The organism is Mycoplasmopsis gallinacea (assembly GCF_900660495.1).
Classification (GTDB): Bacteria; Bacillota_I; Bacilli_A; order Mycoplasmatales; family Metamycoplasmataceae; genus Mycoplasmopsis; species Mycoplasmopsis gallinacea.
On record NZ_LR214950.1, the window covers coordinates 980,416 to 1,038,086 of the forward strand.

General features: G+C 28.7%; 34 protein-coding genes (2 of these 34 only partly in view). 28 read left to right on the plus strand and 6 right to left on the minus strand.

Annotated features, from left to right (window positions below):
- On the plus strand, positions 1-7,272 hold the 3' portion of the coding sequence (locus EXC51_RS03850) for a GA module-containing protein (RefSeq protein ID WP_129620600.1). Its footprint begins 822 nt before the window's first position; the window shows 7,272 of its 8,094 coding nt (coding positions 823-8,094); the start codon falls outside the window, past its left edge; its stop codon occupies positions 7,270-7,272.
- A gap of 161 nt (positions 7,273-7,433) precedes the next feature.
- Here EXC51_RS03850 and EXC51_RS03855 read toward each other — a convergent pair whose 3' ends face one another.
- Positions 7,434-9,062, minus strand: coding sequence for an IS1634 family transposase (locus EXC51_RS03855; RefSeq protein ID WP_129619975.1), 1,629 nt, complete (start codon positions 9,060-9,062; stop codon positions 7,434-7,436).
- Between the two features lie 258 nt (positions 9,063-9,320).
- Complete coding sequence (locus EXC51_RS03860; protein ID WP_129620601.1) at positions 9,321-10,481, minus strand: Cof-type HAD-IIB family hydrolase; 1,161 nt, start codon at positions 10,479-10,481, stop codon at positions 9,321-9,323.
- Positions 10,482-10,825: 344 nt separating this feature from the next.
- Here EXC51_RS03860 and EXC51_RS03865 point away from each other — a divergent pair, with 344 nt between their 5' ends.
- The 3 genes from EXC51_RS03865 (at position 10,826) to EXC51_RS03875 (ending at position 26,849) form a co-directional block, all read left to right on the plus strand.
- Entirely contained in the window at positions 10,826-23,407 is a 12,582-nt protein-coding gene (locus tag EXC51_RS03865) for a lipoprotein 17-related variable surface protein (RefSeq protein ID WP_129620602.1), read from the plus strand.
- 23 nt (positions 23,408-23,430) lie between these two features.
- Positions 23,431-25,062, plus strand: coding sequence for a hypothetical protein (locus EXC51_RS03870; RefSeq protein ID WP_129620239.1), 1,632 nt, complete (start codon positions 23,431-23,433; stop codon positions 25,060-25,062).
- Positions 25,063-25,313: 251 nt separating this feature from the next.
- A complete protein-coding gene (locus EXC51_RS03875; RefSeq protein WP_129620603.1) occupies positions 25,314-26,849 on the plus strand; it encodes a GA module-containing protein in 1,536 nt (511 codons plus the stop codon).
- Positions 26,850-27,083: 234 nt separating this feature from the next.
- On the opposite strand, the gene EXC51_RS03880 is transcribed toward EXC51_RS03875, so the two are convergent.
- Complete coding sequence (locus tag EXC51_RS03880; RefSeq protein ID WP_129620604.1) at positions 27,084-29,174, minus strand: hypothetical protein; 2,091 nt, start codon at positions 29,172-29,174, stop codon at positions 27,084-27,086.
- A gap of 123 nt (positions 29,175-29,297) precedes the next feature.
- On the opposite strand from EXC51_RS03880, the gene EXC51_RS03885 reads away from it, so the two are divergent.
- Complete coding sequence (locus tag EXC51_RS03885; RefSeq protein WP_129620605.1) at positions 29,298-31,790, plus strand: valine--tRNA ligase; 2,493 nt, start codon at positions 29,298-29,300, stop codon at positions 31,788-31,790.
- The gene (locus EXC51_RS03890) at positions 31,778-32,608 is read left to right on the plus strand and encodes a bifunctional 5,10-methylenetetrahydrofolate dehydrogenase/5,10-methenyltetrahydrofolate cyclohydrolase (protein ID WP_129620606.1); all 831 of its coding nucleotides are present in this window, start codon (positions 31,778-31,780) and stop codon (positions 32,606-32,608) included. The genes EXC51_RS03885 and EXC51_RS03890 overlap by 13 nt, the downstream gene beginning before the upstream one ends.
- Before the next feature lie 83 nt (positions 32,609-32,691).
- Here EXC51_RS03890 and rpsT read toward each other — a convergent pair whose 3' ends face one another.
- On the minus strand, positions 32,692-32,955 hold the full coding sequence (gene rpsT / locus EXC51_RS03895) for a 30S ribosomal protein S20 (protein ID WP_129620607.1): 264 nt from the start codon (positions 32,953-32,955) through the stop codon (positions 32,692-32,694).
- Between the two features lie 76 nt (positions 32,956-33,031).
- Positions 33,032-34,981 carry a hypothetical protein gene (locus EXC51_RS03900; protein ID WP_129620608.1) on the minus strand — a complete coding sequence of 650 codons (1,950 nt, stop codon included), beginning with the start codon at positions 34,979-34,981 and terminating at the stop codon, positions 33,032-33,034.
- Between the two features lie 195 nt (positions 34,982-35,176).
- On the opposite strand from EXC51_RS03900, the gene EXC51_RS03905 reads away from it, so the two are divergent.
- From EXC51_RS03905 to EXC51_RS03990, 18 genes are all read left to right on the plus strand, one after another.
- Positions 35,177-35,926 (plus strand): hypothetical protein, encoded by a 750-nt coding sequence (locus EXC51_RS03905; protein WP_129620609.1) that lies wholly within the window; start codon positions 35,177-35,179, stop codon positions 35,924-35,926.
- Between the two features lie 82 nt (positions 35,927-36,008).
- Complete coding sequence (locus EXC51_RS03910; RefSeq protein WP_129620610.1) at positions 36,009-36,338, plus strand: hypothetical protein; 330 nt, start codon at positions 36,009-36,011, stop codon at positions 36,336-36,338.
- Between the two features lie 164 nt (positions 36,339-36,502).
- Positions 36,503-38,263 (plus strand): hypothetical protein, encoded by a 1,761-nt coding sequence (locus EXC51_RS03915; RefSeq protein WP_129620611.1) that lies wholly within the window; start codon positions 36,503-36,505, stop codon positions 38,261-38,263.
- Between the two features lie 251 nt (positions 38,264-38,514).
- Positions 38,515-38,940 (plus strand): division/cell wall cluster transcriptional repressor MraZ, encoded by a 426-nt coding sequence (locus EXC51_RS03920; protein WP_129620612.1) that lies wholly within the window; start codon positions 38,515-38,517, stop codon positions 38,938-38,940.
- A gap of 14 nt (positions 38,941-38,954) precedes the next feature.
- The gene (gene rsmH, locus EXC51_RS03925) at positions 38,955-39,857 is read left to right on the plus strand and encodes a 16S rRNA (cytosine(1402)-N(4))-methyltransferase RsmH (protein ID WP_129620613.1); all 903 of its coding nucleotides are present in this window, start codon (positions 38,955-38,957) and stop codon (positions 39,855-39,857) included.
- 137 nt (positions 39,858-39,994) lie between these two features.
- A complete protein-coding gene (locus EXC51_RS03930) occupies positions 39,995-41,470 on the plus strand; it encodes a cell division protein FtsZ (RefSeq protein ID WP_129620614.1) in 1,476 nt (491 codons plus the stop codon).
- A 246-nt stretch (positions 41,471-41,716) separates the two neighbouring features.
- A complete protein-coding gene (locus EXC51_RS03935) occupies positions 41,717-42,187 on the plus strand; it encodes a transcription antitermination protein NusB (RefSeq protein ID WP_129620615.1) in 471 nt (156 codons plus the stop codon).
- Entirely contained in the window at positions 42,168-42,656 is a 489-nt protein-coding gene (locus EXC51_RS03940; RefSeq protein WP_129620616.1) for a hypothetical protein, read from the plus strand. The genes EXC51_RS03935 and EXC51_RS03940 overlap by 20 nt, the downstream gene beginning before the upstream one ends.
- 2 nt (positions 42,657-42,658) lie before the next feature.
- Entirely contained in the window at positions 42,659-43,819 is a 1,161-nt protein-coding gene (locus tag EXC51_RS03945; protein WP_129620617.1) for an aminotransferase class V-fold PLP-dependent enzyme, read from the plus strand.
- Positions 43,809-44,210 carry an iron-sulfur cluster assembly scaffold protein gene (locus EXC51_RS03950; protein ID WP_223211661.1) on the plus strand — a complete coding sequence of 134 codons (402 nt, stop codon included), beginning with the start codon at positions 43,809-43,811 and terminating at the stop codon, positions 44,208-44,210. Before EXC51_RS03945 ends, EXC51_RS03950 begins: the two co-directional genes overlap by 11 nt.
- Entirely contained in the window at positions 44,197-45,465 is a 1,269-nt protein-coding gene (locus EXC51_RS03955) for a Y-family DNA polymerase (protein ID WP_129620619.1), read from the plus strand. The genes EXC51_RS03950 and EXC51_RS03955 overlap by 14 nt, the downstream gene beginning before the upstream one ends.
- 5 nt (positions 45,466-45,470) lie before the next feature.
- The gene (locus tag EXC51_RS03960) at positions 45,471-46,571 is read left to right on the plus strand and encodes a nicotinate-nucleotide adenylyltransferase (RefSeq protein ID WP_129620620.1); all 1,101 of its coding nucleotides are present in this window, start codon (positions 45,471-45,473) and stop codon (positions 46,569-46,571) included.
- An 8-nt stretch (positions 46,572-46,579) separates the two neighbouring features.
- On the plus strand, positions 46,580-47,305 hold the full coding sequence (locus EXC51_RS03965) for a pseudouridine synthase (RefSeq protein ID WP_129620677.1): 726 nt from the start codon (positions 46,580-46,582) through the stop codon (positions 47,303-47,305).
- Positions 47,280-48,317: a hypothetical protein gene (locus tag EXC51_RS03970; RefSeq protein WP_129620621.1), complete on the plus strand. Its 1,038-nt coding sequence runs from the start codon at positions 47,280-47,282 to the stop codon at positions 48,315-48,317. Before EXC51_RS03965 ends, EXC51_RS03970 begins: the two co-directional genes overlap by 26 nt.
- Positions 48,318-48,325: 8 nt before the next feature.
- The gene (locus EXC51_RS03975) at positions 48,326-49,405 is read left to right on the plus strand and encodes a M42 family metallopeptidase (protein ID WP_129620622.1); all 1,080 of its coding nucleotides are present in this window, start codon (positions 48,326-48,328) and stop codon (positions 49,403-49,405) included.
- Positions 49,406-49,470: 65 nt separating this feature from the next.
- Positions 49,471-49,710, plus strand: a complete 240-nt coding sequence (locus EXC51_RS03980) for a YneF family protein (RefSeq protein WP_129620623.1) — start codon at positions 49,471-49,473, stop codon at positions 49,708-49,710.
- A 202-nt stretch (positions 49,711-49,912) separates the two neighbouring features.
- Positions 49,913-51,400 (plus strand): potassium transporter TrkG, encoded by a 1,488-nt coding sequence (locus EXC51_RS03985; RefSeq protein WP_223211662.1) that lies wholly within the window; start codon positions 49,913-49,915, stop codon positions 51,398-51,400.
- 8 nt (positions 51,401-51,408) lie between these two features.
- Positions 51,409-52,080 (plus strand): potassium channel family protein, encoded by a 672-nt coding sequence (locus EXC51_RS03990; protein WP_129620624.1) that lies wholly within the window; start codon positions 51,409-51,411, stop codon positions 52,078-52,080.
- Positions 52,081-52,168: 88 nt separating this feature from the next.
- On the opposite strand, the gene EXC51_RS03995 is transcribed toward EXC51_RS03990, so the two are convergent.
- Complete coding sequence (locus EXC51_RS03995) at positions 52,169-53,239, minus strand: DUF3137 domain-containing protein (RefSeq protein WP_129620625.1); 1,071 nt, start codon at positions 53,237-53,239, stop codon at positions 52,169-52,171.
- 162 nt (positions 53,240-53,401) lie between these two features.
- Here EXC51_RS03995 and EXC51_RS04000 point away from each other — a divergent pair, with 162 nt between their 5' ends.
- The 4 genes from EXC51_RS04000 to EXC51_RS04015 all read left to right on the plus strand — a co-directional run.
- Positions 53,402-55,333, plus strand: a complete 1,932-nt coding sequence (locus EXC51_RS04000) for a ribonuclease J (RefSeq protein WP_129620626.1) — start codon at positions 53,402-53,404, stop codon at positions 55,331-55,333.
- A 205-nt stretch (positions 55,334-55,538) separates the two neighbouring features.
- The gene (locus EXC51_RS04005; RefSeq protein WP_129620627.1) at positions 55,539-57,173 is read left to right on the plus strand and encodes an IS1634 family transposase; all 1,635 of its coding nucleotides are present in this window, start codon (positions 55,539-55,541) and stop codon (positions 57,171-57,173) included.
- Positions 57,174-57,247: 74 nt separating this feature from the next.
- Positions 57,248-57,481 carry a hypothetical protein gene (locus EXC51_RS04010; RefSeq protein ID WP_129620628.1) on the plus strand — a complete coding sequence of 78 codons (234 nt, stop codon included), beginning with the start codon at positions 57,248-57,250 and terminating at the stop codon, positions 57,479-57,481.
- Positions 57,482-57,551: 70 nt separating this feature from the next.
- On the plus strand, positions 57,552-57,671 hold the 5' end (the start) of the coding sequence (locus EXC51_RS04015; protein WP_129620629.1) for an L-threonylcarbamoyladenylate synthase. Its footprint extends 348 nt past the window's final position; only the first 120 of its 468 coding nucleotides appear in the window; the start codon lies at positions 57,552-57,554; the stop codon falls past the right edge of the window.

Here is a 57,671-nt window from a genome sequence, read left to right on the forward strand (position 1 = left end):
ACAGGAAGTATGTTTACTACTTATGTTACAAACTCTCTTCCTCAAGGTAAAAGATTAAAAATTGAAGCTGAATTTGAAACATTCAAAAGACAGAATCCAGATTTAAACTTTAATAATGATAATAAAGATTGAAATCAAACAAGTTACTGAAAATACTCAAGATTTCAAACACACATTATGGCTGCTTATAGAATGACCAGTTCTCCAGCAGGTACAACGAATGTTTTTGGGCAATTTGTAAGAGCTCAAAGACCAAAATACATGAGAATTGAAACTGGTGTTAAATTCAATACAGATGTTTTAGAAGAAAGACAGTACACAGGTTCTAATAAATTGCCGAACTATACAATGCCTGATACAGTTCTTAAAATTTATCAAACAGTAAATGATGAGAAAAAATTAATTGCAACAAAAGATTTTACAAATATCTCTGGAAGAGAATCAGAAGGAGATGCAGCATCTAATAAAAATGGTACACTTATAGACGCTCTTTATTTTGATTATGATTTTGATTCATTCAACAGAAAAGTTTCAGCAGGTGAAATTTCATATGAATTTACACTTAAAAATGAATCTGATGCTAGATTTTTCAAAGTCAACCCAGGATCAATTAAATTTAATGGTATTCCATGAAGAGACAAATCAATGGAATACCATGATTATAGATTAAGAAGTAATACACTTACTTCAACAAGCGGAGATTTCGATCTTGATAAATTTGGTATTTCTCTTAGTGATGATGAACTTAAAAGAAATCAAATTAGAGATAATCTTGCTAATAAAACAAATCTTTCTGATGCTCAAAAAGCAGCTTATGAACAGTGAATTGCTGCTCAAGAAAACTTGACAGATACACAGGTAGAAGAGGCAAATCAAAATGTGGATTCACTTGATGCAGCTCAAGAAAATGCATTTATCAATATTGGTAACTTAAGAAATTTAACTAATGAAGAAAAACAAGCGCTTAAAGATCAAATTTTAAGCAAAACAGACTTCCTTCCAACAGGAACAATTTCTGATGGTGCGACAGTTCCAACAGCTAAATCAGGTACATTTGTTAACCCTAGATTAGATGAAATTGTTGATCTTGCTACTGCTAAAAATGAAATTAAAAATCCTAATTCAAATATTGCTTCAGAAGAGCTTACATCTGTAAATGAAGGTGAAGAAGGATATGAAGAATATAAAGCTAAAAAAGATTTAAATGATCTTAAAGAGCAGGCAAGAACATCTCTTGATAACAAATTAAATGAACTTCAAAGTCAAATCGATACTTTAGATAACGCAAATAATGCAACAAGCACAAATAATAATTTAGAAAAACAAATTCAAAATGAAGAAGCTAAATTAGCTGCTTTAAATAATCTTTTTGATGCATATAGATACAATGACTTAACTTTAGAACAAAAACAAGATTTTGTAAATAGAATCAATGCTTTAGATCCTTCTCAAGATCAAGACGCTTTCAATGAAGCTCTTGAATCTATTAAAACAGATATTAATAGACAAGAAGCTCTTCATGATCTTGGTAAATTAAAAGATCTTAATGATGCTCAAAAACAAGCTGCTCTTACTGCAATCAATAACCCTGATGCTACAAGTGAGGAAATTGCTACTGCACTTGAAAATGCAACAAATCAAAACGAAAAAATGACCGCGTTAAAAGAACTTGTTAAAACTCAGTTAAATGCTCTTTCTTCAGGTGATGATGCTTCTACATATGAAGGTGCTATTGCTCAAAATAAAGATGAAAAAGCATATGAATTTGCTACTGTAGCTACAAAAACAGCTTATGATACAGATTTAACAAATGCAACTAGTGCAGCAACAAACAACGGTGAAAACCTTTCTCCAGAACAAATTGAAGCTTTAATTAATTCTCTTACAAATTCATATGAAACTTTAACAAATGAATCAACTCAAAAACAAGAGGATATTGCTAATAGAATTGCAGCATTAAATAATTTAAGTGAAGCTCAAAGAGACGCTCTCACAAACTCAATTAATGAAAACACCAATTTAGAAGCTGCTCTTGCTCAACTTGAAAAAGCGGAAGCATTAAATAGTGCTATTCCTGATTTAAAACAAGCTATTTCTGATGCTGAAGATAAAAAGCAAGAATCAATTTATTCAAATGATAGTTCTGAAAAACAAACTGCGTTAGATAATGCTATTGAAGCAGCTAAAGCAAAACTCGCTGAAATTCAAGCTGATACAAATATGTCATCAGATAATTTAGAATCATTATCAAATGATATTACTCCAAATGATGACAATAGAGCTGATAACACAATTGAAGCTCTTACCAAAGCCGTTGAAGCTCTTGATGGGAATAGACAAGTGTTAAGAGATAAAGTAGATGCTCTTAGTGATAATTTCTCTGAAGAAGATAAAGAAGCATTAAAAGAGCAAATCAGTGCTCTTAGTGAAAACCCAACAGAAGAAGAAATCAATAATTTCTATGAAGGGCTAAAACAAGCAGCAACTCAAAAAGCAAAAGATGCTATTGATGCTCTTGAAAACCTTTCAGATGCTGAAAAAACAGCTTACAAAGCTCAAATTGATAAAGCTGCAGAAAACCTTGATTTAGCAAATTCAGAAACTAATCCAATTGACAAAGTTCTTAGTGATGTTGTAGCTAATGCAAAAGGACAAGACCAAGAACGTCAAGATGCTCTTGATGCTATTGATGCTCTTGCAAACCTTTCAGAAGCTCAAAAAGCAGCATTTAAAAACAATGTTAAAAATGCAATAACACCTGAAGAAATTAAAGCAGAATTAAATAAAGCAAAAGATTATAATGCCCTTGATGCTGCTACTGGACTTGCAGCAAAAAGAGCTGAAAGCGCGAAAGAAAGCGATGACTATAAATTTGCTGATCCTGAAAAACAAAAAGCTTATAATGACGCTTTAGAAGCGCTTCAAAATGCTATTGGTGATGATGCAACAAATACAGATCCAGAAGATCTTAAATCATTAAACAAAGCCCTTAATGAAGCTAAAGCAGCTCTTAACGGTGATGAAAACTTAGAAGCAATTAAAAATAATATTGACGCTCTTGAAAATCTTTCAGATGCTCAAAAACAAGCAATGAAAGATAAAGTTGATGCTTCTTCTTCGCTTGAAGACGCACAAAATATTGAAGAGCAAGCAGCTAATTTAGATGAAGCTATTTCTTCACTTAAAGACACTATTGATGCAGCAAAATCACGTACAGGTGATGAAAATGCTAACCCCGCTATTCCAGCAGATTCAATTTACACTCTTGATGATCCTGCAAGAAAAGAGGCGGTAGATAATGCTCTTGCAGAAGCTGAGACTAAACTAGCACAGCTTCAAAATCTTGATTTAGGTGATGAAAACACTAATATTGATTCAGCAGTCGAAGCGGCTGATTCTGACTCTACAGCACTTAATGATGCTACAGAAGCTCTTGATGGAAATAGACATGCATTAAAACAAGACATTGCTGATAAATTTGGAACTCTTTCATCTGAAGCACTTGCAATTGCTAAAAATGATGTAAATGACCTTGACAGAGAATTTACTGAAGAAGATAAACAAAACTTACTTAATAACATTTTTGCTGATGCTCAAGTTGAAGCTAAAAATGCTATCGATAATATCGAAGGACTTTCACCTGCTGAGGTAAAAGCATTTAAAGATGCTATTGATGCAGCTACAATCAATAACGCTGAAGGTGAAAACTTTGATAAAGATCTTGCAGATATTTTAGAACAAGCAAAAAATGCTAAAGCTCTTAAAGATGCAGCTATTGCTAAAATTGATGCTCTTGAAAATCTTAATGATGCTCAAAAACAAGCACTTAAAAATAGTGTTCTTGATTTACCGGCAACAGATGCTGAAGCTATTTCTGAAAAAGCAGTTGCTTTAGATGAAGCAATGAAAGCATATAAAGACGAAACTTTTGCTGATAATCCAATTTCAAAAACAGATAATGATTATGTTCTTGCTGATGAAAATAATAAAGCAGCATTTGATAATGCTCTTGAAAATAGAGATGAACTTTTTGGACAAAATGGTGCAAATCTAGATCTTGAAGCTGTTAAAACAGCTCATGAAGCTCTTAAAGCTGCTAGAGAAGCTCTTAATGGTGATGAAAAACTTCAAGCAGCTAAAGATGCAGCTATTGCTAAAATCAATGGAGATAATCCTGAATATGCTTCATTAACAGATGCTCAAAAACAAGCAGCTATTGATGCAATTAATGCTGCAAATAATCTTGATGAAGTTTCAGCAGCAGATGCAGCTAACTCAGCAGCTAATGCAGCCACAAAGAGACTTAAAGACTATATCAATAATGCTGATACAGTTAAAGCGCAAGAGCTTTACACAGGATCAGAAGAAAATCTTAGAAACGCTTATGATCAATCAATTGAAGATGCTAAAGCAGCTCTTGCCAAGTTAGAAAATCCTGATACCGAAAATCTTCTTGATGTAATTGTTCCTAAAACAGCTAGTGATGATGTGCATAGCGCAGTTGCAGCTCTTAACGGAGATACAAACATTGCTCAAGAAAAACAAGCAGCTATTGATGCAATTAACGCTCTTGAAAATCTTAATGATGCTCAAAAAGCAGCTTTAATTGAACAAGTTGATAGCGCAATTCATCCTGAAGATGTGCGTGGTATTAAAGATAAAGCTGAAATACTTGATACAAAAATGGGTGAACTTAAAGCAGCTCTTAAAGCTAATGCTAATGTAAAACAAAGCATTGATTATCTTAATTCAGATAACACAAATGAAAACCCACTTAAAAATAACTATGATCAAGCACTCAATAATGCAGATCTTATGGCTGATGCTGAAAATGGTGGTGCTCAGCTTGATGAAGCTGAAGTTCAAAAACTTATTGAAGCATTAAACAATGCTAAAGATGCTCTTAATGGTCAAGAAAAATTTGATGAAGCTAAAAGCGAAGCTATTGCAGCTATTGATGCTCTTGAAAATCTTAATGATGCACAAAAAGCAGCAGCTAAAGCAGCTCTTGAAAATAAAAACTTAATTGCAGATCTTGAAGATATTGCTTCTGATGCAAAAACTCTTGACACAGCAATGGATCAACTTAAAGATTCGCTTGATGCATACAATGCAGAACTTGAAAATAATCCAAATTACACAGAAGCTAGTGAAGAACCAAAACAAGCTTATGATGATGCTAATAATGCAGCTAGAAATGCTACAGATAAAGCAAGTGGAACTGCTTTAGATCTTGCTTCTGTTGTTGCGCTTCAAAAACAACTTTCAGATGCTAAAAACAACCTTGATGGACATCAAAACTTCCTTGACAAAAAAGCAGCATTAATTGAAGAAATTCAAAATGATCCAAATCTTAATCAAAACCAAAAAGATGAACTTGTTAAAGCAGCTAAAGCAGCTGAAACAAGTGATAATCTTAATAATGTTCAAGATAATAAAGATCAGTTAAGTGAAGCTATGGCTGAACTTAGAAAAGTTCGGGAAAAAGCTAAAGATTTACTTGATAAACCTGTTTATGCTAACTCAAGCGAAGAAGCTCAAAATGCTCTTAATGATGCAATTACAAATAATGAACCTGCTCTTGATGCAGATGAACCAGTAGCATATGATCTTGCTAAAATTCAAGAACTTATTCAAGCAACAAATAATGCTATTGATAATCTTGATGGAAATGATCGTTTAGATGCTAAAAAACAAGAAGCTAAAGATGCTATCGATGCTCTTGAAAATCTTAATGATGCTCAAAAAGCAGCACTTAAAGAAGACATTGATAACGCTGAACTTATTTCAGATATTGATGATATTTTAGATAATGCTTCAGAATTTAATGACACAATGGGTGATTTAATTAATTACAATGACAATCGTCTTGGAGATGCATATAAAGACAAAACATCAAGAAACTACCTTGATGCAGACAAAGAACTTAAAGATGCATATGATGCAGCACTTGAAGCATTTAACAATGCATTAAATAATGAAAATGCAAATATTACTGATTCAGAAGCATTAAGTAAATTACTTGATGATCTTAAAGCAGCTAAAGCGGCTCTTAATGGTGAAGCTAAACGTAAAATAGCAGCTGAAGAACTTGCTAAACTTCTTGCTGAAAGTGATTCAGTTAAAGCGCAAGATCTTTATGCTAAAAACTCAGATGAAAAACAAAACGCATATGATTTAGCTATTGCCGAAGGAACATTTGATTATAGAGATAGAGATAACCTTTCTCTTGAAGAAATTCAAGCAGCTGCACAGCAAATTAAAGATGCTAAAGAAGCTCTTAAAGATAATTCAGATGCTCTTAAAGGTCTTATTGACAATCTTGAAAATCTTAATGATGCACAAAAAGCAGCATTTAAAGCAGAAATTGATAAATACGATAATTATCAAGATAGAATTGCTGCTTACGATAAAGCACTTGCTTTAGATAAAGCTAAAGCCGATTTAAATAGCTACATTGATTCATTAAATAATCTTAGTGATGCAGATAAAGCGCTTTTCAAAGAAAAATTAGCAAATGAAGATTTTTCAGCTCCAGGAGCAATTGAAAACTTCAAAGATCAAATTACAAATGCAAATAATCTTTTAGAAAAACTCACAAATCCTGATTTAAACAAAGATCTTTCAAATGAAGATTTAGATAATATTAAAAATGCTTTATCAAATCTTGGACTTAATGATGATTCATATGCTAAATTAGCAGACGCATTAAAAGTAAGAAATGATATCAATGATGCTCTTGAAGCATTTAGAAATAGTGATTATGGTTCAGAAAATTATGCTGCAAATAAAGATAAACTTAATGATCTTATTGCTAAAACGGTAGAATTTTCATCAGATAATGCTACTGTGCAAAATGCTATTAGTAATTTAGAAGAAGATCTTGATAAACATCAAATGGCAGCAGAAGCTGAAATGGGAATTGTAGATAGTATTTTAAATGGAGATAAAGAAGAATTTGAAAGATGCATGGTTATGCTTGATAAATCAAATTCACCATTATATGATAAATTATCAGAAGCTCTTGCTACAAGTGGATTCTTCGAAAATTCAAACAATAATTTTAAAGGTCTTACAAAAGAGCAAATTACAATTCTTAAAAACCTTAGCCTTGGAAATGTTTCGCATTTAATTCGAAGCGCATATGACCAAGCACTTAAAGGTGCTACAAATAATGGAATTTTCAGATGATGATTACTTCTGTCTCTTGCCCTTCTTACACTTGGTTTTTGAGCATTTATGCTTGGAAGAAAGAAAAATAAAGACCTTTAATAACTTCTATTAAGGCAAAACAAAAGCACTAGCAATAGCGCTAGCGCTTTTTTTACTTGCTTTCTAAAACCTGAGTTTCCAAGTTGAGACACTATAAAAAACGAATACAGCTATAAATAAGGTGTATTCGTTTTTTTACATTTAAAATTACACACATAGAATTAACTCATACATGCGATGAAATCTTTATAAATTTTTATATTTTCTTTGTGGTTTTCATCCAAATCATTAATTATTTCTTGTACCACTTTTCCATTTACTTCTTTTTTTGTTATAGTCATCATTCTTAATGAATCCACAAATAAATCTAACGTCACTTTTTGTATTTCTCCATTGATTTCATAATATTTCTTTAATTTATAAAGACAGTATTTTAAAACAACAAGAGCAATGAAACATAATAAAAGATGTGCAAGTATATGCTGTTCATTATGAACAAAAACAGGTCTAACTTGTAAAGAAGATTTTAATGTTCTGAAATTTTCTTCTACTTTTCATTGTTTTCTGTAAATTTCATTAGCTTTTTCTGGTGTTAAATCTAGAATATTGGTTTCAATAATGTAAAAACCATCTTCAGATTCTTTTTTCTTAATTTTCTCTCAATTTAATTTACCCACTGTTTTGCCATCAATGTCCATATATTTCTTTTTATATTCTGGAACTAAAGAACTAAGTGGCAGTTCTCCATTTACAGTTTTCTTATTCAATTTATCAATAAAATTATTTCTTTTTAATTTATCTAAAGTCTTTTTCCCAGGACTGAAAAACACACATCATTTTCTGTATTTACCATTAAATCTATTTTTATTTCAAACAGATTCAACAATTTGTTCTTTTCAAAACATTTCATCTCTAAAAACATAATGTTTGTCTTCAAGAATGAATTTTTTCATCCCAATACTTAATGTATCTAATCTTTTTTGGAATATATATTTAATTCCTTTTTGTTCTAGGAAACGTAAGTTTGCGTTGTTATTTATTCCACGATCTGCAACTATTGTAATATCCTTTATTTTATAGATTGATTGAAGTTCTAAAACGAAGGATAACATTGTTTTACCATCAGCCGTGTTACCTGGGAAAACTTTATAGTGTATTGGTATTCCGTTTTCGTCTACAGCCATTGCTATGACTACTTGATCTTCATTGTGTTTTCCGTCTTTTGAAAAACCGTTTTTTCTCATCCCTTCTCTTGTAAAGCTTTCAAAATAAACTGTTGTGTTATCGAAGTGAATAACTTTATTATTGCGATTTGTAAATTCATTTATTTTTTGAAATAAATTGACTAAAACAGAGTTCTTATTTTCAAAAATAACATCAAGATAGTTATATATTGATGATTTTTTAACATTAATATCATTTATAAAATCGCTTTTATTTTTATATTGTGACATATAGCTTCTTGGAAGGATAATTCTAGTTGCTATGAAAAATTCCAAAACCTCTTCTAACGATTTATGTTTACTTTTTGGCAATACTGAAAATAAATCTAATTCTTTAATAACTTTATAAATTAAATCAACTCCAATATTTTGGATACTTGTTTTTACAGAAGTGGGTTTTAATAATTTAAAAAATTCTTCTTTTGCAATAGCTTTATCTAAAGATGTATCTACTTTTTTTGCTATTTCTTTCATATCTTCAATTGAAGATAATCCATACTTTTCTTTGATATCTTCTCAGTATCCTAGACCAACCTGATTTCCATAACCTTTTTTAAAACCTTTAGAAATAGCTAAAACTAAATAATATTTTCCATTTTGTTTTTTCTTGCATAAACTGTAACTCATGCTCTTATTATATCATTTTATGTGTGTAATGTAAGTAAAAAAACATTTTTTTCTTTAGGTCATATATCTTTGATATATGTATAAAAAATAAGCCTAAAAAATAGGCTCAACTTGGAAACTCAGGATGATTACTTCTGTCTCTTGCCCTTCTTACACTTGGTTTTTGAGCATTTATGCTTGGAAGAAAGAAAAATAAAGACCTTTAATAACTTCTATTAAGGCAAAACAAAAGCACTAGCAATAGCGCTAGCGCTTTTTTTACTTGCTTTCTAAAAAGAGGAGCAATTTCTCAATTCAAGGAGAATTATTATTATATCCAGGATAAACTGCACTTTTCTTGGTTATTTCAAATCCATTATCCATGCTGACGCTGTATTTAACTACATCAAACATTGAAATATCATTTTCACCATCACCAAAGGCAATTGTTCTATTTAAATCTAAATTATATTTAGATGCAAGGTACATTAATCCCTTACCTTTAGTTGCAGTATTTTCCATTACATCATACATTGTTTTTCTAGAATAAAGGCCATGAATGCCGCTTAAAGAAGCTGAAAGTTCTTCAATTTGCTTAATTAAACTTGACTCTGCACTATCAGTTAAAATTAAGAACTTGCACACATGATACTTATTTATGTCAAAAGAAGCATCAATTTCAGTATACACACCAGGAGCTAAAAAGCTATAATTATCTCTTTCAGGGAAAAAGTTAGTAGCTCCAGTTGGGTGCCCAAACATCCCATTGGTTGTATAAATTAAAAACTCATAATTTAGCTCCATTAACTTATCAAACATTTGCTGAGCATCTTTGCTTGGCATTGAATCATAATGAATAAGCTCGTGATTTTGGTTATCATAAATCATAGCTCCATTTGATGTAATCATTGGAAAATCAGGTTTAATGTCACCAATTGTGGTTTGGAGCGTGTAATAAGGTCTTCCGGTGGCTATAATTACCTTTTTACCCATTTGTTGAAGTTTCTCAATAGCTGCAATATTTTCTTTAAAAATATCATTTTTCTCATTAAGCAAAGTTCCATCCATATCAAAGACAAAATTGTCAATTTCATCTAAATTAAACTTAACCAATTTGATTTTGTAAGCAACAGCTTTATGTTCTTTTTGCTGCTCTTTTGAGTAATACTTTTCAATTTCTAAGTAGTTATTCGGATGATTATTTTCAAATCCTAGCTTTAAATTATCAATAGCAGCAAAAAGCTTTTTAAATGAATCAAATTTTTGAATTTGTTCAATTTGAGCAACTTCAAAATCGCCACTATCTTGATTTTTGATCCGTATTAAATTACCTACTTTTAAATCTTGTCTTGATGGATAATCAAGACGAATTTCATATACTTTTTGACCATTTATTATTTTTTGAAACCACTTATTTTCGACTAAAAATTCTCTTTGCACTTTATTCTCCTTTAACGAATTATTTATATTTTAAATATTTTTTACTTTTATCAAATTAATTTATGCTCCTTTTGTTTGAAATTGCCCAAGTTTTGAGGGTAATTAGGGAATTTTAAACATTTTTATTTTGTACAAAAAACTAAATTAAGACTTTCCAAAATGCTCTTTTAAAAAAAAAAAAAAACTTTTAGATCTATATTTTAGGTATAAAAGGAAAGCGTTAATGTTTTCAATATCTAGATTATTTCATATAATTAATCAAGTATTTTTTAATAAAAGAAAGGGAATTTTTTTATAAATTAAATACTTTATAACAATAATTTAAAAGAAAGGAGTAATAAATTATGCACAAAAATAAGAAAACAAGAAAAATCCCGTTTGTCTTAGCAAGCGGTGTTTCACTTACTAGTTTATTTGCAACTTTATCAGTTGCGACAAATGATTCGGCAACTGCAAATGAAGTTGTAGATACTCAGTTTGAAGAAATCACCATCTTTTCTGAAGACACTCTTTGAACTAATTATGCAAATATCGAAGGTGTAAATTCGGGGAGAAATTTAAATGATTACAACTTTTTAACTCCAACGAATTTTGGTAAAAAAGAACTTTATAATTATTTAAATTTAGAGGGTAATCGAAGAGATTTTGATATAGAAAGTACACATAGCACAAAAGCAAACGATGGTTTAAATAGAACATCTCCATCAGAAATGTCTACTCGTGATTGAAGTAGATTTTTTAGTGTAAATGAAAAACAAGCAGCAATTGATAGTGGAAGATACAACAACACAGCTCTTGGTGCTTACAATTTCCTCAAATGAGGACAAAGAAATACGTTTAATTGATCTGGGGATAATATTGCAAAAGGTAACTTTTGATCAGGTGATGGTTTTTCATCAAATTCAAACACTAAAAAATTCAGGATTGGATTTAATTTAACTAATTTATATACTGAGGATTCAAATTTTTATGGTGCTTTTTGAATGTCTAATGACATTATTTTAACTGGGCAATTAAAACTTACATTATTTGCTAGACACAAAGATACTACTGACTTTACACGAATACAACCAGGAAGTGTAAAAACATATGTTTTTAAAATAAATGAAAAAGGTAATTGGAATGAGAATAATGATGAAATTAACCCTTATACAATTAACTTTACACAAGATATTGCTAAAAATCAAGCAAACCACGTTATTGTTAATGATTCAATTTCATATTGAGCTTCTCTTGATAAATATCAATATGTTTCTTACTATAAAAATGTTCCAGAAGATGTTAAAAACTCACCAAATTATAATTACACTAAAAATTGATTATCAAAAGATGGTGGTTCTAGATCTTCTTTAGACAAAATCTTAATTGATTCTAAAGCGCCTTCTACACCTTCGAATTTTAATTATGAAGTAGATGATGAGGGAAGAACTAAGTTTGGTCTTGGTTGAAAAGAAATTGAAAAAGAAAAATATTCTTATCAATATACAAATCAAACAGGTGGCAGCGTATCAAAATCAATCAGAGATGTCCTTAGAGATAATCAAGGATCTATTTTCAGTTTCCATGTTACAGCTTCAAGAGTAACAGGCGAGTATATCCCTTCAGTAATTATTGAATTTGAAGTTAAACAACACAATGAAAATAAAAGTGACTTATTTTCAGGCTCACCTATAAATGTTAACAACTCTAATTTAAAAAATTCATTTATTGGAGCGGGAACTAATAGGTTTTGAAGTGAAAATCGTCATAATTCCATGACTTCTGGATTTATGAAAGTTTCTAAACGTAATGAATCAATGATTAAAAAATTCATAACTAAAGAAAGATCATTCGTAGAACCTGAGTTTGCAAGCGAAAATGATAACTTGCCTAGAACAAACATCGAGTTTATTGATAAATCTAAAGATATTCAATATCAATTAATTTATACTCAATCTAAAAAGAATTATGATAGTTTAGCAAATGCTAAAAATCAAAATAATGAATTTTTAACAGAATATGATACTAAATCTACTGTTAATTCATCAACAATAATTGCTAATAAAGATTCATTAGTTGCCAAACCTGTTTTTACAAAAAATGAAGATAAGAAAATTTGATATGCAGCTAACTCTGCTGGACTTCCTTTAACTTCTTTTTCAAACAAAATAAATGATGGATTCTATGTTTTTGAAGATATTACTTATCGATTAACTGATTTAGAAAAAGTTAAAAGATATCTTAATAGTAAAAAATGATTAACCAAAATTCAAAAAGATAAAGTTATCTCAGCTGCTACAAATGTTATAGAAAGCCAAAGTAATAACGATTATAAAAATAGTTATTTATTTGATCCAAGCAACGATGCAACTGATTCCCCTGTTTCAAAATACACTAACGCTCAAGAAGATGAATGAAATAATGCTTTAGCAAGCAAAGATGTGAATACATTTAAAGAATTTATTTCTTGAATCGATAGATTAGATGAATCACAAAGAAATGGAGAATCATACTACCATTTATCTAAAGGTACAAAATATAAAGATTCTGAAACACCTGCGTTTTCAATTGATAATATTGAAGTTCCAATGAAAACAAACTATTATATAATGCAAAATTCAATGCGTCAGTATATCGAAAGAATGTTTAATAGTGAAAACAGCTCAATTAGTACATACTTTAACATAAAGTCAGATTTCAATACTGATTCAGAAGCAAAAGAAAGAAATGATGTTGCTGATTTCAAAGATTGACCTAGACTAGAGAAAGATGCTGAACTTTGAGACAAAGTTTTAAAAAGAATAGCAAAAGATAGTAAAGACAGCTTTGAAAAAGCTTTAAATGAAGCTTTAGCTCCACTTTCATTACCTAGTGAATTGTCAGTAGTTTCAAAAAGTTTAAAAACGTTGTTGATTTATGAAACAATTAAATTTTATGATGATCCAAATACAAAACCAAGTTCTCCAGATAGATACGAATTTGTAAATGACCAAAACTACAAAAATAAAATGGCTGATATTGTCAATAGATATGGTTTAGCAATTTCCACTTTATATAAGAAAATTGAAGCTATTAAAGAAGAAAAAGATAAATTTGTTAACAATAATCCTGATTCTGATTATCACAATATTTATGCTAATTCAACTCAAGAAAATCACCTTATTAATGACAAATGATATAAGGATTATTTAAAGAAACTTAATGATAAAAATGTTTCTAACACCGATAGCATTTATAGAGATTTAACACGTTTAGATGCTTTTATTAATGATGCTTATGCTAACTTAAAATCTCAATGAGTTGATAAAATGGTTAGCTCAAATGGTAATAAAGAAGAATATTCAAGAAACATTGATAGTTTTGAATTTTTAACAAAAGATCAAAAATTAACATTTAAAAATGCTGTTGCAAATAACCAAGTTCAAAACAACTATTCTTATGATGCCAATACACATGTATTAATTAATAAAATTGCTCAAACAGACAGTTTCTTACAATCAAAAACAAACGAAGCATTTAATAAATCTAAAAAAAACTTAAAAAATAATATTGATTCAGATTATCCTTATTTAACAGCTACTGAAAAACAACAGTTAAGAAATGCAATCGATAATGCACAAATTAATAGAAATTCAGATATTAGATTTGGTGATGATCTAAGTTTACAAAGTGCTATTTTACCTTTCAAAACTCAAAATAGCTACCGTAAACAGTTAATAGATAAAGTGAATTCATCAACTATTGATGGAAAAAATTCTGCATTAACTCAAAATCAAAAAGATGCTTTAATTAAGAAAATTAAAGAAACTACTTTTACAAGAGAAACTAAAGATGCTTACTCTGATAAAATTTCAAACTTAAATACTTCAATGGTTGAACTTACAAAACAATTTAATTCTTTAGATGAAGCAACTAGAAATTTAACTTCAAGCAATTACACTTATTCAACTAATGATGTTAAAGAAACTTTTAAAACAAAATTAGAAAAAACTAAAGGAGTGCTTCAAAATACAACTTCTCCAGCAATTATTGATCCTAGTTCTATAAGCACACTTAAATCAGAACTTAAAAATGCATATGATGCTTTAAATGGAGATTCATGTGAAACAAGAGTTAAAGAATTTAAAAATTTAACTGAACAATTACAAAATCAAATTTTAAATGAAATTAGAAATCAAGGTACACAAAGTGAACGTGAAACAACCCTTAAAAAAGCAAAAGAATTAAATGATTTTGTACCATCTCTTAGATCTCAAATTAATAATGCTAAAACAGCTAAAAGCACAACAGATTATACAAGTGCTTCAAATTCTAAACAAACAAGTTTCAACAATGCTCTTAGTTCCGCTTCAGATTTAATTGATGCTAATTCAAAATTAAAAGAAATTAGTCAATTTATTTCTACAGAAAAAGCGCTTGAAAATACAAAAAGTAAAAAAAGCGCATTGTCAAATGCTATTAGCGCTCTTAATGGTGATGAAATTGAACAAGAAAGAACTAGAATTAATAATTTAGTTGTTGAGTTTACTTACCCAAATTCTAAAAGCATTTTAGCTAAAAATGCTCAATTAGGTAAATTTACAACTACATATAAACCTGACGCAAATACAGTCGTAACTAAAATTAGAACAACCGAGATAGATGATGCTAATGGAAAATTAAAATTAGAATATCAAATTACTTCAAACAAATTCCAAAACGAAACAGATATTCAAATTAGCTCGACAAAGACAACAAATTTCATTACTAACTTTAAAACTTCTTTACAAGAAGAAAAAGAACGTTTAAATGATCCTGAAAATAGTAATATTTCAGTTAAAGTTGATGTGGCTGACAAACAAGTCCAAGCATCTACACTTAAAATTGCAAATTCAATTAATAAAATTAGTTTCCAAATAACCGGTGAAGCAAGTGCAAGCGACATTACAATTGTTGGTTATGATGATGTAACCGGTGATTTACAAGTTAGTTATAAGCTACAATCAACTAAAGCCGGAATGACAAATGTTAAGTCAGATAATGCCTACACTAAAATAATTTCAGGATTTAAAACTGAAATTAGCCGCTTAAATGAGCTATTGAAAGCAAGTAATGTAACTTCAAACATTTTAAACAAAAACAAAGATGTAAATAGCGTGACTAATGCAGACTTTAGCTTAGCAGCTAATTCTAATGTCCAAAATGCAAGAGTAGATCAGGTTAATATTACTGGAAAATATGCTACCACAAGCAATATCCAATCAACCTTTACTTTAGTTTCAACACGTGAAAAAACTAACTTAATTACTATTAATGATCCTTCAAGACAATCATGATCAAACTTTGTGGCTCCTAAATCAAACAAAGTTTCTGAAACTGTTACTGTAGGTCCTTTTAAAACCGCTGAACAAATGGAGCAAGAAAGAATTGCAGCTCTTTTACCTAATTTAGTTGCTGAGTACCCAAATAGCGCTAATGTCACACCTAACCAAGCAGAAACAAGTGCTATTGTGTTTAAAGTTAGAGAAAATAACACTTTAAAAGAGCTTTCAGATCCTTCAATTCAGCTTTCTATTTCGAACCGTGTAATTAAAACTCCAACTCAAGATGATTTAAGAAATGGAAAAATTAATTTCACTTATACTGTTAATTCAACAAAATCTAATTTAAATGTTTCTCAAAATGTTACATTAGAAGATGCTAATGCACCACACTCTCTTACAGGATTTAAAACAGAATCGCAAAGAATAAGTGAAGTTTCTCCAACAGTTACAATTAAAAATAGCAAAGCAATTAGTGCAGATGCTGTAAATAATTCTAATGTTAAAAATTATTTAACTTTTGCAAATTACAACAGTACAACTGAAGAAATTACAAACATTATTGTTAATAACACAAATCAACGTAATGGTGAAATTACTATTTCTTATGATGTAGTGTCAAAATTGGTTACTACACCAAGTGCTATTTCAAAACATATTGCAAATGTAGTTGTTAGTGATTTTGAAAATGAACAGGAAAGACTTGAAAAATTAGATAATTTTGGCCTTATTAACCTTAAAAATACAATTGATAAAAACACTACAAAAGCATCAAGTTTAAATGTTTCAAGTTTTGACATTGAAACTATTAACAATAATTTAGCTAACTCAAAAGCAAAAGTTGTTCCCGCTTTAACTAATACAAGTGATGAAAATGGAAGTGCTACTTGAACTTGAAGCATTGTTTCTACTAAAACTAACCTTACAAATGTTGTTTATGAATCAGAAAAAAATAATAGTGCAACAGGATTTTTAACAAATCAAAATGAAGAAATTAACCGTTTAAATAATGAGGTTAATGTTTCATTTACTAAAAATGCTGTTAAAGTTCTTGCTTCTGAAATTACCAGTGATAATATCGAACAATATGTTAAAGTCACAATGGATTCGAATACTCAAAAAGTAGTTTACGATAGTTTCAAATTTGATGATATTACAGGTAGATTAAAAATCACTTACCACCTTCAGTCTACTCAAAATGGATTAAAAAGTGCTGTTTCTAATTCAAAAGAAGCGTTTGTAAATGTTCAAAGTAACCAATTTACAACTGAAACAGAAAGAATTGCGAAATTAGCGCAAGATTTAGTTAATGCAAATAGTCAAAATCCGCTTGTAAATTACACAGGATTAGATAAAAATAATACTAAAGCTTCACTTGTACAATCTGCTCAATTGAGTTTTAACAACAATTTAATTAACCAAATTGATCAAGCTAGTGGACAAGTAATAAATATTGTTAGTGCAGATGATGTTAGTGGTACACTTAATATCTCTGTTAAAATCAAAACTAATAAGTCTTTAGCTGAATTAAATACTATTGATTCAGCTGGCTCAAATGATATTAGCATGACAAAAGAAGTTAGCTTAACAGGGTTCTTAACTAATTTAGAAGAGTATAGAAATTCAATTTTAGATAAAATCGAAGAATACAAAAACGCAGATAAAATAACACCAGAGCAAGCAAATAAACTAACTAATGAAGCTAATAGCAAATCAACTACTGATGAGCTAGATAAAGTTAAAGAAAAACTTGAAAGAACGGTTTATCTAAATCGCGTTGATGAACTTAAAAACTTAAACCCTAAACAAAAACAAGAGTTAATTAGTAAATTAAATACTGAACCAGTAAGTAATTTAGCTGATATTTTTGCAAATTACGAAACAATTAACACCAATATGAAGTTATTAAAAGATATTATTGATGAACTTGAAGTAAGTAAAACAAAAGTTAAATATACTCAAGCTACAAATAAAACTGATTTTGATAAATTAATGGAAAAAGCAAAAGGCTTATTAACTTCTGATCAAGATAATGGTGAAAGCGTTTTAGGTACTTTAATTGCTGATGAAATCACAAATGGATCTCTTAAAAATGAGTTTGCAAAATTAAATGGTGATCAAGAAGTTGCTAAAAAATTAATCGATAATCTTGAATTTTTAAGTGATAATGAAAAATCAAGCTTCAAGAATAAAATTGATCAAGTTGATCTTGTAGCTAACAATTCTAATTCAAAACAACTTATTGATAATATTGTAGAAAGTGCTCAAAACGATAATACAGCTAAAGAAAAAGCTTTTAATGATATTAACAACCGCGAGCCTAAAAAACTTAATGACTCTCAAATTAATGAAATCAAAAAGCAAATCAAGTCTACTGATTTATCTAACATTCAGACAGTTAAAAATAACGCTGATACACTTTATGAAAAAATGTCTACATTAATTGATAAGGCATCTCAAGAAACTGCTAATAAAAATTCTCCTGAATATACTAATGCATCGCAAGAATTGAAAACAACTTATGATGATGCTTTAACTAATGCAAAAGATATTATTAATAACAGAAATACAAGTGTTAATAAAACTCCGCAAGACTTAATTAATGCTAATGCAAATGTTGATCAAGTCGATCAATTAATTAATGCTTTAGATAATGCATTAATTAACCTTCAAAAAAATAGTGCATCAAAAGAAATTGAAGCTCTTGAAAATCTTTCAGAAGCAGAAAAAACTAAATATAAAGAGTTGATTGAAAATGCAGAAAGCAAAGAAGAAATTGCTGAGATTATTAATAAAGCTAAAAAAGCAAATGACGAAAAAGCAAAATATATAGAAAAAATCAAAAAGATCGATGGTTTAAACGAACAAGAAAAAGACAAGTATATTGCAAAAATTAAAGATGCAGAGTACAATGAAAACGATTCAAATAATCAACAAAAATTTGAAAATATTGTTACAGAAGCTACAAAGCAAGGTTTAATTAATTTAATTGATACAACTTATACTTACTTAAACCCTAAACAAAAAGCTGATTTAATTACTTTGATCAATGAACAAACAACAAAAGAATTAGCTCAAGAGAAATTCGATAGTTATAATTCTATTAATGAAAATATGAAACAACTTAAAGAAGTTGTAATCCCTGCAATTGAACGATTAAAAAATGCTGATTCAAATTCAAAATATTCAGAAGCTAGTCAAACACCAAAAAACAATTTTGATAAAAACTTACAATATGCCAAAGATCTGCTTGTTTCAACAACAGATAATGGTAAATTAGCAGGCGCAATCAATAATTTAGAAACTTTAATTGCTAACAAAAATGAAGCTAATAGTTTAAATAATCTTTTTGCCTTATTAGATGGTGAAATTGTTGTGGCTAAAAATAAAATTAATGATAGCTCACAATATCCAAATTTAAATAACACAGAAAAAGAAGCTTTAATAGCAGATCTTGATAGAATTAAATTACTCGAAGACAATTACACTGATCAAATTAGTGCAATAATTGAAAAAACCAAATTAATTAATTCTGAAAAAGAAAAGAGAATTCAGTTAATTGATGGATTAAATCATTTAACAACAAATTCAAATAATTCACAAGGACAAAAAGAGTTTTATATCCAAAAAGTTAAAAATCTTGTTGTAACAGTTGATTCTAATTCAAATCCAATCGCTTTAAGTGAAAAAAGTAAAAAAGAATTAGATAAACTTGTTTTAGAAGCTCAAAAGCAAGATTTAATAAATCAAATAAATAATTCATATCCACATTTAAATCCAAAACAAACTTCAAACTTAATTAAAGCAATTAATGATTCTCCAAGTTATGTAGAGGCTCAAAAAGCATTTAATGGCTATAGTTCAATTAATGAGAATATGAGCACACTTAAAGATTTAGTAACTAAATATGAAAATAAAAATGTTCATTCATTAGTTGATTACACTTATGCAACAAAAGAGAAAAAACAAGCTTATGATTCAGTTTTCAATGCAGCTAAAGAACTTATTAATTCAACTCAAAATGATGGAACAAAAGAAGGTTCAAAATTAGATGTTTTAATTGCTGATAATCGAACAAATGGAAGCTTGGAAAATTCTTTTGCTAACTTAGATGGTCTCAAACAAAAAGCAATCCAAGAAATTAATCAATTAAGTAATTTAAACTCAAATGAAATTAGTAATTTAATTTCTAATATCAACAACATTGATAATACTAGTTCAAACAAAGCAACTTTAATTGATGAAATTATTCAAAAAGCTGAACTTTACAACTTAGCAAAACAAAAAACAATTGTTGAATTAAATAAACTTACCGATTTAAGTGACGAGCAACTTCAAGAATACATTAAGCAAGTCAAAGATGTTGATTTTACAATTGATAATCAAACTCCAACACCACAAGATCAATTGGATGAAATTCTTAAAAATGCTAAAAAACAAACTCTTAAAAACTTAATCGACCAGTTAAATGCAATTAACACTAATCAACAAGATGCTTATAAAGCAAGAATTGAAAATGCTACAACGGCAGAAAAAGCTGAGAAAATTTTAGAAGAAGCAAAATCATATAATAACGCTAAACAATTAGCTGATCAACTTAAGATTGAAGCGGAAGAATACAAAAATTCAATTGATTACCGTTTATCAGATCAAGAGAAAAAAGATGTTTTTGATAATGCTTTAACTAAATTGAGCACAGAAATCGATTCTAATAGCCATGCTAAAGATCTTGCAAACTTAAATAAATTAGCGCAAGAATTATCTGATGCAAAAGAAGCATTAAATGGTAATAAAAACGCTCAAGAAATTAAAAAAGCAATTAATGAGCTTGATAAATTAACAGCAGAGCAAAGAAATGATCTTAATAGTGTTATTGAAAATCAAAATTCACTTGAAACTGCTCAAAGTATTCAAAATAATGCAACAAACTTAAATACTAACCTTAAAAAATTAGAGCAAGCAATTATCAATGCACAAGATGCTAAAAACCAACCAATTTTTAAATTAGATAAGCAAACTGCTAAAGATGCATTAAATAATTCTCTTAATGATGCAATTGCAGAAAAAGCAGCAATTGGATTGGTTGAATTTACTGAAGAAAAAGCAAAAAATCTAGAGTTATTAGCAAAAAGTGTTGATGAAGCTGCTAATGACCTTATTACAAAAACTGATAATTTAGATGGAAGTAGAAAAGATCTAAAAGCAAAAATAGATCAATTTGTTTTATTAGATGATGATCAAAAGATAGCTCTTAAAAATAATGTTGACTCGCTTGATAAAAATATTAACCGTGATGAAGTTTTTGCATTATTAAAAAATTATTTAGATTCAGCAAAAAGTAAAGCAAATAATATTGTTGCCAACTTAAATAACTTAAGTTCGCAAGAAAAAGAAAATTATGAAATTTTAATAAACAAAGCTCCATTAACTTATCAAGAATCAATAAATCCATCTTGAGTTATTCAAGAAGTAATAGATTCTAATGCTCAAAGTTTTGATGCAAAAGTTAATGCTTTAGTGCAGCAAGCAAAACAAGAAAACAAAGCAAAAACAGATGCTATTAAGCACATTAAAGAGTTAACAAATCTTACAAATGCTCAAAAACAAGATTTAGTTGATCAAGTTATTAATAATAATTTTTCTCAAATTGAAGCAATTCAAAATAACGGTGATATTTTAGATGCAGCAATGCTTGCTTACAAAAATGAAAATTTTGCTTCTAATCCAATTTCAAAAACTGATGTAGATTACACTCAAGCAGATCAAGGACTTCAACAAGCTTTTGATGATGCTTTAACAAACCAAGCAAATCATACAAATGTTAAAACTGGTCCTAATTTTGATTTAGCAAAAGTTAAAGCAGAACATCAAAAATTAATTGATGCAAGAGAAGCACTTAACGGTGAAGAAAAACTTGCTGAGGCAAAAACAAAAGCAAAAAATAATATTGATACTAAATACAATGATTTAACTGATGCACAAAAAGCAGCTGCTAAAGCTCAAATTGATTCAAGCAACATAAACACACTTAAAAAAGTAGAAGATCTTGATAAAGCTTATTCAGCCCTTAATTCAGCAACTAAATTATTAAAAGAAAATATCAATGCAGCAAGCACGAATAAAGAAGCAATTCGTTACACTGGTTCTGAAAAAGCTTTAAGAAATGCCTACGATAAAGCAATTGATAATGCACAGGAGCTTAATAATAAATTAAGCAACAACACTTTCGATAAGTTGCTTGATACTGAAAATATTAAAGCAATTAATGATGCAATTCAAAATGCTTTTGATTCACTTAATGGTGAGCAAAACATTACTAGAGTTCAAAATGAAGCAAATGATTTTATTGATAACCTTAGCGATTTAAACCAAGCTCAAAAAGATGCTCTTAAGCAAAAAGTTTCTGAACAGAAAACCCCTGAAGGAGTTGCTAAAGTTAAAGAAATTGCAAATCAAGTTAACGAAGCAATGAAAGAACTTAACACTTTAGCTAAGCAACAAAAAGAAGCTAAAACAAAAGAAACTGGAAATTACCTTAACGCAGATAATACAGCTGAAAAACCTTACAAAAACAATTATGATAATGCACTTATCGAGGTAGAAAAAGTATCAAAAGAAGGCGAAGATGCTGAGAATAAAAAATCAAGCATCATTGATCCAGAAAAAATTAATGAGCTTGTTTCAAATCTAAAAGAATCAATTGACAACCTTAATGGTGATGCAAAATTAGCTGATGCTAAAAGCGAAGCAATTAACTACATTAACGGTTTAAATAACCTTAATAATAAGCAAAAAGAAGCCTTAATTGCAGAAGTTAATAATGCTAAATTGCTTGAAAGCGTTGAAAGCATTAAAGATAAAGCAAATACTTTAGATGGTGCTATGAACCAGTTAAATGATACTATTAGCGAAGCTAAAAAGCAACTTTCAGAACATCCAATTAAATATGACAATGCTGATGAAAATTTAAAATCAAATTATGATGCTAAACTTGCAAATGCTGAAAACTTAGTTGATAAAGCTAATGGGGAAAATCTTGATTTAAGTGAAGTTGCAAGAATTGAAAAAGAACTTACAGAAGCTAAAAATGCACTTAATGGTGAAGCTAACTTCAGCAATAAAAAAGAAGATCTTATTAACAAAATTGATAACGATCCTAATTTAACGCCATCACAAAAAGAAAAATTAGCAGAGCAAGTGCAAAAAGCTCAAAATGATCAAGAGCTTGAAGAAGCTGAACAAATAAAAGAAAGCCTTTCATCAAAAATGGAAGAACTTAAAAAGGTTCAGGAGCAAGCTAAAGATCTTCAAAAGCAAAATGAGTATCAAAACGCAACTAAGGAAACTCAAGATAATTTAGATACTGACGTAATTAATAATGATAATTTCATTAAAAAAGATCTTACTGATCCAGTAAATTGAGAAGAATTAAGCAAGGAAATTGATGCTTTAGTTAATAAAACTAAAGAAGATATGGCAAACTTAATTGCTGAAGCTAAAGAAAACTTAAAAAATGCTAAAAATGAACTTATAAATAAATTAGACGATTATTCAAGCTTGAATAATGCTCAAATCAATAACTTCAAAGAGCAAATTACAAATGCACAGTTAATTTCAAAAGTAAATGAAATTAATGAGGAATATTAAATAGCAAACGAAATGTCACACCCTTGAGTTTTAAATTAAAAATCTACATCTTAGATAAAATTTTAATTGATAAAGGAGTGACTATGGGTGTGTTTAAAATAACAACACATAAAAAAATGAGCTATTACGAAGAAAGAAAGGCTCAAATAATAGCAGGTATTATAAGGTTTTGAAACAAAAGAACAAACAAAGAACTTGCTAGGATGTATCACGTCAGCGTCAGAACAATAATTAGATACAAACAAGAAATAAAACCATTTATAGAAAATGGTACTTTTAACGTTGCTCACAAAGGTAGAAAAAATGAAAATGCACTCAAATATAATGATGAAACTATAAATAAAATTATGTGTGATTATTACGATTTTTCTGAAGAATTTTTTCCTAAAAAAGCAACTATTAACACCGCTCCTTTTTGACTTTATTATTATGAAAAAGTAAAACAAAGTTTTAATATTAGTTATTCACAAGCTTTTAGAAGAGTTAAAAAGCAAGGTTTCATTAACATCCAAATGACAAGAAAAGGTAAAAGAGAATCTAGAAAAATTAGAAGATTGCTTGAACAAGAAATTGGTGAAAAAACTTCACTTTTCACAAGAATTGGTTCTTTAGAAATAGATGAACGTGAGAAGAAAAGAAAAAGCGTTTATCAAGCTAAAAATATACATTTAAAATTTGGTGAAAATGTTGAATTAGATGCTTGTCAAGAAATATTTTTCGGGGATAAAAAAGTTTTCATTTACCACGCAATTGATTCAGCTACAGGTAAATTACTTGAACTTCAATGTGAAGAGCAAGAAACAAATGTGGGATACCAAAAGCTAATTGATAAACTCTTTAAAAAATATGGATTTCCTTCAAATATAACAACAGATCGTAGAAGAACTTTTTGAGGTTCGGAAAAAACATACACAATGTTTGAAGAGGCTTTAATCGATAGAGGAATTACTTTATTTGTGTCGTCTAACCCTAAAGATAAGCCAAATGTGGAAAGATCTTTTGCTAGTGCTCAAAATTATTACCCTTATTTATTTAAAAATAAAGGTATTGATTCTATTGAAAAGTTAAATAAAAGAAGCGAAGAAATTATTGATGAATATAATAGACATTTTCAAAAAACAGAAGGTAATAAAGAAAGCAAATTTATCAAAAACGATCCTAGTTCAAATATTTACGATTTTTCTTTAAGAATTAGAAGAAGAGTAAATAATGGAGTCGTTATGTATAAAAATAAAATGCTCGCCCCTTACGACGAACATAATAAAAGATTAATGTTTTTTTCACAAAGCGGAAAAGATATTAATTTATGTTTAGATGTAAACCAAAACTTATATTTCGAAATCAATAATAAGAAATATATTGCAAAAGTAGTTGAAGAATCTGAATTGAATGAAACCGAAATTTATGCTTTAGCTAAAGGGTTAGATATTTCTATCCCACAAGTACATGTGATTGCAAAGGCAATTGTAAATTCTAGAAAATTCACTTTAGCACAGTCACAATTAAGACATTTTCCCGACGAAATTCTCAAAAATGAAAATGCACAAAAGATAATCAAAATACTTGAAAGAAGTGAAGAAATTTTGTTAAAACTTTATAACTTACTTGAAAAAGATATAGAGTGAAAAGATAAAGTTGCATTTATTGACAACTAATATCACAAAACATATTTTATAATCAACAATTTCTTTATGAATTTTGAAGTTCTTTTGCTTCTTTTCTGCGAAAGAAAAGAAGGCCCGTGCGGCAGCACAAATATTGAATTTGTAAAACCAAAAACTAACATACACAATTAATTGATTTTGTTAATTCAATACTTGAATTTTATTTCAATAATTAATATCAAAACTGCTTGTGTTGAATTCTTAAGAATTCAATATAATTATATTAAAAGAAACAAACAAGAGTGACAATTCGTTTAATAATTTACACACAGTTAATTTCAAAAGTAAATGAAATTAATGAGGAAGCTTCTAAGTTAAATGACCAGATGGCAACATTAAATAATTACATTTCAAATGTAATTAAATCTGGAAATAACTCAGATCCAAAACAGTTAAGCAACTACATTAATGCTAGCGATAATCTTAAAAATAATTTTGATGCTTCTTATGAAAAAGCTACTAATTTAGTGGATAAAGAAGCTGGAAAAGGTCTTAATTTAGAGCAAACTAAGGATATTTACCTTAAAGTTAAAAAAGATTTTGAAGCTCTTAATGGAGATCAAAGAAAAACCCTTCTTGCTGATGAACTTGAAAAATTAGTAAATCAATCTAATACCTTTGTTAAAGAAATCCCATATGTAGTAGCTCCAAGCGATAAGCAAAATTCATATGATCAGGCAATTAATAAAGGTAAAGAAGCTCTTAATGATTTAGAAAATAAAACAGCTAAAGAAATAGAGCAAATCGTGGATCAAATCAAGAAAGCTATTAAAAATATTCTTGATAATAAAGAAAACCTTAAAGATTTAATTGATAATATGCCTAATTTATCCGATAAGGAAAAACAGGTATTTAAAGATCAAATCGAAAGCACAAATGATCCTAAAAAACGTTATGATGTGTTAGATAAAGCACGGCAATTAAATGATAAAAAACAAGAATTAATTGATTGAATTAACTCTCAGCCAAACTTATCTAGCTTAGATAAAGAGCAATTAATTAATCGTGTTAAAAATGCAGATGCTTCAAGCGAAAGCTGATATAGAGAACTTAAAATTGAAATCTTAGAAGCAAATCAATTAGTTAAAAAATTATTAGACAATAGCAAAGATAATGCTTTAAGTGATCAAGAAATTGATGAAATTATTGATCGAATTAAACAAATCGGAATTAATAATCCAGATTATGACAAAATAGCTAATGCTTATAAGCAATACAACTACTTATCTAATGCTCTTAGAGAATATAGAAATTCAAGTGTTGCTGCAAGTGATTATAGCGATGTTAAAGCTAGATTAGAAAAAGCAATTGCAACTCAAATTGACTTTGCTTTAAATTCTCAAGAATTAGAAGCAATTAAACAAACACATAGCACTAACAAAGAGCAATTAAACAAAGTTGCTCAAAGTGAAATTGATTTAGTTAATGCTTTACTTGATAAAAATAAAGCTAGATTCGAATATGTTCTTGAAGAACTTCACCAAATTCTTCCTAACAAATATCAGCAATTCAATGAAGGATTAATTAAAAATAATTACTTTGATATAATTACCAAAAATGGTGATAAATTAACTGAAAAAGACATTACAACCATCAAAAGCATTGAAAAACACGATGCTTCTGATGTTATTTATAGTGCTGCTTTAGAAGTTACTAAAGATAAATCTTCACTTTCAAAACCAACATGACTTTGAATCTTAATTGTTTTATCAACAACCATTGTTGGACTTACAATCCTTCTTTGATTTATTGCTAAAAAACGTAAAAAAGAAGAATAATAAATAATTATTTCAAATCTTTTTAATTTATATTGCAACAGAAGCAATATTTACCCCTTAATTAAAACAAAACACCAAAGAAATTAGCTTTGGTGTTTTTTTGATCTTAAATTTTTAAGTTAAACCTATTCTTTAGACCCAACTTGGAAACTTAGTTTTATACAACTGCGAACTAATTAGGGAAGCATTTTTTAAAAAAACCACGCAAGATGCGTGGAAAAAACTAATAGTTTATTAATTCATTGATAAATCAATTACAATTTCTGCAAATTTAGCTAATTGCGCCTTACGATATTCTTCTTTTTGCTTTTGAACTTCAATGTATTTAGCATTTAATTCATTGTACTGAACTAAATCAGAATTGTATTTTTCCATAAGCTTGTCATATTCATCTTTTTTCTGATTATATGCTTCAAGTTCTTGATTGTATTGTTCAAGCTCAGCTTGGTATTTAGCCTGTTTTTCTTCTTCAGAAATATTTTCATTATCATGAGCATGTTCATTTGGTCTTGTTGGAGCTTCTGGTGCCACGGGAGCAAGTCCAGGGTGAGGTAAAATCCGATCAGGATTTTGTGGATCTCTAGCAGGTTGCACATTTTCAAAAGTCTTATCTTCTAAAATTTTGCTTCCAATTAACTTATCATATTGCTCTTCTGATAATTCAAAGTAAAGTGTGGTATTTGTAATTGGTAAACTAGCATTTTGACTAGTAGTTGAAAAGTCAAATAATCTAGCTTTTGATGATTCATAGAAAGTAGCACCAATTGTGTCAATAATTCTTTCGTTTCCATGATCAAAGAATTTAAACTCAAGATTTAAATTATTATCTTGGACATTTAAAGAAACAACTTTTAAATCTAAATATGAAACAAAGGCCAATGGTGTTTGTGGAAAAATAAATCTTCCATTATTGTCTTTAATTGAATCAGCATTTAATTTTTTGAAAAACTCAATAAATGATGGGTTAAAAGTGCTGTTTTTGCTAAAGAATTTAAGGTAATCTAAATCCATTTTTACTAAGTATTTTTCTTTAACTTTATCAGCAATTTGTGTTGATAATAATTTTTTACCTGCGATACTTTTAGGGTCTAATTTAGGATCTAATTTAGGGTCTAAATTATGCTTATCAAACTCATTTTGGTCATTCTTTTTGTAAATTAAAATTGGAGTTTCTTCATTTGCGTTATTTGATAATTTTAATGTCACGCTCATTGCTTGGAAAGGGACTAAATCATCAAGAGTATCAACATTTTCCAAATCAAGTTTATCGGCATTATCTGCTAAAATTTGATTTAATTTTTCATTTGTTCCATTAATTCATTCTTGTCTTTTTTCATCAGTATCAAGTGAAGGATTTTGCTTTGCAAAAACACTAAGCAAGCTTTGAACATCTTCTTTTGTAACAAAAGGAATTTTTTTGATAAGAACTGAACCAGATTCATTCATTTTTTCATATGTTGAATGAAGTGTTGTTAAGCTAAATGGACGATTTTGATACTGCTCACCATTTTTATAAATGATGTTAGCAAAATTATCTTGAAACTGTTTTACAATTTCTTGATATTTTGCGGCTATATTTTGGAGTAATTCGTTCATTTTTTGATTTTGTTCAGCATCATCTTTAATTGCAACTACAGTTTTAAATCCAGTCGCAAATTCATCAAGTGAAGCTACTGTTTTATTGAGTAAATCTTTGGGTGTAATTGTAAATTCACCAGTTTCTTTTTGAGCAAATTTATCTAAAAATAAGTCCATTTCTTCTTTAAAGTAATTAAAGTTATTATTTACTTGAAGTCAAAGTTTTCTAAGGTCATATTTTTTAACCAAAGCATCAATTTTTTTAGCTGTATCTTTGTTTAAATAATTATAAGCAAAATTTAAAATTGCTGTTGGGTATGAACCGTTAGAAAATGTATAGTTGTTGATTTTACCTAAAATAATGCTTAATTGGTACTTGTTATTATTCTTAGCAAGGTCTTCTTTAATTAAAGTAAGACCATTTTCGTAAAATTCAGCCATTTTTTCTTTATTTAACAATTCAGTTTGAATTCTAGCTAATTCTGTTTCAAATTCTTCTTGTTTATCTTTAAAGCGTTCTTTAATATTTTCATCATTTTTAATATTTGAAATTACTTCGTCAACGCTAGAAATTAATAAATCATTGATTTGTTTAAAAGAAGTTTCGTATAAAGAAGCTACTGAAGCATCTTTGGTAATTTCTTGGTATAAATCGACTTCATTTTTAGTTTTATCATCACATGAGATAAAAGAAAGTGGAGAAATTAGGGCTAATGAACCCAAAAATAATGTTTTTAATTTTTTCATAATTTGAAATTATAATGTTTTTAACAATTTATTTAGGCAAATAATTTATAATTATAAAGACTAGTATATTTTATAAATATATGATACTTCTATTACTAAATTTACTTATTTTATGAGGTGAAAATGAATAAAACTTATGAACACATAAAGGTAGAAAAAGGGATCGATTCTAAATGGCAAAAGAAAAGGTATTTTTCTACTCATGATGAAATGAAAAAGCCATTTTCCATTTTATTACCTCCGCCTAATGTTACTGGAAAATTACACCTTGGACATGCTCTTGATGTTTATATTCCAGATACCATTATTCGTTATAAAAAATTAAAAAACTTCGACGTTTTATGACTTCCTGGAATGGATCATGCTGGAATTGCAACTCAAAGTAAAGTAGAAGATGTACTTTATCAAAGCACAGGGCAAACTAGACATGATTTAGGTAGAGAAGGATTTGTTGATAAAGTTTGAGAATGAAAAAAAGAATATGCGACTTTATTTAGAAAACAATGATCAAAAGTTGGACTTGCACTAGATTATGATCGTGAGCGTTTTACTTTAGATAAAAAAGCTAATAAAGCGGTACTTAAAGTCTTTGTTGATTTATACAAAAAAGGTTACATTTACAAAGGAAACCGTGCAATTAACTGAGATATTAAATTACAGACAGCTTTATCAAATATTGAAGTAGTTAATGAGCCAAGAGTTCAAAAAATGTACTACATTAAATATCCTCTGCTTAATTCAAACGATCATCTAACAATTGCAACAGTTAGAACTGAAACTCTTTTAAGTGACGTAGCTGTAGTTTATAACCCTAAAGATGTGCGTTATAAGCATCTAAAAAATGCGCAAGTAGTTCATCCAATTACTAAGAAAATCATTCCATTAATTGCTGATGAATATGTAGATCCAAACTTTGGAAGCGGGCTTATGAAATTAAGTGCTCATGCTGAAGTTGATATTGATATTATTCAAAAGCATGGACTTGAAATTAATGAAACAATTGATAAAAACGGAATTATTATTTCTGATATTGAGCGTTTCAATGGTTTGGAAAGATTCGTGGCTCGTGAAGAAATTGCTAAGTTTTTAGATGAAAACAACTTACTTGAAAAAGTTGAAGAAACAACTTCAAATGTAGCTATTTCAGATCGTTCAAAAACAGTTGTAGAAACTCTTGTAATGCCTCAATGATTTGTTAAAATGGATCATTTTAGAGATTTAATTTTAGATAATTTAAAAAGCAAAGAAGCAGTTAAATTTTTCCCTAAGCGTTTTAGAGAAACACTTAAAAAATGAATGGATAATGTTCATGATTGAGCTATCTCACGTCAGCTTTGATGAGGACACAGAATTCCAGTTTGATATGATCAAGATGGAAATATGAAAGTTCAAGTTAAATCACCAGGAAAAAATTGAACCCAAGATAGTGATGTTTTAGATACATGATTTTCATCAGGGCTTGCACCATTTGTATTTATGAACTGACCCGAAAAAGATAATGCCCTTTTAAATCGTTATTATCCAACTTCACTTTTAGTTACTGGATATGACATTATCTTTTTCTGAGTAGCTAGAATGTATTTCTTTGGGCTTGAATTTATGAAACAAATTCCGTTCAAAAGAGTACTTATGCACGGACTTATTCGTGATATGCAAGGACGGAAAATGTCTAAATCACTCAATAATGGAATTGACCCAATTGAGATGATTGATAAATATGGTTCAGATGCTCTTAGATGGTCTTTAATTACTAATTCAACACCTGGAATGGATATTCGTTTTAGCGAAGATAAAGTTGAAAGTGCTTGAAAAATTAGTAATAAGTTCTGAAACATAGCTAGATTCATTAACGAAATGCCTGAAGATGAAAATAAAAACTTAACTGATGCTGATTTATGAATTATGAATAAATTAGCGCATTTAAGCAAAAAAATTAACCGCAATATTGATAAATATGACTTTGCCGTTATTGGTTCAGATATTTATCGTTATATTTTCAATGAATTAAGTGGTTGATACATTGAACTTCTTAAATCTAACCCATCAAAACGTGGAGCAATGCGGATTTTAGAAAAAACTTTAATCGTGCTTCATCCATTTATGCCTTTTATTACTGATCGGATTTACTCAGAAGTATTTAACAAAGAGCTTCTTGAGCAAAAATGACCAATTATTCGTGAGAATAAAAATGTTCAATATATCGATCAAATTATTGATGTTGTAACTGAAATTCGTAAATATCGTGAAGAAAACAATCTTTCTAAAAAAGAAGTTATTTACTATGACATTGACAATGTAGTTGATCCAAAAATGATTGCTGCAATTGATAAGATGGCTTTTGCTAAAAGAGAAGCTAATAAAGATTATTTAATTGCCTTAGATCAAATTAACTTATATCTTAAACAAGATGAGTCAATTAAAGAGAAAAATAAACAAGCTTTAATTGATAAAGTCGCTTTTGTGAAAAATGAAATTACTAGAGCAAGTAACATTTTATCTAATCCTAATTTCGTTGCTAAAGCACCAAAAGAAAAAGTGGATGCAGAAAAAGAAAAATTAGTTAAATATGAAAAAGAATTAGCTAAATATGAGGAGGAATTAAAATGCAAATATTAAGTGGAAAAGAACTTGCAAAAAGAGAACTTGAAGCTCTTAAAAAACAAATTAAGGAGATTAATTTACCAAGACCTCTTCGTCTAGCAATTATTCAAGTTGGTGACAACCCTGCTTCAAATAAGTACATTAGTGCTAAATTAAAAAAATGTGAAGAAGTAGGAATTGAAGGAAAATTATTCAAATACCCTGAAAAAATTACTCAAAACCAATTGCTTAAAAAACTTGACTCAATCAATGAATGAGGAGATGGAATTATTGTGCAATTGCCACTTCCAGATCACATTCCTGAAAAAGTTATTTTAGATGCTGTTCCATACGATAAAGATATTGATGGACTTAGTGCTAGAAACGAATTTTTACTTTACAATGAACCAAATTCAAAACACTACATTCCAGCTACAGCTAGAGCTGTAATGGAACTTATTGAACATTACAAAATTCCTGTTTTAGATAACCGAATCAGTGTTGTTGGGCGTTCAAAAGTAGTTGGAAAACCAGTGGCTCACATTTTAAAAAGAAATAATACTCACGTATCAACTTTTAATGAAGAAACTGGAATTAAAGGAATTGAATCTAGTGATTTAGTTATTGTTGCTATTGGTGAAGCTAAATTTGTCAAAGCTCATAACCTTAAAGAAGGTGCTGTTGTTATTGATGTGGGAACTAATTTAGATGATAAGCTTACAGTTGATCTTTGTGGTGATGTTGACTTTGAAGATGTTAAAGACAAAGTTAGTGCCATCACCCCAGTTCCTGGTGGTGTTGGACCTATGACAGTTGTATGTTTACTTAAGAATTTAGTTGAAAGATATAGCTAAATTTTGCGAACAAACCTTGCTTTAAGGTTTGTTTTTTTATAAAAAAAGATGCAGCCTAAGCTACATCTAAGTTTCACACCAAATTAGTTTTTGTGTGAAGCAACGAATTGATCTAAACGTGAGTGTTTTCTAGCACCTTTGTTAGCGTGGAAAACACCTTTAGAAACAGCTTTACCAATTACAGAGTGTGCATTTGCAACTAATTGGTTTGCGTTTTCAGCATTAGCTAAAACAGCTTCACGAGCTTTTCTGATAGCAGTTTTAACACGTGATTTCATAGCAGCGTTTTTTACACGAGCAGCTTCCATTTTAGCAATACTTTTAACTTTAGATTTAATGTTAGCCATGATCTAACCTCCCTTTTTCTAATTAAATTAATTTGAAAAATCTAATTAATTATATCTTAATTTATTTATTTTGTTATTAACTTTTTGTTTTATTAAAGTAGTATGTATCAAGTTGTGAACGAAGTTTATCATCAACTGAACCAATACCTTTGTGCTCAAAGTTTTCTTGTCTTTGTTTGTCGGTTAGAGCAATCTCATAAATTTTAATTGCTCTTAAATCATATTCATTTTCATCAGTGATAAAATAGTTTCTTCTAATAAATTCATAATCAATAGTAGTTGAAGGAGTATAGTTAATAAAGTCAAAGTTGGTAAGGTTAGGATATTTTGTTTCAACAATTTCTTCAAAGTAAGCTTCATTTCCTAAATTTACGTGTGAAAGAATGCTGGCGATTCTTGTAACAAATTCTTCATCGCTTTCAGCAGCATTTTCTTTTTCAAGAGGGAAAAGTTCTTTGAATTGTTGAATTAACTCAGGATTATTTTCAAATTTTTGAGCCACAAATTCGTTGAATTTTTGTAAATCTTCATTAAAAATTTCTTCTTTGATAGTCTCTTTATAAATAGTTTTAAGTTGTTCAAGCATTGAATTTAAAAGTTCACTTTTTTTGTTGAAAATAAACTCAAGGTATTCTTGATAATATTCAAGTAATGATTCTTTCATAGCTTCAGTTTTATTAGCAATTCCCTTAGTAGCCATAACATGATTAATTTTGTTTAAGTTTGCAAAAATTGTAGTTCTAATTGAATCATAAATTATATCTTCAGTTTGCTCATTTACATCTTTAGCAACAACGAATGTATCTAATAATATGATGTTTTTGTTAAATTTGAATGCTTGAATAGTTCCATCTGGAACAAGATTTCCATTTTCATCTCTAAGTTCATTATCTTCTGAATAATAAGCATCAAGAGCATCACCATTAAACATTAAAGCAACATCAACATCTTTTCTTGATGGATCAATTAAATTGCGTAAAATATTTTGTCCATCACCGTCAAAAGCAATGTTTTTTCCATCTGCAATTCTAAATGAAGTTGAATCTTGTACAAGTGAAATAAAGTTATCAATTGATCATTTGTAATTATCAATTGTGCTATTACCTGTAAAAAGGTTTTCAAGTTCAAAAGGTGCACCAGGGGTTGAATCAAGCGCAACTTTGTTATAAGCACTACCATAAAGCATATTATTTCTAACCGCATCAGTAATTACAAAATTTGAGTATCCATTATGTGAAAGGTAGTTAAAGATGTTAAAAATTGAAGCGTAGTTAAACGGTTTAAGATCACTTTGATCTACACCATTTAACACTGTGTTAAATTCATCTTGTTTACCTTCTTTTTCAAATTCTTTTTCTAGTTTATTTCAGTAGTTTTGGTTAAGTTTTTTTGCGTTTTCACGAAGCATTTCTTCAGTAATTGGATCTTTAGAAGCTTTAGATTTTAAAGGGTTGTAACCAATCATTGAATCTTGCACATAATAAGGAAGCACGTATTCCCATAAGTGCTTAACTGAATCTGGATTTTTCTCTTTTCACTCGTTTCATTGCTCTTCATTAAGGTCTTTAGCATCATTTACATCTTTATCATATGAGGCTAAATGTTTTCAAACTGGCTCAGTGTAAATGTTTTTAAGCATTGCTTCAAGCTCGGTTTTATTTGGTTTATGATCAAGCTGGAAAAACTTTTGAAAGTTTATTGGACGAATTAAGTCTTTTTTAATTAAACCAACTGCTTGGAATTCACTTCCAATACCAGCACTAACTTTACGGTTAGTAAGAGCGGTTGTGAATTCGATAATTTCGTCAAATACTTTGTAAGTAAAATTATTATTGATCTTATCTATATTACCTTGATACATATAAGATTTATAGTTATAAAAAGCAGGTTTAAAAGGTTTTGAATATTTATATACTGCAAGTGATATCATAGCACCTGCTATTATCGGGACGGAGGAAACTAACGCCACTTTCTTTCATTTATTTTTAAAAAAACGCTGTTGAGGTTTTTCTTCTTTAGTTTCCATTATTTCTCCTTAATATTAAATTAATTTTTTGATATGAATTATTTTAATAATTTTTGAAAAAATGTAGCAAAAAAAATAATTTTTTTAGTCCCTATTTTTTAGGTTAAAAGTTCAAAAATGACTTCTAAAAAATCACCATATAAAAATTAAGATTTTTTAGAATTAATTTTTATTATTCTATAATTATTTATAGATATGAAAAAATTATTTTTAAACCTAGGTGCACTAGTTAGCATTTCACTTCCATTAAGCACTTTTATTTCTTGCTCATTTACTCTTGATGGAACTAAAAAAGAATTTAAAAATTTGCTTGAAGAAGTTAAAAACACTAATAAAAATAATAAATATGATTATTTAATTTGATCAATGGAACATTATTTAAATTCAATTGAGCAAGCAATTGATGGAGTCAAAAATAACGCAAATATCAAAGACGAAACTCGAGTTAAACTTAGAGCATGAATTAAAGCTTTATTGCAACTTGCTAAAACAATTAAAGAAAAAAATGATTCTGGAAATTATCTTCCAACTTCTAGTTATGCTTCTGAAAAAGCGCAAATAGATGCAATCAAAGCTTACAAATTCTTATCATTACCAAATAATGATGAAGTAGAGGAAATTTTTGTATCAGTTCAAAAGCAACTAAATGATGATAAAAATAAATGAACCGAAGCACAACAAGTAGAAATTCAAAAGATTGTTAATGCGCTTAATAATAGTTATAACTATTATTACAATGGCTATAAACAAAATCTTCTTAAGTTCTGAAAAACAAAAAATTTTGAATGAAAAAATACTCAAAATGAAGATCTTAAACCTAAAATTTATAATGATTTAAAAAGCAAACTTGATTTATTTAAAACCCTTAAAAATAGGATAAAAAATAACGGAACCAGCACAGCTGAAGAACTTTTTGAACTAGCTAGACCAAAAGTTTTTTGATAAAATTACATTTTTTAGTGTTAAACTTATTTTGGTATAAAAATTTTAAAAAATTCACAATTTAAAATATATAGGAGAACAAAAAATGACAATGAATAAAAACAATTTAATGAAAATTTTTAAAATCCTTTCAATAATTTTCTTAGGAGCATTTGTTATTTCTTTTGCTGCGTGATTAATTTTCCTTATTAACCACTTAAGATTCTATTCATCAGAAATTGAATACCTTAGATTAATTGAAGATGGATATACACAAGTTTCTCAAACAGGACTTCTTATTAAAGAAATTCCATTATTAGAATCAAGATTAAATACAGCACAAATATTTGCTATTGTTTCTGCGGTTCTCACTGCAGTTTCTGTACTTGGACTTGCTTTGGTAAAACTTTTAGTCAAAGACGAAGATGTAAAATAAAAATAAAATGTAGAGCGATAAGCTTTACATTTTTTATTTGATTTTTAAGGTTAAACTAGCTTATAAAATTTATGACAATTAATGTGTAAATATTTCCGTAATTTAGAGCAATATACCTACACTCTCAACAAAAAAAAAAAAAAAAGAATTATATAATGAAAAATATGGATAAAAAAATAATAAGAAGATTGAGAAATATTTCACTACTTACAATCAGCTCTCTTTCTGCATTTGGAGCTTTTTCATGTGGTGATTGTAGTGCAAACAGCGAAATAAAATACAATTATGATAGCATGAAAAATTCACAAGTACTTTCACTTGATGTAGCAAGAACTTTAAAAGCAACTGAAGATATGCCTTACTATGAATTTTTTAAAGACACACTTGAATCAGTACAAAATGATTATCCAAGTGTTTTTCTTGCCAGAAATGCTTCGCAGGTATTTATTACCAGCTTTATGCAGCTTTTAACTCAGTTAAATTTAACTAAAAAAGGCTTAGATAAATACAATGATGCAATTTATCTAATTGACGAAAAAGTCTTTGATTATGCAAATACAAACAATTCAAGATTCAATTTTGATTACTTATTTAACAAATTTGGTGATGTTTTTGGAAAAAATAAAACTTTAAATCTTGAAAATGGTGAAATTGGAATTTTAGGTAACACAAAATTTGTTTCAAGCAGCAACAATGCTTATAGCATTTTTCCTAGAACTCTTAACGAACTTGTTAGATACTTAGCTCCATATTTATCCCAAGGAGTTAAATTATTTGATTTTTATATTCCGGATATTTCATTTGTTGGTATGAATGATGAAGTAAGAAGTTGAATTATTAAGCACGCTAACAAAATTACACTTTTAAGTGATGGTAATGCTCAACCGTATAAATTTATTCGTGACAATTACATAAAATGAGCTAAAAATCAGAAAGTTCATTACACTAAAGAGCAGCTTCTTGATTATTGAAACAAACATAAAGCTAGCCCTGGTGTTCAGATAGATATTAATTATCATTTCTTTTACACTTTAGATGAAAAAATTAAGATTTTCAACCTAAATAATTCATATATTGAACCTTTTAATGAGGAATTAAGAAATCGTGGTCTTGATTGAGCTCAATTAAAAATCCACCAATACCCTTTAAATCCAAACACAATTAATGAATATTTAAACTTGCAAAATAATAATATTGTTGAGGATTACTTAAAATTAAATAACCTTTATCAAAAATCTTTCTTAGATTTTGTAATTCAAGGAAAAGAAGTTTATGACCCTAATAAAAAGAATTTAATTTTTATGGGTTCATCACTTTTTAGAAAAAATGAAAAAACTGGCGAGTGAAGATTTGCAACTCAAGAATATGCTCTTAATGAAATTAAGTCATTTTTTGCAAAAATAGAAGAACTTTATCCAGTATCTGAATACAATTATTTTTTCAAATTGCACCCAGTGTATGACCAAAATGAATCAAAAGAATATATTAATTTCTTACTTGGTGATTTATCAAATAAAGCAATTCTTTTAAATTCAAGCATAGCTTGAGAGAATATGCTTACAGTTGATTATGAGCAAATTAAAAATAATAAATCAATTTTATTTACTGAAAATGGAGAATCAAAAACTCACCTTTATGGTATTCAAGGAACTACAACTGTTATTCTTTCAACAATAACTTTCTTAAAAGAAGCTCTAAAATGAAATGATGAACAGGTGAAAAGTTTTGTGGATATTAAAAACTTCCCACTTTCTAACACTTTTGATATTGTTAAGCGTGATATTCATTATGCTACACCTGATGAAGCAAAAAAAGCAAACACTAAACAGATGAATAGTGTCTATGAATTTTTTGTTGCATCAGGTTCATTCCCAGCTCCTAAAGAATGAATTGATATGAGAGAATTTTTAACTAGAACCAAATAATTCTTATTTATGTATATAAATAAAATAAGTTAAAACACACAGCAATAATTGTGAATTTCATTCCAATTTTGCTGTGTGTTTTTATTATTAATAATAAGGGTTATTTTTTAGGAAAATTAAGCAATTTTAAGCCTCCAGAAAGTTGATTTTTTTGTATGGAAAATTTCCACATTTGAAAAAAAATAAATTTTATTTATTAATAAGGCATCTTTTATATTGTAAAATTTTGGTAGAGAGTGGGAGGAAGTGGTATGTTTGGTAGACACAATAGAAATCTTGACGATAAATACCGTGTTGTATTGCCATCACCATTTAAAGAAGAATTAGGCGAAAAATTTTATTTAACAATCGGTTTAGATAAAAACGTCGAAATCAGAAGTCAAGATGTGTTTAATCAATACATTAACATTTTAAATGGTAAATCTGAATTTGACAAAAACGTCAGAATTTTAAAAAGATTTATTTTGGGGAATACTTTCGAAATCGAACTTGATAAGCAAGGTAGAATTTCATTACCAAAACACATTATTGACTCGTTAGCTCTCAAAAAAGAAGTTGTCTTTATCGGGACAGGTTCAATAGTTGAACTTTGATCAAAAGAAGTTCTTGAAGAACACGAATCTTCAATCTCAAATGATGAATTATCTAATATAGCACAATTGCTATCTCAACAATAAGGGGTAATTAATTTATGAAAAATGAACATTACTCCGTTTTACTTAATGAATCCATTGATGCATTAAATATAAAACCAGATGGAATTTACGTGGATCTTACCTTAGGAATGGGTGGACACTCAGAGCAAATTTTAAAAAGATTAACAACGGGTAAACTTTATGCTTTTGATAAAGATGAATTCGCTTTGGAACAAGCAGGAATAAGATTATCAAAAGTCTCAGATAGATATGAGCTAATTAAAAGTGATTTCAAAGAAATAAAATCAGAATTAGCGAAAAGAAATATATACCAAGTTGACGGAATAATTGCTGATTTAGGAATTTCATCACCACAAGTTGATAATTCAGAAAGAGGATTTAGCTACAATAAAGACGCACGATTAGATATGCGAATGGATCAAACGCAAGAATTTTCAGCATATGAAGTTGTAAATGGTTACGAATTAACCCAATTGGAAAAAATCCTAATTAATTACGCTGATGTAAAGCTCGCTTACCGAGTTGCGAAAGCCATTTGTGATTCACGACCAATTGAAACTACAATGGAACTAGTTGAAATTATTAAAAGTTGTTACCCAGCAAAAATGCTACGTGCCAAAAATCCAGCTAAAGCAGTTTTTCAAGCTATAAGAATCGAAGTAAACAATGAACTTGAATCATTAAAACAAATGCTTAATGATGCATTGAGTCTTCTCAAAACTCAAGCTACACTAGCAATCATTACGTTTCATTCTATCGAGGATAAAATTGTTAAAAACTTTTATGCCAATATTTCTCGTAATGATATTCCTTCAAAGATGCCTATCATGATACAAGATAAGTACTTTATTAAACAAATAAAGCCTTCAAAGGTTGAATTAGAAGAAAACAAACGTTCACGTAGTGCTAAATTACGCATCGTTCGAAGATTATTTTAGTTAAAAAGCGCATTTAATTATTTTAACTAGTAGAACAAATAACACATAAAAATATAGGTTTTTTAAAATAAACAATAAAAATAAGTAACGAAATCAAGTAATGAAAATAAACCAAAAATTAGGGAAGGGAGTAAAATATGAATTTCGAAAATCGTTCATTTGATAGACAATCAAATAATATGAACAATAAAATGAAAAATTTCAACAAAGTTGATGCAAATAAATTATCACTTAAAGTAATCGGTGTAGGTGGTGGAGGTAACAACGCTGTTGGAATGACAATTAATGAAAACTTCCCTAATGTAGAATTTTTAGTTGCAAATACTGACTTTGGAGCCTTACATAAAGTTAACTGTAATAATAAAATTCATCTTGGTAAAGATAAAAGAGGATTAGGTGCGGGAAGTAACCCAGAAGTTGGGAGAAATGCAGCACTTGAATCTCTTGAAGATATCACAACAAAGCTAGATAAAGCTGATGTTATTATAATTGCAGCTAGTCTTGGAGGTGGAACCGGAACAGGTGCATCACCAGTTATTGCGGATGCTGCAAGAAAACTTGGAGCTTTAACAATTGCTGTTGTTACAACACCTTTTATTTACGAAGGTACAAGAAAAATGAGAGTAGCAAAAGCTGGTCTTAATGAACTTAAAGAAAAAGTAGATGCTTATATCGTTGTTTCAAACGAAAAACTTATTGAAAAATTCTCATCAGTACCTGCTGAAGACCTTTTCAAAATGGCCAATGTTTCACTTAAAAACATTATTTTAGCTATTAATGATGCTCTTTATAATACAGGTACAATTAACATTGACTTTGCTGATGTAAAAAGAATTTTATCTAACGGTGGATTAACAGCTGTTGGTATTGGAAAAGGTAACGGAACAGATCGTGCTAAAAAAGCTGTAGATAAAGCTTTCGAACAATGTTTATATGAAAACGATATTACTAATGCAAATAGAGTTTTAATTAACATTACCCATGATTCAAAAACCACACAAGCAGAAATTCGTGATGCGGTTAACCGTGTTTATGAAAAATTTGGAACCGACCCAAAAGCGGAAAACAACCCATTTGAATGTATTGTTGGTCAACAAAAAGTTGAAACACAAGATAAAACCGAATTATTTAAAGTTTCAATTATTGCTACAGCAACATCAAGCGAAAACGTTGCCAAAGACCCATATTCTTTGTCAGTAAGCTCACAAAATAATTATCAAAGTCCAAGCCCAATTTATATCGACGTTAATGAACAACCAGATACAGGAGAGTTCATTCTTGAAGAAGAAAGCGTTGATGTTGAAGGAAAATTAGAACAATCTCTTAAACACCTTGATCAATTTACAGATGGTGATGACGATGATGATTTTACAGAAGAATTTAGCGAAGAAGAACAAGGATTTGTCGGATATTCAAGTCAAGACGAAGATGTCATTAGTTTTCCAGAGGAAGAAAATCTTGTTCAAGGACCTGAAATTGAAAGCGATTTATCAGAAACCAAAGAAATTAACGGAATCTTAAATGTGGATGATGATTCCCAAGATAAATGAGACAAACCAGAAAAATTTGATGAAGAAAATGATGATGAAGATTGATTTAACAATAATTATTAATAATTCGATGTCTTAGAAGAATATAATAACCAAAGTTAAATTAATCAAACTCAAAAGAAGTATTTAACTAATTTTTAGCAAGCCTAGCTTGCTTTTTTTATACAAAAATTAATAAAACAATTTAAAATAAATTAATAAAGCTATACCATTCAAAAATTTGCTATTTTCTAGCTTTATCAACCTTGTTATTTTATATATTAATTTAAATTAATATATAATTGAAATAATATTATTAAGGAGTAATAAATGAAAACAAGAACCCAATCGAGAATTGAAGTTATTAATGTGATTTATCAACATGAACTTTTAGAAAGAAGTTTAAATATTGAGCAAATTTTTGAAAATCACTCAGAATTAGACCAGTGTCAAATTCAACTTTTACAAAAAATTGCTAATAATTATCAATTTTTAAAATCAACTTTAATTAAGCTTTTCAATACAAACTGACAATGAGAAAGAGTAAGTCCTCTTGTAAGAGCGATTTTAATTAATGCAGCAGCTGAAATGTTCTCAATTCAACCTAAAATCGTGATTAATGAAGCTGTTAATATTACTAAGTTATTTTTAGGAAATGACAAAGATGAACCTAATTCAAAAGCTGCCAAGCTTTACAAATTCGTTAATGCTATTCTCGAAAATTACTACAAACTTTTAGTTAAATTAGAAGTTGATGCAATTAAAATGGATCAAGCTGAAAATGAAGAAATTCACAAGTAAAATTACAAGCCGGATTGCAACTGCCCTTAGACGTTTTAAATACAAAATTTATTTTTTGATGTGAAAAAGAAAGATTATTTATTGTCTTAACATCTTTAAATCATTTGGTGTTATTGATTTTGATTTTAAAGACAACATTAATGATTTTTTCTCAAAAAATAAATGACCATCAATTAACGAATTTGTGATCGATTTTAGAAAAACGTTCATAATTATCAAGGAAGATCAATATTTAAGCCTTGTAGATAATTTTTTATTTTATGTTTTTTACGAGCTTACTTATCGTGCTTTTAAAAAACAAATTAAATTACCATTTTTTAAAATGCAGCCATATAGCAATAAAACTCAAAATGTTATTCCTACAAATAATTTAAAAAGATCTTATTATTACAATTTTTTAGATCAAATTCGAACTTATCCATTTTTTGATAATCAAAAAATTATATTAATTTTAAGAAAGATAAAATAAAGATGATTGACAATACTAAAATTCGTAAAAGCTTTCCGGTTGCAAATCAAATCACTTATTTTGATAGTGCAGCACTAGTTTTAAAACCGCAAGTTGCTATTGATGCAATGACTAATTTTTATCAAAATATCAGCATTTCTTCAAGAACTGCTGATACATCAAGGGGTAATTTAGTTAATCAAACAATCATTAAGGTAAGAAAAATGGTAGCTAATTTACTTGATGGACAAACCGAAGAGATTATTTTTACTAGTGGAACAACTGAGTCAATTAACCTTTTTTGCTATATGTACCAAGAGCAAGTTGGCAAAGGCGATGTGATTTTAGTTAGTGCTTATAATCACTCTTCAAATATTATCCCATGGCTTGAACTTGGAAAAAGAAGCGGGACACAAATTATTATTTCTGAAAATTTAATTGATGATTATGACAAGTATAAGCCTAAATTAGTCTCAATTAGCCATGAAACCAATAATTTTAATATCGATTATGATTTAGATTTATTAGTAAGTAAAACTAAGCAAGATGGAGTTATTTTATTTTGTGATGCTGCTCAATCGATTTCACATCAAAAAGTATCTTTAGAAGTTTTTGATGTGATCGTTTTTAGCACAAACAAGTTTTATGGACCTACTGGAATGGGTGTTTTAGCGGTTAAATCAAACTTGCTTAAAAACCTAAAACCTGCTAAATTCGGGGGAGGATCAGTTAGCGCAATCCAAAAAAATGGAATTTGAATTGCTCGTAATGGAGCTAACTTCTTTGAGCCAGGAACTCCTGATATTGCTGGATTTTTTATGTTTGAAAAATCTTTAGAATTCTTTAATTCAGTAGGATATGAGCAAACTCAAGTAATTTTAACTGATTTAAGCAACTACTTGCATAAGAAATTATCTGAACTTAAAAATGTAGCACTTTTTTCTAAACCAGGTGATTTTATTGCTTTAATTAACGTTAAAGATGTTAATGCACAAGATGTAGCTACATATCTTGGAACTAAAGAAATATACACAATTGCAGGTATTTTCTGTGCTCCGTATTTAAGAAATATCAAAGATTCTTATTCATATTTAAGAATTTCTTTAGGTATTTATAATAATTATGAAGATATTGATAAATTAGTTGAAGCAATCGCAAATGGAGGTGATTTTTATGCGTTTTAATCCAAACGATGCCCGTGAAATTATTATGTCAAATTACAAAAAAGCTAAAGAACACAAAAATGTGTTTCACTTTGTAAGTGAAACATGTAGTGATGACATTTTTCTTTATGCTAAATTTGAAAACGATGTTTTAGTTGATTATGATTATACAGCTAAAGGGTGCTCTGTGTTTCTCTCAGCAACTGAGATATTTTTAAACCTTGTAAAAAATAAAACAAGAAGCCAAATTAAAGAGCTTTATGCACTTTTTGATCAATTTATTAATCAAGAAAACCTTACAGAAGAGCAAGTGACATCTCTTGGAGATTTATGAGTTTTCTTTAACGTAAAAACTCATTTAAATAGAGTTGCTTGTGCTTTATTAACACCAAAAAACCTTGAAAAACTTTAGTAATAAACCAGTCATTTTTCATATTGATTTTGACTCATATTTTGTAAGTGCTGTAAGAGTTTTAAAGCCATTTTTAAATGACAAACCAGTTGCCATTGCTTATAATCGTCCTAATGCTATTTCGGTGTCAGTAAGCTATGAATTAAAAGCTTTAGGTGTTAAAACAACTGATAAAGTTGTTGATATTAAAAAGAAAGTTCCAAATGTAGTAGTTGAAGAGCCAAGGTTTGATTTTTTTAACACTTTGTCAAACAAAATTTTTAACTACCTTGGAGATAAATATTCTGAAAAATTGCTTGTAGCTTCAATTGATGAATGTTACCTTGAAGTTTCTCATTTAGTTTCAAATGAGCAGCAAGCAAAAGAACTTGCTTTCAAAATTCAATCTCAAATTATGAAACTTTTTAAAATTCCAATCACTATTGGAATTTCGCATAGCAAGTTCTTTGCAAAAATGACTACAAACATTTCTAAACCTTTTGGAATTGGCTATACAGACGAAAATAACTACAAAGACCAGTTTTTTAATCTTCCAATTAAAGAGTATCATGGAATAGGAAAAGCTAGCGTGATTAAGCTTAAAAAGTTAGGGATTGAAAAAATTGGTGATTTGATGAACTTTTCTAAAGAAAGCCTGGAGCTTAAAAATATTTTCGGAATTAACATAATTAAAATCTTTGAAAATTTAGATCCAAAGATAACAGATACAATTAGCAATGACTTTGAAGAAGAAAAAAGTATTGGTAAAGAAATAACTTTTGAAAAATATGATAAAACAAACATTATTGAAATTCGTAAGCACTTACAAAATATTAGTTTAAATATTGCAAATCGTTTAAAAAGCAAGCTCCTTATTAGTAGTGTAATTGTCTTAGTAGTTCGCTTAAGAGATTCAAATAAATGAAAAACCAAGCAAATAAAATTAGGTTTTTATATTGATAGTGATGATAAAATTTTCCAAATAGCTTGAAATTTATATACTGAAAATTTTGAAGGAACAAAAATTATAGGAATTGGAATTAGAGTTACTGGACTTATCAGTGTTTTTGATTTAGAAGAAAACCTTAATTTATTTGACAAAAATAGCACGCTTAAAAAAACTAACCAATCAAGCAATGTTTCATCTTTAATAAACCAAATTAATCGTAAATTAGGTAATAAAAAATTAATGACTGCAAAAGAATTGCAACTTCAAAATGATAGTGATAGCGAAAATAATAAATTCTCACATAGTGGAAGAATTTTTAGAAAGTAGGAAATATGAAAATAGGACTTTTTGGAGGAAGCTTTAACCCGATTCATAAAGGGCACATTAAAATAGCTCGTTATGCAATGAAAAAGCTTGGATTAGATAAAATGATTTTTATCCCAACGTCAATTTCGCCTTTTAAACAAAAGGGCAAATCAGTTTCAGGTCAAGATAAAATCAATATGATTAATTTAATATTAGAACCAGGGATGGAAGTGAGTGATTTTGAAGTTAAAAAAGGTGGGGTGAGCTATACTTTTGAAACCATTAGATACTTTAAAAATCTTTATAAAGATGATCAACTTTACTTTTTAATAGGTAGTGATAATTTACCTAAATTACACAAATGAGAGCATATTGATGAAATTGTTGCTAACGTAAATATGGTGGTATTTAAAAGAAGCAAGAAGTTTAACAAACTCAATGCTAAAAAATACAAATTGCAAATTTTAGATAATCCAATTTTTGAATATTCTTCAACCCATTACAAAAAAGGATACTTAAATATGGTTGAAGATCAGGTTCAAACATACATTCAATCTAAAGGTCTTTACATTGAAGAAATTATTCATAATTCTCTTTCAGCTTTAAGAGCAAAGCACAGCTTATATTGCGCTGATTTTGCTGCTAATTTAGCTAAAACAATCAATTTAAGTGCTAAAGATGCTTACCTTGCTGGAATTATGCACGATGTTGCTAAAGAATGAAGTGAAGAAGCTTCTAGAGATTTTATTAATGCTTACGCTCCTGAATATAATGGAATTGCTTCTCATAAGCTTCATCAAATTTGCGGATATTTGTGGGCTAAAGAGTATTATTTACTAGAAAACGAAGCTATTTTACACGCTATTAAAGTCCATACTACAATGGATGATGAAACTGAAAATGAACTTTCTAACTTAGATAAAGTGCTTTTTATTGCGGATAAAATTTGTCATGGAAGAAAAGCTCCCGGGATTCAAAAAATTAGAGAACTTGTGTTTAAAGATTTTGAAGCTGGTTTTAAAGAAGTAGTAAAATTAACTTATGATTTTAACATTCAAAAAGGTGTAGTATTTGACAAGCGAGCTAAACAAATTTACGATAAATACTTAGGAATAGAGGATAAATAATGGGATTTATAGAACAAGAAAGATTGCAAAAGATTCTTTCACAAGCAGGGATTGCTTCAAGAAGAGAGTCAGAAGAATTAATTAAAAAAGGAAAAGTTGTTGTTAATGGAAAAGTAGCAAAACTTGGGGATAAAGCAAGTTTTAAAGATGAAATTTTAGTGAATGGAAAACCAATTCAAGAAGAAGAAAAAGTGTACTTTTTACTTAACAAACCACCTAAAACAGTGTGCACCCTTAAGGACAATTTTAATCGCACTATCGTTACTGATTTAATTGATACTCCTTATAAAATTTTCCCAGTAGGTCGTCTTGACTATGATACAACTGGTGTTTTACTTTTGACTAATGATGGAGAAATGGCAAACAAATTAATTCATCCAAAATACCAAATCCCACGTGTTTATAGAGCTAGATTAAATTCACCACTAACACCTAAAGAACTTAAGTATTTAAACACACCTGTCCAAATTAATGGAAAAGAAAGCAAGCAAGATGTGCTTGTTGCTGATAATAAAAGTTACTTTGTTATTTTGACTGTAGGAACTTATCACCATGTTAAAGAACTTTTTAAATTAGTTGATCGAACTGTTTTAAATTTAAAAAGAATTGAATTTGCAGGGCTTACAATCGAAGGACTTCCAGTTGGAGCTTATCGAAGATTAAAATTAAAAGAATTGAAATTTATTCGCACATTATTGGAGAAAAAAGATGAAGAATTGAATCAGAAAAAATAAACTTTTCTTAGTTTTAACTTCAGCAGCATTTTTTGCTCCAGTAGCTCTTGCAGCTTCTTGTGGTTCTTTTGAAAAAAAACTCAGCACAGAAGATAAACAAAGAGAAGCTACTTGAAAAAAAGAGATTGCATCATTAAAAAGTTATTATGAAAGCTTTAAAAACTTCTGAGATGATAAATATGATAATGGCAGCTTAACTTCACCTAAAAATTTTGGTTTTTATTACAAAAATATAATGGAAAAAGTTACTGATTTATCTAAAGCGTTACAAAAAGTTCATACAAAAATTAATGATGAAGAATTTGAAGGTAAAGAGCAAATTCTTCAAAGGTTTTTTACTGAAACTGACCTAAGTGAAAATGTTATTAAAACTTATATTGATGCTTACAATAGATTTAGTCAAATTAACTCCCATTTTGAAGCTTTAAAAAACCAACGTTCTTTTGAAGGTGCTCCAGGGACAAGTAATAAATATAGGGAATATTATGACAGAATATTTATTGAAGGTAATTCTGAATTAGTTTTTGATCGTGAATTTGACGATCTTTTTACAAATAAAAGTGTCCAAGATCTTTTAGATAGCTATAATAGTTTTTGATATGATAAAGAACTTCGTGAAATTGATTATGCTGCTCTAGCTGAAAAAATTCAAGTTGATGCTAGTGGTGAAAATAAAGTTATTGCTCATAAAGAAGCAATTGGAAACATTATTAAAGAATGAGCTACTGTTGTTGCTCAAAATGATTCTGTTGCAAATCAAAAAATTAAAGAGTTTATTGATTATTTAAAAAATTCAGAACTTCAAAACAATGCTGAATTCCATAAATTAATTGTAAATATCGAAGATCTTTATAGCCAATTTTTAGAAAGTGTAAATTCAGTCACAAGTCAATTTGGGAATAAGTATCCATATGAAAAAATCTTAAATAGCTTTAATGAAAATTCAGATTTAGTTAAATTCAATGATAAATTTAAAGAAATTAAAGACTTATACCAAAGTTGAAAAAATTAAGGAGAATCATGCAACAAGAATTTAAAAATCGTTTAATTAAGTACTTAGAAATTTATGGAATGAGCCGTTATGAAGAACCTGTAGTTGATGAAATTAAAAAAGAACTTGGTTCATTAAATTATGAAATTTCAAGAGATAAAATGGGTTCACTTATTTTGCATAAACCATCAAAAAATCCTAATGCACCTAAAGTTATGATTGCTGCGCATATGGATGAAGTTGGTTATTTAGTAAGAATGATTGATGATAAAGGACAATTACTTCTTACGCCAGTTGGTGGAATTTGACCTACAGTAGTAGTTGGTACCAAAGCCACTTTAATTAATAATGCTGGTGAAAAATTCGATGGTGTATTTGGACATACATCAATTCACATTATGGAAGCTGAAAAAGTATCAAAAGCAATTACAAATAAAGAAATCTATGCAGATTTTGGGTTTAAAAATAAACAAGATGCTTTAGATAATGGTGTTGAAATTGGTGATAGAGTGTATCTTTCAGGAGAAACAATTCACTTTAAGGATCCTAATTTAGTAGGTGGAAAATCAATGGATAACCGTGCTGGAGTGACTGTTTTAGAATTTATTGCTAAAGAAATGGCAAACAAAGAATTAGATGTAAATTTATATTTAGTATGAACAGTGCAAGAAGAAGTAGGTACCAGAGGTGCTAAAACATCTGTAAGTGTGGTAAATCCTGATGTAGCTATTGCTTTAGATACAACTTCTAGCCACGATACAATAGGGACTATTCCAGGTACAACCGCTTTATTTAAAGGAGCTGCTTTAAGAGTGCATGATGGTGGAACTATGATGGATCCGAAATTAGTTAATTTCTTTGTCAATACATCTAAAAAATACAACATTGATGCTTATAAATTTGTAGCAGCTGGTGGTGGAACTGATGCAGCACAGCTTCAATATTCAAAAGGTGGAGCAGCAACTATTACAATTTCACTTCCACAAAGATACCTTCACAGTCCAATTGGAGTATGTGCAATTAGTGATTTACTTGCAGCTAAAGATTTACTTGTTAAATTTTTAGAAGATTTCAACACTTCAGAATATGATAAAATTAAATATAATTAAAAATAGATAGTTTTTTGTTTTAATAAATTACTTCAATTTAATATTAAAATTTTAAGGAGGTCACAATGATTGGAATGGCAACATCAAGTTTTGTGCTTATGCTTGTTTTTGTAATCATCGGGGTTGCGGTTGCTGCGGGTTTATTAACATTTTTCCTTGTACGTAGAATGTTCCAAAAGCAACTTAAAGAAAACCCACCTATTTCAGAGAAAATGATTCGTGTAATGTTCCAACAAATGGGACGTAAAGCAAGCGAAAGCCAAATTAGACAAGTTATGCGTTCAATGCAAAATGCAAAAGATTAATTAAAGCACAGTAAATTGTGCTTTTTACTTTTAATAAAGGAAAATTATGAAATTAAGAGAAAGATGACGTTTATGAAAAAACAGAGCAAAAATGGGTTCGTTTTTCAATAAATGTAATTTTTTGTGGATCAAGCACGTCAAAAACAAGAAGAATCTTAAATTCCTTTTTCTTGTCTATATAGCAATTGTCGTCATTTCGAGTTTGCTTTTATGAAGTCCTTGAACCCAAAATTTAAGCCCATCTTCTGGAAATACAGCAATTAGCTACATTGACGCCATTTTTACAACAAGTAGTGCTTTTAGTGACACTGGTCTTGTTGTAAAAGATACTTACAAACATTGAAATATCTTTGGACAAGCTATTATTGCAATTTTAATTTTTGCAGGTGGGGTAGGTATTTTTGCGCTGAAAATTTTCATTTTCAACTGGATTTTTAGGCGTAAAAATATTTCAATTTTAGAAATGAAACTCCTTCAAAGCGAAAGAGGAGGAACTGATTCAGCTAAAGTTGGAAAATTAGTTATTTCTGCAGTTAAATTCTTAGTTTTAACCATTATTTTATTTGGTTTTATTCTAAGCATTTACTTTTACTTTACAGATATTAATACAACTAGTGGAATTAAAGAATATTTAGCTAAAAATGGTGAAATTGATGCTAATGGAGTTTGACTTAATTCACCAAAAGGTGATTTAGCTAAAGCTTTTAGATTTGGATTTTTTCACACTATTAGCGCTATTAATAATGCTGGTTTTGACATTATGTCTGGCTTTTCACTAATGCCTTATTACACAGATTATTTTGTGCAAATTTGCTTTATTACACTTTTTATCATTGGTGGATTAGGTTATCCGGTTTTATTTGATTTAAAAGGGTATTTTTCACACAAAATTAAGCGTAAAAAATCAAGATATCATTTTACTTTATTTACTAAATTATCTCTTAGTGTATACTTTTTAGTCTTTTTATTTGGGCTTGGAACTAGTTTAGGATTTGAGCTTACTTCTACTAATATTGAAAGTATGTGAAATAAGCTTGATTCTAGCGGTCAAAATTATTTTTACGGAAATGTATTTAACCGTTTATTTGGAATTTTCTTCACTAGCTTTTCAACTCGTAGTGCTGGATTTTTCACAGTTCACCTTAAAGACTTTTCACTTGGTTCAATAATTACTTTTATGATTATGATGTTTATTGGTGCTTCACCAGCATCAACTGGTGGCGGAGTAAGAACTACTACAATTGGTGTCTTTTTAATGTCAATTTTCAATATGGTTGTAGATAAACCAAGAGTTAGAATTTTCAAAAGAGCTATTAAAAAAGATACAGTTGATATGTCTAGTAAAGTGCTTGGAATTGCTTTTATCATTGTAATTGTAGCTTGCTTTATTTGTTTTAGCTCATTTAGCGATTATGGTGGTAAAATCATTACATCAGCTTCACAAGCTGATGGAACAAAAGTTCCTATTTATGGAACTGAACATATTCTTTTTGAAGTAGCTAGCGCCTTTGGGACTACCGGTTTAAGTAGTGGAATTACAGCAAGTTTAAATACAGCTTCCAAAATAACCATTTTAATTGTGATGTTTATTGGTCAATTTGGAATTTCTTCAACTTTATTGGTGTGAAAAAGAAAACGCAATAACCATCGAAGTTATGAATATGCTGAAGATGATGTTGCAATTGGATAGGAGAAAAAATGAAATTAAAATATTCTAATGATATCTGTGTTATTGGAACAGGTCGTTTTGGTTCAGCTGTTATTGAACAACTTTTAAGAATGAACAAAAACATTTTACTTATCGACCGTGAAGAAGAAAATGTTAAAACTTATAATAGTGAAGTTGATCACATCATCATTGCCGACGCAACTGATACTAGAGCTTTAAAAGGAGCTGGTGTTGATCAAGTTGAAACCGTGGTTGTTGCTGTTTCTGATAATATTGAAATTATTGCTGCTTTAAAAGAGCTTAGAGTAAAAAACATCATTGCTAGATCAAAAAGCAGAAACCATGCAAGGGTTCTTAAGCAAATTGGTGTAAATATTATTGTGAGTCCTGAACATGAAGCGGGAGTAAGGACAGCACTTATTGCTGCTAATACCAACTTTATTAAATATAGCAAAAACTTACAAGAAATCGGAAATAACTTCGTCTTTGGAACCACATCATTGCATAATCCAGATTTATTTAACAAAAAACTTTCTCAACTTAATTTCAATGAACGAGAAATTACTGCAGTTCTTGTAAAAAGAAACTCTACTCCAATGCGTCCAACTGGAGATTTAGAACTTTTTGAAAATGACCAAATCACTATTGTAGGTCAAGTGGATAACGTTACCGAAGCTTTTGAATGATTTAACGAAAAATAATATTTGCAGGCCTATTAAGGCTTGCTTTTTATATATAAAAGCACTTAAGGAAGATTCCTTAAGTGCCATATTATCCATAAATATATATTTATAAGTATAATGAAAAGTGTAAAAATGCAATTAAGTAATAAAAACTAAATGAATCTGAATAAATATCTTTAACAATTGCTTTAAATACTTTTTCTGATTTAACTGAGAAAGCAAAATCTAAATTCATAAATCCTTTTTCACCAATATTTGAAAACATTACATATTCACGGCTTGCTATTGATGAAACAGCAGGTTCTGGGAATTTAACATTTTTTCTTTCTTTATCGTATCAAGAAACGCTAGTTTCCATTGCTAAAGGAGTATACATTTGTCTAATTTTTAATTCATTATTAGTTGTTAATTTGAAAATTTTATTAAATCTATCATTTTCAAGTTTAACTTTAGCTCCCAATGGGTTGTTTCCACGGAATAAAGTGAAGTTAAATTGTCTATCTTGTAAAATTGATGTATCTACTTTTATATATGAATTTCATCTATTGCGTTCTCTTTGATTTTTCCCGCTTCCTTCAATTCATCGGTAAAGTACATTTTGAGTAACGACCATATATTTATTATGAAGTAAAAGTTTTCTAGGTGGTGTAATGTCAATAATTTTGGCATCACTAGGAATTGAAACATTGTGGTAATACATTTCTTGTTTAGTAATTTCTAAGTTAGTATCAACACCTTGGCTATTTAATGCCCCAATTTCTTCTCTTGTTAAATAGTTGAAATCATCTCCAAAAATTTGGAAGGTTTTATTATAAATAAAATCTTCATTTAAGCTTCTTAAAATTAAATTTTTAATAGTGTCTTTATTTTTCTTGTAAATTCAAAAGAAAATAACTGCTACAACTATAGAAGCAATTAGTCCAATTAACGAAATTATTAAAACAACTCCACCGAAAGCAGTTGAATTATAAGCAAAACTAGCTCCTAATGCTGCTAATATTAAAAAGAAAAATCCGGCAATCAGAGCAACAATTCCAATTATTCTTCCTTTTCTTGCTTTTGCAACTTCAGGACCTTTATATGCTTTTTCAACATTTTCTTTAATAAAAGGCATCATTTCTTCTTTGAATTTGGCGAAAAATTCATTGCTAGACATTGGGTCTTTTATGATTCTCATATTTCTCCTTTTTAGTAGCTTTTAGGGATGAAATTAAATTATTTAATTTCCCCATAAAGCCATATTTATATTATAATATAAACTGTATTTAAACTTTTTAATATGTACCAATGTTTATTTTCAAATTAATAATTATTAACTTAAATTTTTATAGGAGTATTTATGGAAGCAACTAGAATAATTCCGTTAGGTGGTGTTGAAGAAATCGGTAAATCGACTCTGATTGTTGAACACAAAAACCACATTTTTTTAATTGATGCAGGTATTAAATTTGCAGATACTTATAATACAGGAGTTAAGGGGATTATCCCTAATTATGAGTATTTAAATGGTAAAGGCAAAAAGATCGAAGGTCTTTTTATTACTCATGGTCACGAAGATCATATTGGTGGAGTTGTTTATTTAGTTAAACAAACAAAAATTAAGAAAATTTTTGCTCCTAGAATTGCTATTCAGTATTTGAAATTAAAATTCGAAGAGCATGGAATCACTCGTCCTATCGAATTTATCGAGATGCAAAAAGCTGATGTTTATCATTTTGCTAATAATGAATGTAAAGTTGATTTTTGAACCGCGCAGCACTCAATTCCTGATGCATTTGGAATTAGAGTTACTACTCCAAATGGTTCAATTATGTGTACTGGTGATTTTAGATTTGACTATACCCCAATTGGAAATTTAACTGACTTTGCTCGTCTTGATCAAATTGGAAAAGAAGGGTTAACTGCTCTTTTAAGTGATTCAACTAATGCAATGCGTCCTAAACATTCACCAAGTGAAAGTGACATACTAACTGACATTGAAGCACATATGCTTAATGCTAAAAAGAAAATCATTATCACAACTTTTGCATCTAACTTAACTAGGGTAAAAGTTATTATAGACCTTGCTGTAAAGCTTAAAAAGAAAGTTATTTGCTTTGGGCGTTCAATGATTCAAGGAATTAAAATTGGTCGTAAATTAGGTTATATCAATGTCCCTGATGGTGTTATTATTGATAAAAAACAACTTGCAAATACTAAACCTTCTGATTTAGTGATTTTAACAACTGGTTCTCAAGGTGAGCAACTTGCAGCTTTATCAAGAATGAGTTATGGAAAACATGCTTCAATTAATATTGAAAAAGGTGATGTTGTCATTTTTTCTTCAAGCCCAATTCCAGGGAATAGAATGATCATTGAGCTTCTTGTAAACCGTTTATACAAACTTGGGGCTATCATCAAAGAAAATGGTGTTGATGGATATTTACATACTTCAGGGCATGCTTACCGTTATGAGCATGATAAAATTTTCCAATTAACTAAGCCTAAATACTTCCTCCCTTATCATGGAGAATTTAGGATGTCTGTAGCACATGGAAATACAGCTATTGAAAATGGTGTTAAAAAAGAAAATGTAATTATTATCCGTAAGGGTGTAGTTTACAATATGCTTAAAGGTGAAATTTTCCCAACTGATGAAAAAGTTGATTTTGGACCAGTTTATATTGATGGAAATACCGTTTTATCTCTTTCAAGTGATACTTTAAAACAAAGAATTCAGCTTAAAGATAGTGGTTTTGTAAATATTGTTTTTGTAATTGATGCAAAAACAAACTCAATTGTCACTCGTCCACAAATTATCACTAGAGGCGCTTTCTTTGTCAAAACTTCAAAAGAACTTGTTGAAGAAAGTAAACGTGTAGCACATGGTGCTGTGCTTTATCACATTAAAAATAATAAGAATTGAACTATTGCTGAGCTTGAAAAAATTGTTATTGAGCGTTTAAGCACTCTTTATTACAAAGAAAAACGTAGAGATCCAATTATCATCCCGACCTTTATATTAACTAATGAAAAACCTGATAGTGTAGTTGGTAAAACCAAAATCAATTTTACTAACTCAAGAACTTTTGTTTCTGATTCAGAAAATGAAGAAGAGCAAAATAATCAAGTAAATCCAAACAATAAAGATAAAAAGAAAAGCAAGCCAAAACAAAACAAACGTAAAACCAATTTAAAAGGTCAAAAAGAATTACTTAAAGAAGTTAAAAAATCAATTTTTGGAGATATTGAAGTTGATCAACTTGATATTGATGAAGAAGATGAAAAATAAAAACATACCTTTTTAAAGTGCTATAATTTTTGCACTAAAGGTATGTTTTTTATCTAAAAAAGGATTTATTATCCTGAGTTTCCAAGTTAAGAGCAACTTTGCAATCAGGAAAAATTTATACTCATATACTAAAGTATATGAGTATTTTTTAATAAAAAATATCTTTTTTACTAAAACTACTCAAACTATATGATATAATTTAATTATGAGTAATTACATTTTATGCAAAACAAAAAAGTCAAAAGGAACTTATCTTGGTTTAGCAGTTTCTAATGGTTATGGTAAAGGTATTAGTCAAATGGTTGGTGTAGGATACTGAGAAGAAATTAAAGAAAAATATTCTCTTTCTAGTTTGGAAGATATAAAACCACTAGCCAAACTTATAGAAGTGAGTTCAGATAAAAAAGCTGTAAAATCTAAATTTTTTGAACTATTGGAACCAATGTCAGTACGAACCAATGTTAAAAACATTGGTATCGATTTAATTTATAAAGTTATAAAAGAATTAGAATTGTTTAGTTTTTTACCAAATTCAAAACACAAATCTCTTCAAGAAGTGCTCGAATTTATAATAGGAACAAGAATAATTTTCCCTAGAAGTTATATTTGTCAATACAAAAATAAAAATGACTTTATCCAAGGTTTAAACATTAAAAAGTCATCTATTTATAATTACTTAGATATTTTTTTAGAAAACAAAAACACTATACTATTAAATCTTTATGATAAATTGAAAAAGTTAACTGATAGAAATGAAAAAGTTATACATTTTGATAATACAACAGTTTATTTTGAGAGCTTTTCAAGAAGCGGAATAAGAAATAAAGGTTTTTCAAAAGATGGAAAACACAATGAAGATCAAATCGTAATAGCAATGGCCACAGATAACAATGGAATTCCCTTTCACTACAAAGTTTTTCCAGGAAACACAGCTGATTCGCAAACTTTAATAACATTTTTAGTTGAAATGAAGAAAATTTATAACATAAAAGATGTTGTTGTAATTGCTGATAGAGGGTTAAGTCAAAGTGCAAACATTAGATTTTTAGAACAAAAAGGTTATAAATTTATATTTCAAAAACGAATTGATAATTTAAATGCTGAATCAAGAAACTTTATAGTTCAAGATAAAGATTATATGTGCATAAATAATATATTTTCTAAAGAAAGAATTATTGAATCTTCTTGAAATAAGAAAAGATTTAATGGTAATTACAGAAAACAAATTGTTTATTTTAGTCCTTCAAAAGAAACATTAGATAAAGTAAAAAGAAAAAACCTTATAGATAGAATTAATAAAAAATCAATTGGCGGAACAATATGCTTAAGCGATTTGGTTACAGAATACAAAAGAAAATATATGGATGTAGATGGTGTCACAGTTGGAAGATTAAACTATGACAAAATAAAGAAAATAGCTGATCAAGATGGATTTTATATGATAGAAACAAATATCCTTGATTTATCAGCAGAAAAAGCAAATGAAATTTATAGACAACAATGAAAAATAGAAGAAGGTTTTCGTATTTTAAAATCATCACTTGAAATTAGACCTATTTTTATTCATAAAGAAGAGCATATTCTAGCGCATGTATTTTTATGTTTCTTATCTCTTGTTGTTCTAAAATATTCAATCTTTAAACTGAAAAAATTCTATGAAACAAATGGAGAAATTCAGAAAATTACAATTAACAAATTTATAGATGCTTTAAAACTTATAACTATAACTCAAAAAATAGTAAATGATGAAGTAGTATCGGAAATTACAAATAATTTAGATCCATCACACAAAGAGTTAAACAAAATATATAGTGATTTTTACAACATACTAGATAAATAGTTCTAGTAATTTTTAAGACAAAAAAACGAATACGTCTATATAGTAGATGTATTCGTTTTTTTACAGGTTGTAACTTGGAAACTCAGGTTACTAACTCAAGAACTTTTGTTTCTGATTCAGAAAATGAAGAAGAGCAAAATAATCAAGTAAATCCAAACAATAAAGATAAAAAGAAAAGCAAGCCAAAACAAAACAAACGTAAAACCAATTTAAAAGGTCAAAAAGAATTACTTAAAGAAGTTAAAAAATCAATTTTTGGAGATATTGAAGTTGATCAACTTGATATTGATGAAGAAGATGAAAAATAAAAACATACCTTTTTAAAGTGCTATAATTTTTGCACTAAAGGTATGTTTTTTATCTAAAAAAGGATTTATTATGAATAAAAATTATGATGATATTTATATTTTTACCACAGATACTGTCTGCGGAATAGGTTGCAAAGTCTCTTCTGGATCAATAAACAAACTTTTTGAACTTAAAAATAGACCAATTGAG